Here is a 57,671-nt window from a genome sequence, read left to right on the forward strand (position 1 = left end):
GGCGTGGAAGGCGAAGTCGAGCAGGTCCTCGGAGGACCCGGGCAGTTTGAGGGCCACGACCACGCGGCTCGCGGATGCCGGAACCGGTCCCTCCTCCGGGGTCTCGGTGCGGACCAGGACCACCGGCCGCTCGGCCCGTGCCACGACGGGCAGGCTGACGTCGCCCAGGAAGTAGCTCTCGACGGGCTCCAGCCCCCGTGAGCCGAGCACGATCATCTCCGACTCCGACGCCGCTTGGAGCAGGGCGTTCTGCGCGTCGTCGGCGACCAGGCTCTCGACGACGGACAGGCTGGGGTGGCGTGCCTGGAGCTCCGCCCGCGCGGTGTGGACGAGACGCTTCGCCCAGTAGTTCTGATCGACTTCGGAGGGGACGCTGGTCGGTTCCTGCGCCAGCAGCGGCCAGGCGTGCAGCAGGCGCAGGGTGAGCCCCCGCTTCTCGGCCTCGTCGGCGGCCCAACGGGCAGCGGCAAGACTCTCGGGTGAGCCGTCGAGGCCCACGGTGAGGACGGGTTGCATGGCGGCTGCCTCCGTCTCGTAGGAAGCTGGAAATGACGGTTGATGAGTCTGCTTGCCGGATTGGTCGGGTGTTGCCGACATGCCGAGCGTGGGGCGTTCCCTCATTCGAGGAGTACCCCATTCCCCTCTTCGGCGCATGTGGACCTATGGGTGCGCGGCGTCCGGCACGAGAGGAGACAGGGGCGGTGACGATTCCCCTGGTGGTCGGCGTCGACGGGTCCGAGGCGAGCCTGGAGGCGGTGGACTGGGCCGCCGACGAGGCAGTCCGGCACGCGGTGCCCCTGCACCTTCTGCATGCGGCGGTGCGGGATCACGAGGTGTCCGACGTGATCGGTCATGCCTTGGAACGTGCCACGGAGAGGGTTCCCGCGGTGCGGCTGTCGAGCGAGGTGCTGCACGAGGACGCGGCGTCCGCGCTGGTCGACAAGGGGCGCAACGCCTTCGCTCTGGTGCTCGGATCTAGAGGGCTCGGAGACCTTGCCGGGATGCTCCTGGGCTCGGTCAGTCTGGCCGTGGCGGCACGAGCGGACTGCCCGGTGGTCGTGGTGCGTGGCACGGCGGAGCACCGGGGTGCCCGGTTCGGGAGTGTCGCCGTCGGTGTCGAGGAGGGGGAGGGCAGCGGCACGGCCGTGCAGTTCGCGTTCCGCGAGGCCCATGTCCGGCAATGTCAGCTGGTCGCGGTGCACGCTTGGGGCGCACAGTACGGTGCTCTCACCTCACCTCAAGCGCCCTCGTGGTACGCCCTGGAGGCCCATCACCGCCCGCCGACGCAGGTACTCGACGACGCCCTGCGCGACTCGGCGGAGCGTTACCGCGACACCTCGGTGAGCCGGCGGGTGGTCGAGGGATCGGCACGCCGGGCACTGTTGGAGGCCGCGTCGGAGGCGGACCTGCTGGTCGTCGGCGCCCGTAGACGACAGGGGCACCTGGGCCTGCAACTGGGCCTGACCAATCACGCGGTACTGCATCACGCGCCGTGTCCCATCGCGATCGTTCCCCAGATGTGACCGCGGACAACGGGAGACGGACCACTTCGACGGCCGGCGCCCGCTGGGCCGGAAGTCGGCCCCGCAGGGACTTTCGGCCCTGTGACCGGAGGCCGCTGCCGTCGGATGGTGGGACGAAGCGGGGGGAACGGACCAGCAAGTTGCTGGAGGCCGACTCATGAGCGCAGAAGACACGCCGTACGCGTCCGGCCCGCACCCGTCGCGCCAGGAGCACACGTCAAAGGAGGCGAACCCTCTGCGACGTACATCCGACAGGTTCGAGTCCTGGTTCCGTGGCTTCCTGATGCTGCTCCTCGTCCTTGGCCTGCCGGTGGCCGCGCTCAGCGCGGGGCTGACGGCGTACGAGTCGTCGATGCGCACCGTGCGAGCGCAGTCGGCAGAGCGGCAGGAGGTCACCGCCCGGCTGACGTCGGAGGGCAAGGACGTCACCGCAAGCGGGAAGCAACAGGTGCGGGTCCGCTGGACCGACGACAACGGCACGGTACGGATGGCGACCACCCTCGTGAAGTCGGGAACGCCCAAGGGCGCCGCCGTGCCGGTGTGGGTGGACAGGGACGGAACCATCACTGGTCCGCCGAACAGCGAGCTCAACGCGAGGACCACTGGCTGGTTCGTGGGTGGTTTGGCGGGGCTCGGCGTGGCCTGCGGGTTCTTCGCGGTGAAGGCAGGCATGCACCACGTCCTGGACCGGAGAAGGTACGCGCAGTGGGACGCGGAGTGGGATCTGGTGGAGCCCCTGTGGTCCGCGCGCTTCCGCCGGTGACGGGACGTGAACCGAGGAGGCGACGTCGATGTCCGATGCGACGACCACCGATCTGTACGAAGTGACGATGGCCATGTCCTATCTGCGGGAGGGGACGACCGGCCCGGCGACGTTCAGCCTTTTCGTCCGCGACCTTCCTCCTGAGCGCGGCTTCCTGGTCGCCGCGGGACTTGAGTCGGCCCTGGACTACCTGTCCGGCTTCCGCGTCGGCCCTGAGGACGTCGACGCCTTCGCTTCCGCGCTGCACCGGCAGCGGGGTGATCTGGAGCCCCTGCTCGGGCTCGAGTTCACCGGCCTTGTGCGGGCGGTGCCGGAGGGGCGGATCGTGCTCGCGGGAGAGCCCCTGCTGGAGGTGACCGCGCCGCTTCCGCAGGCGCAGCTGGCCGAGACGTATGTGCTCAACCAGCTCAGCCATCAGACGGCCATCGCCTCGAAGGCCGCGCGGTGCGTGCTCGCGGCGGCGGGGCATCCGGTCGTGGACTTCTCCCTGCGGCGGACCCACGGGACGCAGTCCGGGTTCCAGGCCGCCCGTCTCGGTGCGATGGTCGGGTTCGCCGGCACCAGCAACGTGGCCGCGGCAACGGCTGTCGGTGTACCTGCCGTGGGCACGATGGCCCACTCCTTCGTGGAGGCGTTCCCCTCGGAGGAAGAGGCGTTCCGTGCTTTCGCACGGTCCCACCCCGGCTCGTTGACCTTCCTGGTGGACACCTACGACACCGTGGAGGGCGTCCGTGTCGCGGCGCGGGTCCTGAAGGACCTCGACCGCGGACCCGGCTCCGCCATACGTCTGGACAGTGGCGACCTCGGGGCTCTGGCGGCCCGGGCCCGCTCCGTCCTCGAGGACGAGGATCTGCCGGACGTACGGATCATCGCGAGCGGCGGTCTCGACGAGTACGCCGTGGACGACCTGGTCCGCTCCGGAGCCCCGATCGACATGTACGCCGTCGGCACCCGCGTCGGGGTCTCGGCCGACGCACCCTATCTGGACTCCGCGTACAAGCTGGTGGAGTATGACGGACGCCCGGTGATGAAGCTTTCGGCGGCGAAAGTGACCGCACCGGGCTCCAAGCAGGTGTTCCGCCGTGCCGGCTGCGCCGACGTGATCGGTCTCGCCGATGAGCAACCACCCGACGACGGCAGCCCATTGCTGGAGACGGTGATGCGGAACGGGCAGCGCACCGGCGCCAGGCCCACGCTCGACGTGTGCCGGGAGAGATTCGCCGCGGACCTGGGCGGGCTGCCCTCGGCGGCCCGCCGGATCCGAGCGCCGGTCGCGCCTCGGGCGACGGCCTCCGAGCACTTGAGCGCACTCGCCGTCCGAGTCCGGCGGCGTATCGAGGAGCAGATGCAGGCCGTCTCCGCACGGCGCTCGGTCTCAGAACGAACCGCATCCGGATCACATCGGTCCGTACCGAAGTGAAGAGCAAAGTGATGCCGCATACGGGCGAATGGAAGGTTCGCCTCCACCTCTTCGAAGACGACGAGGGAACGACGAATGCGCGCGTGGTACTGGACACCGGCACCACGGCGCTCACCGGCCACGGGGCCGCGCACTGTCATCCGGCGGACACGAACGTGCCGGAGATCGGTGACGAACTGGCGGCGGGCCGCGCTATGCACGACCTCGCCCAGCAGTTGCTGAACGCTGCCGAGCGCGACATCGAGGGGGTGGGCGCAAACCGACCGAGCTCTCGCCAGGTCGCTGGATGGCCCCTGTGACCGACGACGGCGCGGCCGACCCGCACGACCTCCGGTATCCGATGCCGGATCGGGAGTCCGGCAAGAAGCAAGGAGGAGCACCCATGTCACATCCCGCACGACACAGCAGAGGCGGGAGGACGAGGGAGCGCTCGACATCCACGGTGAGATCCGGAAGAAGGAGCACACTGGGGTGGTCCGCAGAAACACCCGCCGCCTCGGCCAGTTCGACTACCGCACGACTCTGCCGCCGAACTCCGACACCGAGCACATCAGCACGACCGGCCACCGGGATCCGTTCCGCAGGCCCTCGCGCGGCCACGGTCGTGCGAGGGCTCAACTGTCGGTGGAGGGCCGCCGGGCGTCGTCGGTCCGGTACGCGATGTGCTCGGCGACCGAGACCACGCCGTCGACACTCCGGCACAGCCGCTCGATGACGGGGATCAGGCTCCTGACCTCTACGGAGCCACCGAGGTCGACCCGCCCGTCGCGCACCTCGACGGTCACTTCTGAGGGAGCAAGCCCCATGGTGCGCCACAGCACGTCCTCGGTGATCTCGTCGCGGATGGCGTCGTCCCGACGCAGGAAGATCCGCAGCAGGTCACCGCGGCTGACGATGCCCAGGAGGCGGTCCGCCTCGTCCACCACGGGCAGCCGCTTGACGTGGTGGGCCTCCATCAGTCGGGCGGCTTCGACCACGCTCCACTCCGGGCGCGCGCACACCGCGGGAGCCGACATCAGTTCCTCGGCGCGGGAACCCTCGGCCTTGGCGCGTTCCCATGCCTCCAGGTGCGGAACCGGGACACGACCGGACGGGTCGGCCCGGTCGGCGCTCTTGCGCAGCAGGTCGGCTTCGGACACCACGCCAATGGGGTGGTCCAGATCGTCCACCACGGGTACGGCGGTGACGTCGTTCTCCGTCAGCAGCCTGACGATCTCCTTGAACGGCATGTCACGCCGCGCTCGGACGACGCCTCGGGTCATGAGCTCCGCGACCGTTCGGTGGTGCATGTCGGCTCTCCTTCCGGGACGTGACAGCCAGTCGCACGGCCCATCCTGCGTGCGGAAAGGGGGTCTGTCGGCCCATGCGGCGGTGTGTCGTACGTGGCAGGTTGGATACAGCACCAGTCTGAGGAGAGGGCGGCGATCATGCGAGCTCATCTCGGCGACCATCTCGTCATCGAAAGCCCGGCGACCGGCGTCACCAGGCGCGACGGCGAGATCGTCGGACTCCACCATGGGGATGGAACACCCCCCTACGATGTGCGCTGGTCGGACACGGACGAAGTGACGCTCGTGTTCCCCGGGCCCGACGCACACATCCGCCACGTCGAACACGGTGATGTGGGGGCCGCGCCAGCGGCCGCCTCGCCGACCGGGACGCCCAACCCCGGAGACATCGGCCGGCGCGTGGCCGTCGAACGCCAGAGGCAGAGGCTCAGCCGAGGGGAAACAGCCCGTCGCGCCCGCATGTCGCCGGACTATCTCGCGTACCTGGAGGAACAACCCGCCGACCCGACCGTGGCGACTCTCATCAGGCTGGCCGACGCCCTGGGCACTACCGTCGCCGCCCTGCGCGGGGGCGGCATCGATCTGCCCCCCGGTCAGGGCCACGCCCTGCTCCACCCTCAGCTGCGGGACCTCGACCCGGCGGAATGCCGCACCCTGCTCTCCACGCACGGTGTGGGTCGCATCGCGGTGTTGGCGTCAGACGGCCGCCCGGCGGTCGTCCCGGTCAACTACGAAGTCGTGGATGACGCGATCGTCTTCCGGACCGCGCCCGACTCCGTGCCCGCGGCGGCTGTCGGAACGGAGGTCGCCTTCGAGGTCGACCACGTGGATGAGGCGATGAGCCAGGGCTGGAGTGTGCTCGCAGTCGGCCCTGCGAACGTCGTTACGGAGCCCGACGCCGTGCGTGGGCTCGCCCAGCGCGCACACACCGAGCCATGGGCGGGCGGTCCACGCGAGATGTGGGTGTCGATCCGGCCCGCGAGCCTCACGGGCCGGCGCATCACTCCTGCCGACCAGTGAGCGGCCCCGGGACGCGGCCCGCCCTACGCGCACCCGTCACCAAGCGAAGAGTGACCGACTGATCCCGTCCCGGGGGGTGCCGCCGACTCGCGAGAGGAGGATCCGGTGAGCGAACAAGCACTGTCCGACGAACGCGTGACGGCCCTGGTCCAAGACGCTGCCGCCGCCCCGTCGATGCACAACGCACAGCCCTGGCGCTTCCGCTACGTCCGGCACAGCCGCACATTCGAGATGCGCGCCGACTTCGAGCGCGCCATGCCGCACTCCGACCCCCGAACCCGCGCCCTTCACATCGGCTGCGGCGCCGCGCTGCTGAACCTGAGGGTCGCGGCGGCCCACGAGGGCTGGTATCCGCAGACCCGGCTGCTGCACGAGCCGGCCGACCCGGCGCTCCTCGCGAGTGTGCGGCTGAGCGGACCCGGAAGCGGGGAGACCGGAAGCGGGGAGAGTGACCTCGGCGGGCTGTATCCGGCGATTCACGAGCGGCACAGCAGCCGCTTCCCGTTCGAGGAGACGGAGATCCCTGATGCCGTGCGGAGGGCGCTCAGCGAGGCCGCTCGCCTTGAGGGAGCCGTACTGACGTTCCCGACCTCATGGCATCTGCAGGAGGTGCTGGACATGGTCCAGGAAGCCGAGGCACGCAACCTCGCCGACCGTGGCACCGACCAGGATCTGACCGAATGGACCCGTGTTGACGCCCCGTCAGTGAACATGACCGACGACGGAGTCCCGGACTATGCCTTCGGGCCGCGCAAGCGCGGGGGCAAGGCTCCGATGCGCGACTTCGCGGGCCCGCGACAGGTGGCGGGACGGGACGCGGCGGACTTCGAGCGGAACCCTCAGCTGGCCCTGGTCAGCACGATCCACGACCACCCGGAGGACTGGTTGCGCGCCGGCCAGGCCATGGAACGCGTCCTGTTGCTTGCCACCCTGGAAGGTGTGTCCAGCTCCTTCGCCACCCAGCCCGTCGAATGGACGGACCTGCGTTGGCCGCTGCGCGACCCGGTGTCCGGGACGGGCTACACGCAGATGCTGCTGCGCCTGGGTTACGGCCCCAAAGGCCCCGGCACACCGCGCCGCCCGGTGTCGGAGGTACTCGACATCCGGCCCTGACGCGCCAGGGGACCGCAGCAAGTCGGCGTCCGCGACGGGCAACCGCTCACTGAGTTTGCTCGGGGGCCTCCCGGTCGGCTGACTGACCGGTGAGATGGGGCTCGACGTCCACGACGCCTTCCACGGCGCGCACGAGGCGTACGGCGACCGAGATGAGGGACGTGTCGTGGATGTGTCCGCGAAGGGTGACGACTCCCTCATGGACGTTCACGTGGATGCCGTGGCTGAGGGCCGGGAAGAGGTAGGACACCACGGTGCGGCGGATCTCCTCCTCGATGTCCTCGTCCGATCGCAGGAAGACCTTCAGTAGATCGGCGCGGCTGACGATGCCCTGGAGCATGCCGATGTCGTCGACCACGGGCAGCCGCTTGACGTGCCTGACGGCCATGATCCTTGCCGCCTGGGCCAGGGTGGCGTCGGCGTGGACCGTGATCGCGGGAGTGCTCATGAGTTCCTCCGCCGTCACTGCCCCGGCCTTGGCGAGATCGGAGAGGCGTCGGTGTTGCTCGAAGAGGTTCGGGTCGCTGTCGCGGAACTCCTCCTTGGGCAGCAGGTCGGCTTCGGAGACGACGCCGATGACACGCCCTTCTCCCTCCAGGACCGGCATGGCGCTGACCTTCCACTGCTCCATGGTCCGGACGATCTCCTTGAAGGGGGCGTCGCGCCCGACGGCCACGACCGTCTGCGTCATCACATCGCTCACGATGTGCGGGGTCTCAGGCACTTCGGGCCTCCTCGTGCTGCCTCGTCAGGGCACTTCGCCGGCGCCGTGGGGCGCGTACAGGTCGAGCAGCCGCACCCGGAGGACCTGAGCCGCCCTGCGATCACTCCCGCGACATAGGTCCACAGCGCTTGCTTCAGCTCGGCGTCGTTCTCGCACAGCTCAAGGACCGCGGCCGCGTCGAACTCGTAGGCACGTACCGGGCTGGCGGCCTGGGCCCCCAGGTGCCAGTGATGGGGCGGGACCAGCCAGGACCAGCCCAGCAGTGCCCCGGCACCGAGGGTCTCCATGACCGCCGCGGCGGCCGGGCACGTGGACGTCGAGAGCGACGGTGCCCGTATGGATGATCCAGAAGCGGTCGGCTTTGCCGCCCTCGTTGAAGACGCGCTCGTCCGTGGCGAACGACACCTCATGAGCGAGCGACATGAGCCGCTCCTGATGCTCCTTGGTCAGGGCGCTGAAAACACGGGACCCGGCAATCACAGTCGCCTCCCCTTCACCATGACCCCGAAGCGGAGGCGGGCTCGTATCAGGCCGATGAGACGGCCGTGGTGACGATGCGCAGAGCGGCACCCCGCCCCGCTCTCTCACCTGTCTCCACAATCGTCGCAAATCGACACACTGCAACCTGGGCCGAGGCGCCCTGACGAGAGTCGGTCCACGTGTCGCGATGGCCCCAGGGGGGTGCGACGGTATTGACAGGGGGTTTCCGGCAGTGGCCCGGCAGGAAGGTGGTGGTGACCATGGAACTCCCGCTCGTGGTGGGTGTCGACGGATCGGATTCCAGCCTGCAGGCCTTGGACTGGGCGGTGGACGAGGCGGCGCGGCTCGGGCTGTCTCTGCGGCTCGTCCATGCGTCTTTGTGGGAGCGGTACGAGGGAAGCCGCCCCTCCTTCCGTGCCGACCGTCCGGCCGAAGAGGTCATGGCCGAGCACATCGCCGCGTCTTGCGCGGAACGCGCCGGACTGCGCAACCCAGAGGTCAAGGTGTCGAGCGAAGTGCTGCCCAGCGACGCCGTGTCCGCACTGCTGCACGCGGCTCATGAATCCTCGGCCGTGGTCACGGGCTCTCGCGGCCGCGGCGAGATCGCCGGGTTGCTGCTGGGATCGGTCAGCCTCACGGTGGCCGCCCGTGCCGTGTGCCCGGTCATTGTGGTCCGCGGCGGGGAGCGGAGCCGACAGGGCTCCTTCGGCCGGGTGGTGGTCGGCGTGGGTGGCTCCGCAGACGGCTCGGCCGCGGTGCGGTTCGCCTTCCGCGAGGCCGAGGCGCGCGGGTGCGCCCTCACTGCCGTACGGGCCTGGCGCCGCCCCGCCCATAAGGACGTGGACCATCCTCTGATCGCGGACGATGCCGCCAGTGCCAACGAGGAGCCGGCTTCCGCTCTGCTCACCGGCGCACTGCGCGACGCCGTAAGGAATCACCCGCAGGTCGATGTGCATCGCCAAGTCGTCGAAGGCCCCGCGCACAAGGTTCTCCTGGACACCTCGGCCGAGGCAGACCTGGTGGTCGTCGGTGCACTGAGGCGGCAGGGCCGCTTCGGTCTGCAACTCGGCAGGACCGCCCACGCCCTGCTGCATCACTCGGAATGCCCGGTGGCCGTCGTTCCGCAGCGGGCCTGATCCGGCGTTGGGCGACAGATGTCGGAGTGGACGTGGCAGTACGAGGGCTACGACCCCGCTGCCGAGCGGCTGCGTGAATCACTCTGCACGCTCGGCAACGGCTACTTCGCCACGCGCGGCGCGGCGCCCGAGTGCCGGGCCAGCTTGGTGCACTACCCGGGAACCTACGCGGCCGGGTGCTACAACCGCCTGGAGTCGACCGTCGCGGGACGGCGGGTGGTGAACGAGGACCTGGTCAACCTCCCCAACTGGCTGCTGCTGCGGTTCCGTGTCCGCACCGCCGAGGGAGCCTGGCGCCCGTGGTTCTCCCCGGACACGCACGTCCTCCTGGACTACCGGGTCACTCTGGACCTGCGCCGTGCCACGCTCACCCGCGCGTTCCGCCACCGGGACGACGGGGTCGGCGTGCTCGGCGTTGCACAGACCCGCCTGGTGCACGCGGGGGATCCTCATCTCGCCGCGCTGCGGACGGTTTTCACGGCCGGGAACTGGTCCGGAGAGATCGAGATCGAGTCCTGTCTCGACGGCGAGGTGATCAATGGCAATGTGCACCGTTACCGTGCTCTCAACAGCAGGCATGTGACCCGTGTGCGGACGGGGACCCAGGAGCCCGACACGGTCTGGCTGAGCTGCCACACCAGTCGTTCGGACATCAGTGTGTCCATGGCCGCCCGGACGGTACTCGCGGACGGGTCCGCGGCCTCGTCGGGTTTTCGCGCGGCCCGCCGCCGTGCCGTCCACCGCATGGTGGTCCCGATCGCTCCCGGCCGTCCCGTCGCTGTCGAGAAGACCGTGACGCTGCACACCTCACGCGACACGGCGATCAGCGACCCGCTTGAAGCAGCACTCGACCGCGTTTCCACGGCTCCGGACTTCTCGTCCCTGCTGGACTCCCACCTCGCCGGGTGGGAGCGGTTGTGGCGGCGAGCGGAGATCCAGGTGCCCGGCCCGGCCGGCCGCGTCCTGCGCCTCCACCTCTTCCACGTCCTGCAGACGCTGTCCCCGCACACCGCGGATCTGGACGTGGGCGTGCCGGCCCGAGGACTGCACGGTGAGGCGTACCGGGGGCATGTCTTCTGGGACGAGCTGTTCGTCCTGCCCTATCTCAACCTGCACTTTCCGGAGGTCTCCCAGGCACTGCTGAACTACCGGTACCGGCGGCTCCCGCGAGCATGCCGGGCGGCCGCCGCGATCGGCCGGGCCGGGGCGATGTACCCCTGGCAGAGCGGCAGCGACGGCCGCGAAGAGACCCAGGAGTGGCATCTCAACCCCCGCTCGGGGCGCTGGCTTCCGGACCACTCCCGGCTCCAGCACCACGTGGGCTCGGCGATCGCCTACAACGTGTGGCAGTACTGCGAGGCAACCGGCGACACCGAGTTCCTGCACACCAAGGGCGCGGAGATGCTGCTGCAGATCGCCCGCTTCTGGGCGGACCTCGCGGACTTCGACCCCGGCACGGGCCGTTACCGCATCCGCGGCGTCGTCGGCCCCGACGAGTACCACGACGCCTACCCGGGCGCCGCACGGCCGGGACTGGACGACAACACGTACACCAACGTCACCGCCGCCTGGGTTCTCACCCGCGCCTTGGACCTGCTGCGCCGCCTCCCCGCCTGGCGCCGCGAAGAACTGTTCGAGCGCGTCCGCCTGGACGGCGACGAACTCCCGAGGTGGGAGGAGGTCTCCCGGCGGCTGCGAGTGCCGTTCCACCAGGGCGTCATCAGCCAGTTCGAGGGCTACGACGACCTCGCCGAGCTCGACTGGGACGCCTACCGGGCGCGCCACACCAGCATCCGACGGCTGGACCGGATCCTGGAGGCCGAGGGCGACACGGTCAACCGCTACAAGGCGTCCAAGCAGGCCGACGTCCTCATGCTCGGCCACCTGTTCTCGCCCGCCGAGCTGCGGACCCTGTTCCGGCACCTCGGGTACGACTTGGACGACGAGGTCTGGCGCCGAACCGTCGACTACTACCTGCGGCGCACCAGCCACGGCTCCACACTCAGCGGGCTCGTCCACGGCCTGGTCCTCGCCAGGGCCAGGCGAGGAGAGGCGTGGAGTTACGTCCAGGAGGCCCTGGAGGCCGACATCGCCGACATCCAGGGCGGCACGACCGGCGAAGGCATCCACCTCGGGGCGATGGCCGGAACCCTCGACCTGGTCCAGCGCGGTCTGACGGGACTGGGGACGAGCGAGGACGCGCTGTGGTTGGACCCGGTGCCTCTTCCGGCGCTCTCCGAGTACGGATTCTCGCTGCGCTACCGCGGTCACTGGGGTGTCGGCATACGGCGCCGGAGCGAACAGCTGGAGATCAGTGTGCCCGACTCGGAGGAGTCACCGATCCGCGTGGTGCTGGCCGACCGCGCCGTCACCGTCGCGCCCGGGGAGACATGCACGCTCGTACTGCCGGCGAGTTGATCCACGCCTGTGGGCGTGCCGGGCCCCGCGTCCGCCGCATGATCCGTCAGTTTGGGGCCTGGGCTCCGAAAGCGGGGGTTTCGCGCCGGGTGACAGTGCTGTGGGAGGTGTGCATGAAGTGGTTTGTCTCGCTGGTCGGTGCCGGGCTCGTCATGGTCAGCTTGCGGGACCTGTTCCACACGCTCTGGCATCCCACCCGCCACGGCGGCCTGAGCCGCATCGTGATGACGGCACTGTGGCGGCTGGCCCGACGCTTTCGTGCGCCCAGGCGGGTGGTCGGGCTCGTCGGACCGCTCGCCATGGTGACGGTGGTGGGCATGTGGGCCGGGACCGTCATCATCGGATGGGCCATCGTCTACTGGCCGCATATGCCGGACGCGTTCGCCTTCTCACCCGGTTCCAAGGCGGCACAGGAGCTGGCGCTGCTCGACTCCCTGTACCTCTCGCTCGTCACGGTGGCCACCCTGGGCCTGGGAGACATCGCACCCGGCGAAGGCTGGCTCCGCCTGGTCTCACCGCTGGAAGCCCTCGTCGGTTTCGCCCTCCTGACGGCGACGGTCTCCTGGGTGCTGGAGATCTACCCGGCGCTGACCCGCAGGAGGGTCCTTGCCATCCGGCTGGCGCTGCTGCGCGACGCGGACCCTACTTCCGGACAACTCGACACCACTGCTGGGGCCCTGCTCCTGGACAGCCTGGCCACCGAAGTCGTACGCGTTCGCCTCGACTTCACCCAGTACGCCGAGGCGTACTACTTCCATGACGGTGAGGACCACTCGTCCCTGGCGGCCATGGTCGGCTACGCCGCCGCCCTTGCCGAGCGCGGACAGGCAGCGCGGCGGCCGGAGGTACGACTGGCCGGTGACCTGCTCGCCGGTGCACTGGCCGACCTCGCCGCCATCCTCGACCAGCGTTTCCTCCATACGGGAGGACCACCGGCGCAGGTGTTCGCCGCGTACGCCACCGACCATGGCCGCGGCCGTGGGCAGCCCTGAGCGAAGGTGCACTCCGAGATGGCGGGGATGCGTCACTGGGGGCGGTGACCAGGTGGCGTTCGCCACCGCACTGTCAGACCTCGGCCATTTCGTCATGCGGTTGCAGGTACGGCTGGGCCGGAACGGCACCCACGCGCGGGCCGTTCGGCGGCCCATGGACATGGAGCCGCCACCACTCGGGTGACGTGCCCGCCCCTTCCCCGGCATGCACACGGGATGCGAACGGCCCACACTGGACTCGAGGAGTACCGGCCGGGACGGGCCAGTCTCCCTGGGCTCTCCCCGCGCGGACACCGATGCTCGAAGGAGACGACCATGACCACTGCCCGGGAGATCATGCACACCGGTGCCACCTGCATCCGGGAGAACGAGACGCTTCAGGACGCGGCACGAATGATGAATGAACTGGACGTCGGCGCCCTCCCGATCTGCGGCGAGGACGACAGGCTCCATGGGATCATCACCGACCGCGACATCGTGGTGAAGTGCCTCGCCAAGGGCAAGGACCCCCGGACCGTGCCCGCGGGCCAGCTCGAACAGGGCAAGCCGGTCACGATCGATGCCGGAGCCGATGCCGACCAGGTCCTCCGGGCGATGGAAGAGCACAGGATCAGGCGGTTGCCCGTCATCGACGACCATCGCCTCGTCGGCATGATCAGCGAGGCGGACCTCGCCCGTCACCTGCCCGAGGACAAGGTGGGCCACTTCGTCGAGGTCGTCTGCGCGGCCCACTGACCGGCGGACGCGTTCACCCCACCGTCACGCGTACCGCCGTGACCTTGTACTCGGGGCAGGATGTGACGGTGTCCGCGTGGTCGGAGGTCAGGCGGTTCACTCCGCTCGCGGGGAAGTGGAACGAGCAGAACGCCTGCCCGGGAGCTGTCTGTTCACTGACCCTCGCGATGAGCCGGGCCCGGCCGTGCCGACTCTCCACTCCGATCTGTGCCCCGTCCCGGATGCCGTACCGGACGGCGTCGTCGGGGTGCAGGTCGAGGAAGTCGACCGGGTCGAGCGAGAGATTGCCGCTGCGGCGGGTCATGCTGCCGGAGTTGTAGTGCGCCCAGCGCCGCCCGGTGACCAGGACCAGCGGATAGTCGTCGTCGGGGTTTTCCCCGGGTGGGAGATAGGGCGCCGAGGCGAGGCGGGCCCGCCCGTCCGGCGTGGCGAACCGTTCCGCGTAGAGCTTGGCCTGACCCGGTCGGCCGGCGTCCGGGCAGGGCCACGGCACGGCGCCCTCCCGGTTCAGCCGCTCGTGGGAAAGACCCGCGAAGACGGGGGCGACCCGACCGCACTCGGCCAGCGCGTCGGCCGGAGCGGAGCAGTCCAGGTCAGCTCCCATGAGCGCGGCGAGGGCGCGTACGACGTCGAAGTCGCTGCGCGCCTCACCCGGCGGGGGCACGGCCGGGCGGACCCGCTGGAACCGGCGGTCGAAGTTGACGAAGGTGCCGTCCTTCTCAAGCCAGGACGCGACCGGCAGCACGACGTCGGCGTGGCGGGCGGTCTCGGACAGGAACAGTTCGTTGCACACCACGAGCGGACACGCCTCCAGGGCCTCGGCCACCCGATTCGCGTCGGGGTCGGTGGCGCAGACGTCCTCACCGATGACCCACAGGGCCCGCAGCTCCCCGGCCCGTGCCGCAGCGAACATGTCCGGGATCCGCATGCCGGGCCGTTCGGGGACCCTTACACCCCACACCGCCTCGGCCCGCGACCGCACTGCGGGGTCGGTCACCTTTCCGTAGCCGGGCAGGAGGTCGGGCAGCGCCCCCATGTCGGAGGCGCCCTGGACGTTGTTCTGGCCGCGCAGGGGGTTGACGCCGTACCCGCGGTCGCTGCCCACGGCACCCCGCAGGATCGCCAGGTTGGCCAGTGACCGTACCCCGTCCGTGCCGTGCAGGTGCTCGGTGACGCCCAGACCATAGAGGATCGCGGGCCGCCGGGCACGGCCGTACAGCCGCGCCGCGGCGACCAAGTCCGCGGCGAGCACCCCGGTGATGTCCGCGACCCGGTCGGGCGGGTAGTCGTCCAGCAGCTCGACGAACTCCGGCAGCCCGGTGGCCCGCTCGCGCAGGAACCCTTCGTCGATCAGTCCCTCGGCGAGCAGAACGTGGGCGAGACCGTGGAAAAGCGCCACGTTGGTGCCGGGGCGGGGCCGTAGGTGCACGTCGGCTTGCAGAGCGAGGCCCACGGCGCGGGGGTCGGCAACGACCAGCTTGGCCCCGCGCAGCACCCGCTGGAGCAGGCGTGCTCCGACCACCGGGTGGGCTTCGACCGGATTGGCCCCGACCACCAGCAGGCAGTCGGACCGCTCGACGTCGTCAAAGCTGTCGGTGCCGCCGGACAGCCCGAAGGAGGCGGTCAGGCCGGCAGCGGACGGGGAGTGGCAAAGGCGGGAGCAGTTGTCGACGTTGTTCGTGCCGATGACGACTCGCATGAACTTCTGGACGAGGTAGTTCTCCTCGTTGGTGGCGCGGGCCGAGGAGATCGCCGCCACGGCGTCGGGCCCGCCGGTGTCAGCGGCCTCTCTCAGGCCCCGCGCCACATGGCCGAGCGCTTCGTCCCAGCCGACGGGTTCCAGGCGCCCGTCGCGGCGCAACACGGGCCGGGTGAGACGCTCGGGGGAGGTGAGATAGGCGTGGGCGAAGCGGCCCTTGACACAGGCGTGGCCCTGGTTGACCGGGCCATCCCGGGCCGGCAGGACCGCCGCGACCTCGGCGTCGGACGTGATGACGTCCAGGGCGCAGCCGACACCGCAGTATCCGCACGTCGTGCGGGTCGCGGCGGGCCGATGGGCGGAGGTGAGTCCGCGCCCCGGGCCGGGCTCGGTGATCGCGCCGGTGGGGCAGGTGTCGACGCAGCCGCCGCAGGCCACGCAGTCCGACTCGGCCCAGGGCCCGCCGGTGCCGGGGGCTACGACAGTGTCGCCGCCCCGGCCGGTGAGGGTCAGGGCGAAGGTGCCCTGCACCTCGGAGCACATGCGGACGCACCTGCCGCAGGCGATGCACAGGTCCCGGTCCAGGTGGACGTAGGGATGAGTGTGGTCCCCACCCCGCCCTCCCGCACCCTGGGCCGTCTCGGCGCTGATGCCCAACGACCGGCAAACCCGGGCGAGTTCGCTGGGGTTGTCCGCGTTGAGTGCGTGGGGCGGCAAGGCTGATGCGATGAGCTCCACCGCGTCCCGGCGCAACTGCCGGACTTCGTCGGTGCCGGTTTCGACACGCGCACCTGAAACGGCCGGGGTCACGCAGGCCGCCACGATCTGGCCCTCGGCCCGTACGAGACAGGTACGGCAGGAGCCGGCGGGGCTGAGCCGGTCGTCGGAGCACAGGGCGGGTAGCTCGGCGTCGGCCGCCCTCACTGCCGAGAGCAGGGAGGCCCCCTCGGGAACGGAGACGTCCGCCCCGTCGACCTCGACCTCGATCACGGCTCCCATCCCCGCAGGCGGTCACCGTAGGCGCGGGCGAGACTGTGCACCGCAGGCGGAATGTGCCGTCCGAAGGCGCACAGGCTCGCCTCGGCCAGAACACGCCCGAGCCGTTCCCATTCCCGTCCGGGCGGGCGCCCGGCGGACGCCAGCTCCAGGCCGCGGCGCGAGCCCACGCGGCAGGGCGAGCAGGCACCACAGCTCTCGGCAGCGGCGAACTGCCAGATGTGCCGCAGCAGTTCCTCCGGGGACACATGCTGGTCGAAGGCGACCAGTCCGGCGTGGCCGAGTGCGGCGCCCCGGGCCGCGAGGGCGGTGGTGGTCAGCGGGACATCCAGACCGTCCGCGGAGAGGAAGCCCCCCAGCGGTCCGCCGACCTGCACCGCGCTCAACTCGGCACCCGCCTTCAGGCCGCCGCCCAGCTCGTTGACGATCCGTACCAGTGGGGTGCCCAGCTCAACCTCGTATGCCCCTGGCCGGGCGAACCGCTCGGACAGGCAGGCCAGCTTCGTCCCGGTCTCACCTGGAACCCCGCGCCGGGCGTACGCCTCCCCGCCACGGGAGACGATCCACGGGACGGAGGCGAGGGTCTCGACGTTGTTCACCACCGTCGGCGCGCCCCACAGCCCGCGCTGGGTCGGGTAGGGCGGACGCGGCCGGGCACAACCCCTGTCCCCCTCCAGGCTCGCGATCAATGCGGTCTCCTCACCCGCGACATACGACCCGGCGCCCTCCGCCACCTCCACGTCCAGGGTGATGTCCGTGCCATGAACGGACGGCCCGAAGTGCCCGTCGGCGTATGCCCGCTCGGCTGCCTCCCGCATCCGCGCCAGCGCGCGCGGATACTCCGAGCGCACCAGGATCACGCCGCGTTCTGCCCCGCACGCGAAGCAGGCCAGGGCCAGGCCCTCCAGCACCCGCTCCGGCTCCGCCTCCATGAGTAGCCGATCGGCGTAGGAACCAGGGTCGCCCTCGTCTCCGTTGGCCACCACCACGGTGCCGGGTGCCCCGCCGGCCGCCTCCCACTTCGCGGCCACCCGGAACCCCGCTCCGCCACGGCCCCGCAGCCCCGATGCGGCGACCTCCAGCTGGACCGCGTCCGCGGAACCGGCCGTCACCATCCGCGGCCACACCTGCCACGTGGGCTCCCCGGCCACCACTCCGCCCAGGAGCACGGGGTCGCCCGTGTCGTCGGCCGCCGGGATCTCCGGCGCCCGCGCGGGCTCACGTCCCGCGACCTGGCCGGCCAGCGTCGGGCCCGTGCAGGGTGTGGGTCCGTCGAGCGCGGCGGGACCCGCGTAGCAGTACCCCAGACAGCGGACGGCCTGCAGTGATGTCTCCCCGTCCGGTGAGACCGCGTCCGCGTCGACACCCAGCTCGCGTTCCACATCGCCGAGATGCCGTCCGGACTGCGCGGCGAAGCACGCCGTCGCCACACAGATCCGGACATGACGGCGGCCGTGCGGAGCGGCAAGGTCCGCGTAGTAACTGGCTGGTCCCAGGGCGGCTGCAGCGGGCAGACCGACGCCGACGGCCGCCGACGGAGCCCAGACCTCGGGGCTGTCCGCCGTACCGGCCCTGACCTCGGCCAGCGACTTGATCAGCCGGCCTCCCGGCCGCCCACGCCGAGCGTCCAAGGCCCGGAACGCGTCGAAACGGTCCACGGGACCAACGGGAGCCATGCCCTCATCGTGGCGGCGGCCGCACGAGGCCGCAATTCCGGCACTCCCCTTGCTTGCGACGCCAGCGGCAGCGGCGTCACATGGCCCCGTGGTGGCACTGGATCCCATGGCAGCGGGGTGTCCCCGGAGTGAACCTGGAGTGAGAGACAACGCGTGCGGACACGCGAGGCGTCGTGGGTGGTCTGGTGGGCGCGGGCGCGGGCGTGGGCGTGGGCGTGGACGGCTCAGCGTCGGGTCTTGCCGCGGTGGAGTCGGCTGCGCGGGAGGCATGGTTGCGCGGGGCGGGGTTGCGGGTGATCCATGCGATCACGTGGCCCGCGATGCATCCGCCCTTGGGCCCGTCGCCGCTTGGCCCGCCGGGGGGGGCGGAGTCCAGATCATGGTCGAACGTGTGGTGTCGGAGGCGGTGGAGCGGGCAGACCTCTCCCCTTGTGCGAGACCCGTCGTACGAGACCAAGACGGCCTTCCTGCGTCTGCGCAGCCACCGGCCCATCCGACTCACCGCCGCGCCGGGGGCACGCACGCCGACCACACTGGAGGTGCCGGCCGGAGGAGGTTCTGATGGACAGGCACACCGGTACCCGACCACTGCTGCTAGACAGCGCACTGTCGGACTTCCGCTTCACACGTCTGGAGTGCACGACCGTCGCTGTCGGGCCGTCGCCGACGTACCGGGCAGCGCGCGACCTCGATCTCCTCACGATCCACTCTCCACTGTTCGACCTGATCGCCCGGGCACGCGTCCTGCCCGACCGGCTGCGTGGCAACCCCGCTCCGCGGCCGGCGTCGATGCGGTTGGCCGATCTCCTCGACACGGTCGAGAAGGACCGGCACGACCAGGAGCAGCGGGAGGACAAGCAACAGCAACCGTGGGTCGGACTTGGCGAGGATCCTGGGCGGGAGTTGGTCTTCGGCGCTATCGGCAAGGTGTGGCAGCCGTCCATCCAATGGCGTCGGGTCGAGCCCGGCGACTTCCCAGAGTTCGCGGAGCCCGGCTGGGCGAAAATCGCCGCGGCAATTGTGGTCCACTCCTACGGCACCGGGCGGTCCCTGCTGACCTACGAGGCGCGCACGGCCTGCACCGACCAGGCCGCCACCAGACGCTTCGCCCGTTACTGGACACTCGTCTCGCCCGGTGTTGGCATCGTCATGCGCGCGGCGCTGCGGGCGATCAAGACAGCGGCGGAGGAAGAGGCCAGGCCCGAGACTGGTGCACGCAGCACCTCGCCGGACGGGACCTGACAGGTGTCGGGGCAGTCTGCCGGCGTGCTCGGTGACGCTTCCGCGTTCCTGTGGTACGAGCAGGACGGAGCTGAGACGCTGAAAACATGAGCGAGCACCGGCCCACGGCTGGGCGACGTACCTTGGGCTTGGCGGCCGCAGCGCTGATTCCGTACGGCATCTTCCTGAGACCGCGGATGCTGACCTGGGGCGCGACGGATGAAGAAGCCCGCCACAGCTACCCAGGCGACGAGCTCATCACCAACCCCGACGGATCGTCGACCATGGCCACGACCCTGCCGGCGCCGCCCGAAGAGGTCTGGCCCTGGCTGCAGCAGATGGGCTGCAACCGCGGCGGCTGGTACAGCTGGGACCGCCTGGACAACGGCGGACACCCGAGCGCGGAAAGCATCGTCCCGGACTGGCAGCGCCTCGATCAGGGACAGCACCTGGACTCCTTGCCGAGCGGGGAGGTCTGGTTCACCGTCGCGGTCCTGGACCCGGAGCGGACACTCGTCCTGCGCTCGCAGACGACACTGCCATCCGGACGCCCCTTCGACAGGCTGGACGAGTCACCGCCGCGTGCGTACGCCGACTCGATCTGGGGCTTCCACCTTCGGCCGGCGCCCGGCGGGAGGACCCGGCTGGTGGTCCGCGCGCGGGGCCGCAGCCGCCCGCGGCCCCTCACCCGACCCTTGGACGTGCTGTTCTGGGAACCCGCCCACCTGATCATGCAGGCCCGCCAGTTCCACAACCTGCGCAGGCGCGTCAGTGCGACGGCGTGAACCCACGGAGGACGCCAACCCGTTCTGCCCTCGCCGTAATCCGAGGCAGGAAACGGCCATGGTCACAGGGCATCGCTGCGACGGCCTGGCGTGCGTGATTGTGGGATGGACGACATGAGGCAACGGACGCCGCACCGCCCCGCCATCACGCGTCGCCGCGGCATGGCCAACATGCGCGCACACGCCGAGGAGCTCGGCGGAAACTCACCCCCGCCCGCCACGATCCCTGGGGCAGCTATCTTCGAGTAGTGCGTGCGGGTGCCCGGCGGCACCGACTCCGCTGACGGCTGCAGTGACCTGACAGCTCTGCCGCGTTGCGCCGCGTCGGATGCCACTGTCTGCTGAGCGGCGACCCCGAGCGCGCAGTTCCGGTTGCGGCGCTGTCAGAGGACACGGGCCACGCCGGGAACGCGTGCGATGAAGACCCAGGCGAGCGCGAACGAGCCCGCGATGCCGCCGCCGACGAGGACAAGGGCCTTCACCTCGGCCGGCACGGGGACGGGACGCAGGGCGACGGCGAGCCCGATCAAGACCAGCTCCTGGACGATGAAAGCTCCATAGGCACTGCGGCTGACGACCGGACCGATCCATCGCAGCGGCCGGTCAAGGCGCCGCTGCACCACCCCAAGCAACCATACCGAGCCGAAGACGACGAGAATGCTCGCGAAGGCGGCGAACCCCAGCGACGGCCCGTTCCAGCCTCCCGCCACGTCCTCGACCCCGCCCAGGGCCCCCAGGCCGAGCATCAAGACCGCCAGCCTCGCCACGGCCAGCAGCGCGACAACTCCGCCCCGCAGCCGCTGCGCCGATCTTGCTTCTACCTGCTGGCCAGGGCTTCGGCCTCCGCACGGGCCAGCAACGCCTCCAGCGATGCGGATTCCGCCTCCTGGATCGCCGCGGCAGCGTAGTCGATCGCGAACAACGCATAGTGTTTCGCATCGTCCGCGTTGTGCTCGGCGCGCTTTACGTCAAGCTCGGCCTTGTGCTCCTGGAAGCGGCTCTTGACGGTCGCCACATGCTCCTGCCACTTGTTCCGTGCCTCTTCCAGCGACTCAGCGGCAGCGGCCTTCTGTTCGGCTGCCTCGCGGCGGAGCTGCTCCGCCCGCCGCTCCGCCTCCTGCCGAGCCTGTTCGACCGCGGCCGACAACTGTTCCCGGTTCTTAGCGATGGCACTCTCTACCTGCTCTTGTGCGTGCTTCGCCCAATCCGTCAGTTGTGTGATGTGGTCCGTCGTCTCGGTCATGAGTCCTGCCTTTCCGCTTGCTCAAAAGGGGCTCTCATCCAGCCGAACGCGGCCGGGGCCACGTTCACCGGCCATCATCTGCGTCCTTCCTTCCTTGGCGCGCGATCACGAGCGAAGAACGGTAGAAGTGGTGTAAGGGGCCGACAGAAGTGGTTCGGGGGGCCACACGGAGAGGTGTCCCCAGAGGCAGAACGGGCGATGACCGACATGCGCGATGCCACCCCGCTCGACGACGACTCCGGCACTGTGCCGAATCCGGCTGAATCCGCCACGGCCGTCATCGACGCCCAGGGGATCGTGACGGGCTGGAGTGCGGAGGCCGAGCGCCTGCTCGGCTACCCGCGTCAGGCGGCCATCGGGCGCTCCGTGATCCGTCTGCTCGGTGTGGACGCCGACATGGTGAGGGGACTTCGCGTGGCTCTCAGTGGGCGGAGCACGACGACCCCGGTCCGGCATCGGGACGGTCGGCACGTGGAGGTGCAGCTGCGGGCGTATCCGTGGTTCGACGGCGAGGGTCGTACTCAACAGCTCGTCGTGGCGACGCCGCCGGAGCGGCCACGACCCGACCCGGCGACTGCGGAGGAGGCGTTCGCGCAGTGCCATCTGCCTGTGATGGTGTACGACTCCGAGCTGCGAGCCGTACGGGCGAGCACCGGCGCCGAACGGGAGCTCGGCCTGAGCGAGGGGCAGATGCGCGGTCGTCGCGTCACCGACATCCTGCCGCCCCACATCTGCCATGCGGTCGAGGACGGCATGCGCCGGGTGTTGATGACAGGCGAGGCCGAGCAGTTCCATGTGCGTGGCAGAGCCCGGCCGGAAGCCCGCGAGGGTGTCTGGTCCATCACCGTGTCCCCGCTCAGGAGTCCGGCAGGGCAGGTGCGGCACCTGGAGCTGTCCGCCCTCGACGTCACCGAGCAGCACCTGGCCCGGGAGCGGCTCGCGCTGCTGAACGACGTCAGCGCACAGGTGGGCAGCACCCTGGATGTGATGCGTACGGCTCAGGAGATGGCCGACGTGGCGGTGGGCCGGCTTGCCGACTTCGTCACCATCGACCTATTGGACTCCCTGTTCCGCGGAGTCGAGCCGACGCCTTCCGCGACAGGCACGGTGGCCCTGCGCCGGGCGGCGCAACAGTCCGTCCTGTCCGGCGTACCGGAGGCATTGGCCCGGCCGGGAGACGTGGACGAGTACCCCGACTACACACCCCCCGTCCGCTGCCTGGCGACCGGCAGGCCCTCGGTACACCGCACCGTGGACGAAAACTACGAGGACTGGCAGCAGGCCGATCCCCAACGGGCGGAAGTGGTCCGGGCGTTCGGAATCCACTCGGTCATGGTCATTCCGCTGCGCGCCCGCGGCATCACCCTCGGCGTCGCGGTCCTCGCCCGGCACCGGCGCGAGGAGACCTTCACCCACGACGACGTGCTCCTGGCGGAGGAGATCGGTGCGCGGGCCGCCGTGGCCGTGGACAACGCCCGCCGTTACACCCTCGAACGCGAGACCGCGCTGGCCCTGCAGCGCAGCCTCCTCCCCCGCCGGCTCGCCGCCCAGGAAGCGGTCGAGGTGGCTCATCGCTATCTTCCGGCCCGTACACGGGCGGGACTGGGCGGCGACTGGTTCGATGTGATCCCTCTGTCGGGCGCCAGGGTCGCGCTGGTCGTGGGCGACGTGGTGGGCCACGGGCTGCGGGCATCGGCCACCATGGGACGCCTGCGGACCGCGGTGCGCACCCTGGCTGATGTCGACGTTCCGGCCGACGAACTCCTCACCCAGCTCGACGACCTGGTCACCCAGGTGGCGGCCGAGGAGGAGGACGCTGCGGGCCACGATCCCGACGTCGACCTCCCCACCGGTCTCGTCGCCACGTGCCTGTACGTGATCTACGATCCGGTCTCGCGCCGTTGTACGGCCGCCACCGCGGGCCACCCGCCGCCCGCCGTCGTCACGTCGGCCGGCAAGGTGGACTTCGCCGACGTTCCTCCCGGCCCTCCGTTGGGCGTGGGTGGTCTGCCCTTCGAGACCGCCGAGTGGGAACTGCCTCCGGGCAGCCTCCTCGCGCTGTACACGGACGGCCTCGTCCAGGGCGAGGAGCATGATCTGGACAGCGGCCTCGCGCTGCTGCGCCGGTGCTTCGAGCAGTCCGCCCGGTCGCTGGAGGCCACCTGCGACGACCTGATCCGGACTCTGCTGCCCGCACAGCCCCAGGACGACGTCGCCCTGCTCGTCGCTCGCACCCGGGCCCTCGACACGAGCCGCGTCGCAACTTGGGACCTGCCGTCCGACCCCGCCGCGGTGGCCGGCGCCCGTGCGGAGGTACTGGCCCGGCTGGCCGCGTGGCACCTGGACGATGTGGCGTTCACCGCCGAACTGGTGGTGAGCGAACTCATCACGAACGCGATCCGCTACGGGCAGCCGCCCATCCAGCTGCGTCTGATCCGCGAGGCCGCGCTCATCTGCGAAGTGTCCGACAGCAGCAGCACCGCCCCGCACCTGCGACGGGCCCGCACCTTCGACGAGGGCGGCCGCGGCCTGCTGCTCGTCGCCCAGTTCGCCCAGCGCTGGGGTACGCGCCATCGTGCCGAGGGGAAGACCATCTGGGCGGAGATCGAACTTCCCGACCGACGGGCATGACGGCTCCTCGACCGCCCTGGCACGGCACTTGGCTGCGGGTCTGGCGAGGTCCCACGGGTCGACGCGAATGGCAGGAGGCTCGTCGGCTGACCAACCCGAGCCTGTCCGAGGCGGCTGACCTCGACGAGGACCGGCACGAAGTCAAGAACGGGCCGGGCGTGGAAGGTCGCGTAGGCGTCGGCCACTGCGGACTGAGGGGTCGATTGCCCTGGCACTCCCTTTGATGCAAGAAGGCGCAGGACCCCGAGATCACCACCATGTCCACCTGGCTGAAATCCTGGGACGAGGAGGTGTCCCCACCGGCATGGACGGCATGGACCACGACGGCTCCGGCATGCCAGGCATGATGGACGACCAGCGGATGGGCGAGTTGCAGAACGCCTCCGGCACAGGCTTCGACACCATGTTCCTGACCATGTTGATCGAGCACCGCGAGGGCGCGGTCGATATGGCGAAGACCGAGAAGACCGAAGGCGCCTACGGCCCCGTGAAGTGCGCGGCCTGACCAAGGCCGCGGCACTGGGAATTGGCCCCGGACCGGATCCGTGTCTGCTCGGTCCACCCCGGCGCGGTGCGCACCGCGATGAGCCATCGACGGGCGGTGGAGTTCGTCCTGGACGGCGGCGTCACCGCCGGTCCGCCGACCGTCCTGACCCCCGGCCACTTACCCTGCCGCGGCGGCCTGGAACTGTGGAAGGATCGCCTCACGGCCGAGGCAGCCGTGGAGACGACGCGCGCAAACGTAAGGTCCTGGTGCACGCCCTCCACAACGGGGTGACGGGGCGCAGCTGAGGACGTGCAGCGTGGTGGTGCCGCGGGCCATGTACGGGAGCAGACGACGGCGGTGGGGCGCGACGAGCGGCGGCTGCAGGATGCGGATGTCGGCCGAACGGTCCGCGGCGTACGCCGGCCTTACTCCTTCGATCGTGGTGGCCTGTGGCAGGCCCGATCACGACACCGCACGCCGGACCCGCTGCTGGGTGCCGACTCTGCGTTAGCGGTTTGGTGGATCCAGCTGTGATCGCCGGGATCTTCGGGGACCGAGCATCCCATTCGGGCGCCGCACCGGTCCTTCCGTGGAACAGTGGAAGAGAGGAGACACGGGCCGTGTGGCGGCCGCGGAGGTGCAGGCCGGGCGAAGGAGGACACGATGAGTGACCCCGTGCTGGCGGGTATCGACGGGTCCGATCGCAGTGCGGCGGCCGCTGACTGGGCGGCGTGGGAGGCCGCGCTGCGTGGGGTTCCACTGCGCCTCGTACATGCCTCTCCACCGCTTCCGGGCACTGCCGTGCCAGGCCCGGCGGTGGACAGGCTGCACCACTTGGGTGCGCGGACGCTCCAGCGGGTGGTCACCGACCTCGGCGAACGCTACCCGGACGTCGAAGTGCGGGGCGAGCAGACCGATGAAGCCCCGGCCGCTGCTCTCCTCGCCGCCGCCCGCGATGCCGGGCTTCTCGTCGTCGGCACACGGGGGACAGGCGGGTTCGACGGTCTCGCGGTCGGGTCGGTGGCCCTGCGGGTGGCGGCGGCAGCGCCTTGTCCTGTCGTGTTGGTGCCCCAACGACCAGGCACCTTCGAGGAAGGGACGCACGCGGCACACGGCGCCGCCCAGATCGTTGTGGGGTTCGACGGGCATCACCCGGTCGGTGAGGTGGCGGACTTCGCGTTCTCGGTGGCTGAGGGACGCGGAGCACCTCTTCGGGTGGTCCAGGCGTGGGCGTTTCCTGCCGAGGCCGTTTCGCCGACGACGCTGGTGGTGACCGAGGAGGACCGTGCCACCTGGGAGGATCAGGAGGTCCTGCAGCTCTCCGATGCGCTGCGCACGTGGCGGGAGAAGTACCCCAGTGTGACAGTCCGCACCGATGTCGTGCTGCTCCATCCCGCGGAAACGCTCTTGAACACGTCCCGGGATGCGGTCCTGCTCGTCGTGGGCCGCCGCACCGATCCGCAGGCGGCCGAAGGCCGACTGGGCCCGGTCACGCACGCCGTACTGCACCACGCCCGCTGTCCGGTGGCGGTCGTACCGCACGCCGGATGACGGCCGGCCAGAAGACTGGTGGCGTGGTGGGACTTGGCTCGGAGCGGCTGGTCCCACGGCGATTCGGCGAGCGCCGGGGCAGGTCAGCCGAAGAACACCTCGAACTCGTCGTACAGCGACGGGTCGACCAGCTTGGTCTTCGCTGTGGCATCGGCGAGGGGCAGGCGGACGATCCGGGTGCTTTGCAGGGCGACCATGACGCCGAAGTCGCCGTCCTTGACCGCGTCGATGGCGTGCAGCCCGAAGCGCGTGGCCAGCCACCGGTCGAAAGGGCTCGGGGTGCCGCCGCGCTGGACGTGACCCAGGACCGTGGTGCGGGCATCTTTACCGGTGCGTTCCGAGATCTCCCGGGCCAGCCATTCGCCGATACCGGACAGCCGGACATGGCCGAACTCGTCCAGCGACTGGTCCTTGAGGACCATCTGGCCCTCTTTGGGGACGGCCCCTTCGGCCACCACGACGATCGGCGCATAGTTGATCTTGAACCGGCTCTTCACCTGCTCACAGACCTGATCGACGTCGAACGGCCGCTCCGGGATGAGGATCACGTTGGCGCCACCGGCGATGCCGGCGTGCAGGGCGATCCACCCGGAGTGGCGCCCCATCACCTCCACCACCAGGGTGCGCATGTGCGATTCGGCAGTGGTGTGGAGGCGGTCGATGGCCTCGGTCGCGATACCGACGGCGGTGTTGAAGCCGAAGGTGTAGTCGGTGCCGGAGACGTCGTTGTCGATGGTCTTCGGCACGCCGACCAGGGGGATTCCCTGCCGACTCAGCTCGCTGGCCACGCCGAGCGTGTCCTCGCCGCCGATCACGACGAGCGCGTCCATGTCGTGCGCGGCAAGGGTGTCCTGTACGCGTCGCAGCCCGTCCTCGTGTTTGAACGGGTTGGTGCGGGAGGAGCCGAGGATGGTCCCGCCGCGGGGGAGGATCCCCCGCACGCCGGAGATGTCCAGCGGCCTGACATCACCCTTGAGCAGACCGAGCCAGCCGTCCCGGACGCCGGCGAAGTCGAAGGAGTATTCCTGGACACCTTTGCGGACGACGCTGCGGATCACGGCGTTGAGGCCGGGGCAGTCACCGCCGCCGGTCAGCACTCCGACCTTCATGGGCTCTCTCCCATCCGCTGATCGCCCCGCCCGGTCCCGGGCCTTCTCGGCGATCGCGACCGCTGTCGGGGCGCATGGATCGCCTGCTTCTCCTTCATCCAGCCTCCCTCCGTTCGATCCACAGTGGCCACTCGACCAGCGCAGGAACGAGGCGGCTTGCTCGTGGGGACTTCCGTCCCGCCTTCGGGTCGGTCTGGAGCCCGCCGGACAAGTGCGGGCCGTGTGGGAGGGGCGACCAGTGCGACCGGCCCTGGGACCACCCCGTTTCGATGCCGCGCAGCGAACATTCGGCAGGGTCCGAGAGCTGCGGGCGCCGGTCGACCACGCGACGGCGAAGAGGTCCGGATGGAAGGACCGGTGACGAGCCGCGCGGCCACCATGCGGTGCGAGAGCCCGCCTTCCGGGTAGCGCGGGACGGATCGGCCCTCGGCCAGTGCGTCCTGCACTGCATGCGTGGCCCGCGGGTGGTGACGGTGCACCGGGAACCAAGGCCGCGGAGCTGGAACTGGCTGCGGACCGGATCCGTAACTGCTGGGGGTCTGGTCTGCGGACGGCCACCCGGCTCACCTTCGGCCGGCTCTGCTGTTGGCGTCCCGGTGCAAGGGCCGCTCCAGCCCTACCTTCGGGCCGTATGGCTCATGTGCCGCCGGTCATATCGGAGTTGGCTGGAAGCACGGGGGAATGGCACTGACCCGAGGGGGAGAGGACCGTGGGCACGAGTCTCACACCGGAGTTCTGGGAGCGGTTCGCGCTCCTGCTGTTCGCGGCGACGGGAGTGGCCTTCGCCCTCGCCGCGCTCTTCGACTCACGCGCGCTGCGCAGGCAGAACCGCCGCGCGCACCGGCCGACGATCAAGCCGGACAAGCCGACACGGGCCCCGCACCGGCCCGGGACCGGGGACCACCGCCCGTCCGTCCATGTGTGAGGCGTCCGTCCACACCTCAGAGCACTACACCGCCACAGCTCAGAGCAGCGCACCGATCAGCTGGGAAACGTGCGGACGGCCTCGTCAGGGCCCCGCCCCCATGGCGGGAGTCGGATCGCCGCGAAGCAGCTCCGCGGCGATCCCGGCCGCCCAGCCGTCAATGGCCGCCCAGTCGCGGAAGTCGCCGTACCGGCCGCCGAGCAGCCGGAACCTGATCCGTCCGCCGAGCGGCAGATGGGAGGCGCGGATGACGCCGGAGAAGAGCTCATGGCTCCGGTAGGACAGACCAGCCGACAGGCTCTGGACGATCACCGGAGCCTCCATCGGCCCCAGCCTCTTCCACGGCCCCCGCAGCGCCCCTGGCATTCCCACGCTGTAGATCCACAGGGGGCGTGACGCCAGCAGGTCGAGGTTCTCGCGTACGAACTTCCGGGCCGGGTCGAGCCAGGTCTGATTGTGCACGGCGCTGCCGAGGATGAACGCGTCGTACGCGTCGGCGTCGTCGACGGCCTCCAGGGGGCGCACGTCGGCTTTCAGCCCCGCTCGGCCCAGGCCGGCGGCCAGCCGCTCGGCCACCCCACGGGTGGAGCCGTGTGCAGTCGCGTATCCCACCAGGACATCCATGACGTTCACCTCTGCCTGGGTTGATCTGCTCGGGGGCCTCGATGTCGGCCCGCCTTGGCCGCGCGCCGCCCGGCTATGCGGCTCCGCTGCGGACGACGGCCGATGTTCTGGCACGCAACGGGGTCGGCTGCCGGGCAGGGCGGGCACCATCACTACGGGGACGGTGGCGTGCCGCGGGCATTCGCGGGCCACCGTGCGCGCGCATGCCCCAGGAGTACCCGCGGGGGTGCCCCCTCCTCGACAACAGCCCGCAGGTCGATGTCGATGCGTGGACCGAAGGCCGGTCGAACGGTCGAGGCAAGCAACTCGGCGGCCCGCTCGCGCTGATCCGCGGCCGTAGGGCGGGCCGCCGCCGCACGCGCGTAGGACGCGAACCCGGCCGCGTGACCGGTTCCCAGGCTGCACGGCGAGGACCGACGTGCCGAGCCTCGAGCCTGCTCCGCAGCCCACGCAGCGCGGCCACGGAGGCCTCGGAGCCGTCGACGCTCACCACGATTCCACCGGTGTGTTCGGTCATGCCTCCCTGGACGGCCTCTGCTTCCACGGTGCCCTGTACCAGGCGGGCGTGGGCCGAGGGACTCCGCTCATCCCCAGGGCTGCGATGACTCCCGTGTGAGGCCGCGAGGACCGCAGCGGTGGCGCAGCCGCTGCTTTGTGTCGCGGTGGCCGCACTGGCGACGACCCCGCCGAGGTGAGTGCTCAGGAGTGCCGAGGGGCGAAGGGGCTGCTCGGTGCTGTCGTGCGGCAGCCAGACGGCCGATGGACGCGGCCGTGCACAAACAGGAAGATCGACACCTGCGCGGTGATTACGGCAGGGACTCCGGTTCGTCGCCGCCCTGGTCGAGCCGGAAGGGCGGGTACACGTCGGTGAGGAGGGCCGCGTAGGCGGCCACTCGCAGCGCCCACCGGTTGAGGCCGAGGACGAGGTCGAAGATCCCGCGCGGGTAGTGCGCGGTGGCGGCCAGCGCGATGCCGGCGAACAGGGTGAGCAGCCCGATGAGACCGCCCGAGAACCAGACCACCCGCGCCCCGCCCACGAGGAACCCCAGGACCAGGTAGTGCGGGATGGCCAGCAGCCACCACTTCACCAGGACGAGGCCCCGGGACAGCTGGTCGGGGTACGCCACATCCCAGTGGGTCGGGTAGTCGGGGATGTCGGCGAGCGTGAACGGCGGGTAGCGGTCGGTGCCGAGAGCGCCGTACGCGTAGTACGCCACGCGCCAACTCCAGCGCAGCACACCCACGTTGAATTCGAAGAGTGCACGCGGGTAGCGGCCGTTGAAGAGAACGGCGAAGAACGCCACCACGCTCACCCCGACGAACGCCACCCACAGGAAGACGAGGACGACGTAGTGGGGCAGGGCGAGCAGCCACTTCACCAGCCACAGCCAGCGCGACAGCGGCTGGTCGAGTGCCGCGGTCAGCCGGGCGGGGTGGACCGGGTGCAGTAGTTCTGTGGCCATGATCGATCCCTTCGATGCGGGGTGGAGATCGCGAGCGGTAGCGCCGGTGGTCGTCGTGGCTGCCGATGAAGTGCTTCTCGATGACGACCTCCCACTCACCGGGACGCCGGACCATGCCCGACGCGGCCATGAAGGTGGTGGGACCGACCGCGCCGACCAGGATGAGTGGCACCATCACTGCGTCCTCGCATGCCCGGTCCCGTCCCGAGCGCCGGGTCCGACGCTCGCGGACTCCGGTCATGACGAGCCTCGAGGCTCACCTCCAGTTTCCCAGGCCTCGCACGGACCGTCTCAGGGGCCGCTCGGGCAGGCGGTCGGCCGATCGGCCCTCACCGTCGGTGTGCGGGCAGCACGGAGCCGCACCTGACACGGCGCTCCTCTCAGGTGCACCCCCGCTTGGGCCCAACGGACCGGAGTGGGGCCGACCGACCCCTGCGGCTTTCCAAGTCGGCGTGCGACGGTGGAGTGGGACCGGCGCCGCGCCGCGCTGTTGGCCCGACGAAAGGCGGTGAGCGTGATGGAACTGCCCCTGGTCGTGGGTGTTGACGGATCGGAGCCGAGCCTCCGGGCAGTCGACTGGGCCGTGGACGAGGCGGCGCGGCACGGTCTGCCGCTGCGCTTGGTGTACGCCTCCTTGTGGGAGCGATACGAAGGCGGCGCGCGGTCCGCCGGCCCGAGCGCCCGTCCGAGCAGGCGATGGCGGACACCGTCGTCGCCACCGCGGCGGAGCGCGCCCGCCGACGCGATCCCGACGTGAAGGTCACCGTCGACGTGGCCCCCGGCGAGGCGGCGGACGTGCTGCTGAGCGAAGCCCATCACGCGTTCGCCGTGGTGACGGGATCACGGGGCCGTGGCGAGTTCACCGGTCTCCTCCTCGGTTCGGTCGCCCTGACCGTGGCGGCCCGCGCCCACGGGACGGTCATCGTGGTCCGCGGCGACAAGGCCGGTCTGGCCGGCACCCACGAGCGGATCCTGCTCGGCGTGGCCGACCCCGCGATCGCTGGTGAGGCGGTGCGGTTCGCCTTCCGCGAGGCCGAGGCACGCGGGTGCACACTCGATGCCGTACGGGCCTGGCGTGCTCCCGCGCACCAGAGGGCCGACCGCCCTCTGAACGCCGGAGAGCCCGCACAGTACGCGGAGGAACAGGCGTCGGCCCTGCTCGACGCCGTGCTCCGCGACCCGATGGCGGACCACCCTGGGGTCTGGATCCGCCGCGACACGGTGGAGGGCCCGGCCCGCCGGGTGCTCCTGAGGCGATCGGCGGCGGCGGACCTCGTCGTCATCGGAGCGCGGCGCCGATCAGGCCACTTCGGGCTCCAACTGGGCCGAGTAGGGCATACGTTGCTGCACCACGCCGCCGGTCCCGTAGCCGTCGTACCGCAACCGGAGTGACCGTGGAGCGCCACCTGACCTCGACGACGCCTCTCGACGCACTCGCACCGGTGGTACGGGACATCCGGGCCGTCGTCTTCGACACCGACGGAGTGATCACCGAGTCGGCGCGGGTGCACGCGGCCGCATGGAAGACGGCGTTCGACGCCTTCCTGCGCGCGCATCCGCCCGCGGACCACGAGCAGCGGCGCCCGTTCGACGTGCGGGACGACTACCTGCGGTACGTGGACGGCAAGTCGCGCCTTGACGGGGCCGCCGCCTTCCTCGCCTCGCGCGGCATCGAGGCATCGGAGGAGACGGTGCGGGACGTCGCCGCCGACAAGGAGCGGCTGTTCACCGAGCGGCTGCGCGAGCACGGCGTGGACGCGTACCCAGGAACGGTGCGGCTGGTGCGAGCCCTGCGCCGGGCGGGGGTACCCGTCGCAGCGGCCTCGGCGTCCCGGCACGCCGGGGAACTGCTCGACCGCGCCCGGGTGCTGGACCTCTTCGACGTTCTCGTGGACGGAGGCGAGGCCGCCCGGCTGGGTTTGCCGGGCAAACCACGGCCCGACCTGTTCCTCACGGCGGTCGACCGGCTCGGCGTCCCCGCCGGACAGGCCGCCGTCGTGGAGGACGCCCTGGCCGGTGTGGAGGCCGGGCGGCTCGGCGGGTTCGCCCTCGTCGTCGGCGTGGACCGGACAGCTGCCGGGGACTCCGGGGAAAGGCTGCGACGGCACGGCGCCGACATCGTCCTGCGGGATCTGGCGGAACTGCTCGTGTGAGGAGCGTGGGAGTGACGAGCTGGACCTGGGAGTACGAGGGCTACGAGGCCGCGAAACAACGCCTGAGGGAATCCCTGTGCACCCTGGGCAACGGCTACTTCGCCACCCGGGGCGCGTTACCGGAGTGCGCGGCCGACGAGATCCACTACCCGGGCACCTACATCGCGGGCATCTACAACCGGCTCACCTCCGACGTCGCGGGCCGCCGGGTCGAGAACGAGGACATGGTCAACGTCCCGAACTGGTTGCCGCTGCGCTTCCGCCTGCGTGACGGGCACTGGCTCACCCCCGACACCGCCACGGTGCTCACGCACCGCCTGGACCTGCGCCTGGCCTCGGGCATGCTCGAACGGCGCACCCGCTACGACCTTGACGACGGACGGGTGCTGTCGGTGCGTCAGCAGCGGATCGTCCACATGGCAGATCCGCATCTGGCCGCGCTGCGCACCGAGTTCACGGCCGAGGGCTTCTCCGGCGAACTCGAGGTGGAGGCATCCCTGGACGGCGGCGTCACCAACGCCGGTGTGCCGCGCTACCGCGACCTGGACGGCCATCACCTCACCAATGTGCACGCGGGCATCGCCGCCCCGGACACCGTGTGGCTGCGGTGCCGCACCCGAACGTCGGACATCCGGATCGGCATGGCCGCCCGGCTGACCGCCGACGCGCCTGTGATGATCCGCAACAAGGGCCCTCGCGCCACCCAGCACACGCGCCTGCACCTCCCGGAAGGCCGCATCGTCACCGTCGACAAGACCGTCGCCCTGCACACCTCCCGCGACCCGGCGATCAGCGACGCGCTGCACGCCGCCGTCGACCGGGTGGGCCGGGCCCTCGGCTTCGATGACCTGCTCGAGACCCATCTCACGGCCTGGGACCAGCTCTGGCGCCGGGCCGAACTCGACGTCGCAGGCGAGTCGGGCCGTATCCTGCGGCTGCACCTCTTCCACGTCCTGCAGACCCTCTCCCCGCACACCGCGGACTTGGACGTCGGCGTGCCCGCGAGGGGGCTGCACGGCGAGGCGTATCGCGGCCATGTCTTCTGGGACGAGCTGTTCGTCCTGCCCTACCTCAACCTGCATTTCCCCGAAGTCTCCCGTGCCCTCCTGCGCTACCGCCACCGGCGCCTCGAACAGGCCCGCACCGCCGCCCTGGCAGTGGGCCGCCGCGGCGCGATGTACCCCTGGCAGAGCGGCAGCGACGGGCGCGAGGAGACGCAGCAACTGCACCTCAATCCCCGCTCGGGACGCTGGCTGCCGGACTACTCGCATCTTCAGCACCACGTCGGCTCGGCGATCGCGTACAACGTGTGGCGGTACTGCGAGGCCAGCGGAGACAGGGAGTTCCTGCACACCAAGGGCGCCGAGACGCTGTTGCAGATCGCCCGCTTCTGGGCGGACTCGGCCACCTACGACGAGAGCCTCGGACGGCACCGAATCCTGGGTGTGGTCGGCCCTGACGAGTATCACGACGCCTATCCCGGCGCGACCACGGCCGGCCTCGACGACAACGCGTACACCAACGTCACGGCCGCCTGGGTGCTCACCCGCACGCTGGAACTGCTGGGTGCACTGCCGGAGCCCCGTCTGCGTGAACTCGTCGAGCGCACGGGCCTCGACGGGGGCGAGCTCGAACAGTGGGAGGACGTCTCCCGCACCCTCCACGTCCCCTTCCACAACGGCGTCATCAGCCAGTTCGCGGGCTACGGCGAACTCGCCGAACTCCCCTGGGAGGAGTACCGGCAGCGTTACGGCGACATCCGTCGGCTGGACCGGATCCTGGAGGCGGAGGGCGACACCGTCAACCGCTACAAAGCCTCCAAACAGGCCGACGTCCTGATGCTCGGATACCTTTTCTCCCCGGCCGAACTCGCGGGCATATTCGACCGGTTGGGCCTTGAACTGGACGACGGGACATGGCGCCGCACCGTCGACTACTACCTGTGCCGCACCAGCCACGGCTCCACCCTCAGCGGCCTGGTCCACGGCTGGGTCCTGGCCCGCGCCAGGCGCGCCGAGGCGTGGAAGTTCTGCCAGGAGGCCCTTCAGGGCGACATCGCCGACGTGCAGGGCGGCACCACCGGCGAGGGCATCCACCTGGGCGCCATGGCCGGTACCCTCGACCTCGTCCAGCGCGGGCTGACCGGCCTGGAGACCCGGGAGGGCGCGCTGTGGCTCGACCCCGTGCCGTTGCCCGAGCTGTCCTCGTACGGCTTCGCCCTTCGCTACCAGGAGCACTGGGGCGTACGGCTGCGGCTGGAGCGAGGGAGGCTGGAGATCGCGGTGCCGTCGTCGGACGCGTCCCCGATCGACGTACGGCTGCCCGGGCGCTCGGCCGGCGTCGAACCCGGGGAGACGACCCGGCTGGAGCTCCCGGACTGACAGCCCTCTGCTCCGAACCCTCGGGCGCGTTGCTCAGCCGAGCCTCAGCAGGCCTGAGAGGAGCGGTCCGCGGTGTACTGGAACCCGCGACCTTGGGCGACCGCCGCCAGGGCCGCTCTGCCACTGCACAACGCGCAGCCGTGGCGGGTCCGTTGCATCTCTGCAGCCGCACCTTCGAACTGCGCTCCGATCCGGGCCGGGCGATACCGCACACGGACCCCACAGTCCGGCACTGGACATCGGCTGCGGCGCGGCTTTGCTCAACCTGCGTGTCGCCGCCACCCGATGTGCCTGGCGCATTGGGACCGCGCTCGTCCCCGAACCGGCCGACCCTTACCAGGCCACTGTGACCTTCACCGGCACCGCAGGCGGTGACGACGCGCCGGCGGACGCCGCGCGCAACGACATGAGGAAGTACGGCAGTGGACCCGTGTAGGCCTCGGCTACGGGCGACGGTCCCGGGAGGATTGCCGCCCGGGAGTGGAAAGAGCGGCTCTGTCCTAGGCGGTCTTGATTCCGGAGATCAGCTGTGTCGCCAGGTCGGACTGGACCATCAGCTGTGTCCGGTGGACGCGATTCCCGGCGTCCTGCCAGGTGAGTGTGGTGCGAGTCCAGCAGTGTCCCATCCCGCTGTCGTTGTAGACCACCTCCCAGGAGATCGGCACGCCCTTGGCGCGCAGCACGCCGTCCTTGTGGTGGGCGGCCTCCCAGCGGGCCAGGCTGCTGCGCAGCTTCGGCGTCAGGTAGTGGTCACGCAGGGAGTTGGCCAGGTGGCCGCGCCCGGAGTCGAACAGGACGTCGATGTAGGCGCCGTAGAAGTCGGCGACCCGGTCGACGGTGTTCGCCGGGCTCCCGCTGCGGGCCGGAGCGGTGACCGTGGTGACGGTGGCCGGGTTGTCCGCCCGGACGTCGCTCGCGACCGCCGGTACCGACGCGCCCAGCGCCGCCACCGCACCGACGACTGTGGTACGGCGGAATGTGCGTGATGTTGTCATGCCCTGCCCCTCTCATGACGGAGGAACCGAACGGTCCCTCAACTCCAGTACATTCCACCGAAGTTGCCCGGCGCAGGTGCCAACCGTCCCGATGTCAGGGCCGATCGGCGTCGCGACCGTGCCTCACGCCCCGGGGGCGGTCGTCAGCCGGTGGTGCAGGGCCAGGGACGCCAGCGCGACAAGGGCGGTGGCGAAGGCGGCCAGGATCGTGACGTCGCGCAGGATCGCGGGCAGGTCCCCGCCCCGGGACAGCAGCGTCGTCCACGCATCGACGGCCCAGGCATGCGGCACCGCGTGTCCCGCCGTGCGCAGCCAGTCGGGGACCAGTGCCAGGGGCCACATGCAGCCGCCCAGCATGCCGAGGCCGATACCGAGCGCCGGGCCTACCGCGTGCACCTGCTCCGGTGTCCGGAACAGCGCCCCGGCCAGCACACCGGCGCCCGTGCCGACCAACGCCCACACCATGACCAGGACCCCGGCGGCGACCGGATCGCCCCAGGAGACGTCGAAGGCCAGCGCCCCGATGCCGACGATCCGTCCATCGAGGACGTGCTGCGCGGCCAGGTCAAGGCCCGCATCGTCTTCGACCTCGGCGCGGGGCGGTGACGGCGATGGACCTGCCCTTGGTCGTCGGAGTCGACGGCTCCGAGCCAAGCCTGCGCGCCACGGACTGGGCATCCGACGAGGCCGTGCTGCGTGGGGTCCCGCTCAATGTCGTATATGCCTGCCTGTGGGAGCGCTACGAGGGCGCCTCGCTCGCCAGGGACCTCGGCAAGCCCAGCGCACAGGTCATGCCCCAGGAGGTCGTCGCGGGCGCCGCCCAGCGGGCGCACGATCGGCACCCGGAGCTGAAGGTGACCTCCGACGTGGTGTTCGAGGAGCCCGAGTACGCCCTGATACGCGAGAGCCGGAACGCCTCCGCGCTGGTCGTCGGCACCCGCGGCCGCAGCGGACTCGCCCAGGCGCTGCTCGGTTCCGTCAGCCTCGCTGTGGCCGCGCACGCCCACTGCCCGGTGGTCGTGCTGCGTGGCAGCCACGACAACCAGGCCACGCCCTCGGTTCACGGACGTGTCGTGGTGGGCGTGGGCGAGGACGCCGAGGCATCGGCGGCCGTGCGTTTCGCCTATGAGGAGGCCCGGCGCCGCGGGGTCCCCCTGGAGGCCGTACGAGCCTGGCGGTGTCCCGCCCGCGAGACCACCGACCACCCCTTGCTCGCCGACGCGCCCTTCCGCCTGCACGAGCAGCACGCCGAGGAGACCCTTGCCGAGGCCCTGCGGGACGCCCCGCAGGGCTTGGAGCTGCACCGCCGGGCCGTCGAGGGCCACGCCCGCCACGTGCTGGTGGACGCCTTGCACGGTGCCGACCTCCTGATCGTCGGCGCCAAGCGCCGCACCGGCCACCTCGGGCTCCAGCTGGGCCGTGTCGCCCACGCGGCCCTGCACCACTCCGCCAGCCCGGTCGCCGTCGTACCGCAGCCGGTGTGAGCGCCGTGCCCGGCTCGAAGGTTCGCCGCGTGGTCCGGGGCGTACGCCCGCGGATCGCGCGGCGGCCGCCGGTAGCCGGTCGACCCGGGCCGTTCCGTCAGGTCCGGCACCGTTCGCGCCCGGCCGGCTTGGGCAGGGCCGCGATCCCTGCCCCCCGCGCGTTGAGGCGTGCGGTGACCCGCTTGATGGCGCCGCCCTTGCCCGCCACGTCCCGCCCCTCAAGGATGACGACGAGACGGGCGCCCGCCTCGCGCCCCCACTCCTGCGCTTTCGCCAACACTGTCTGCAGGCTCAGCAGTTCCTTCTCGCACGCCCAGCGCGGCAGTTTCTCCGCATTCTTGCCGGCCATGCCGCCCCCGGCCCGTCGCCCCCCGTGGACCGCGTCTCCGATGACCTACGGGTCACCCATGCCCGGGCTCGAACACCAGGACAGCGACCGACGACGAGCTGCGAACGCTGGACGCCATTTGAGGGCCGACCGGCCCACCCGCACCGTCCGGACAGCCCATGGAACCGCCGCCCGTTTCGCTGGACCCTCGTAGTGACGAGAAGACTCGAAGGAGATCGGCGATGACGGACGACACGCTCAGCCGGCCCACGGTCCACGCCCTGCTCGCGGACGGCACCACGGTGTGCATCCGTCCCGTGCGGCGGGAGGACCACGACCAGGTGCAGGGGCTGTACGAGGAGATGTCCCCGGAGACCCTGCGGCTGCGGTTCTTCGGCATGAGCCTCCGCTCCGCGGGGATGGCCGCCGACCGGGCCTGCGCCGAGCCGCACCCCGGATACCGGTCGCTGCTGGCCGAGACGGGCGGCCGGGTGATCGGCCTCGCCGAGTACGACAGCGGCGGGACCGGGAACACCGCGGAGATCTCCATCGCGGTCGCCGACGGGCTGCACCACCGGGGCGTCGGCACCCTCCTGATCGAGCACCTCGTCTCCGCCGCACGCGCCGAGGGCATCACCGGCTTCACGGCGGACGCGCTCAGCGAGAACCACGAGGTGCTGAAGCTCTTCGCCGACCTCGGCCTGCGCACGGCCCGCCGCTTCGAGGGCCCCGAGGTGCGCTGCACCATCGCCCTCGACCCGAGCGACACCTACCTGACGGCCGTGGAGGAACGCGGCCGCGCCGCCGACGTCGCCAGCCTCGAACCGTTGCTGCGGCCGAAGTCCGTCGCCGTCGTCGGCGCCGGACGCAGGCCGGGCTCGGTGGGCCGGGCGATCCTGCACCAACTGCACGCGGGCGGCTACGCCGGCCGGCTGTTCGCGGTGAACCCCGCCGCGAGCTCGATTCTCGGGGTGCCGTGCCATCCGTCGGTCGGCGCCCTGCCCAGGTCCCCCGACCTCGCGGTGCTCGCCGTACCCGCCGCCGCGATCCCGGCCGCCGCCGAGGAGTGCGGCAAGGCGGGCGTACGGGCACTCCTCGTCGTCACCGCCGGGCTCGACGCCGACCAGGCCCGGACACTGCTGTCGGCCTCCCGCGCGCACGGCATGCGCCTCGTCGGCCCCAACTGCCTGGGAATCTCCAACACCGACCCGAAGCTGCGCCTGGACGCCACCTTCGCCGCCGGCCCCCCGAGCCCCGGCACGGCAGGCGTCGCCGTGCAGTCCGGCGGGGTCGGCATCGCCCTGCTCGACGGGATGTCCCGGCTGGGCGTCGGCGTCTCCTCCTTCGTCTCCCTCGGCGACAAGTACGACGTCAGCGGCAACGACATGCTCCAGTGGTGGGAGAGCGACGGCCGCACCGACCTCGCCTTGTTGCACCTGGAGTCCTTCGGCAGCCCGCGCGCCTTCTCCCGCACCGCCCGGCGCGTGACCCGCCGGATGCCGGTCCTGACCGTCGACGCCGGCCGCACCGACGCGGGTCGCCGGGCCGCCGCCTCCCACACCGCGGCCGCCGCCACTCGGACCATGACCCGTGGGGCCCTGTTCACCCAGGCCGGCATCACCGCCACCCGCTCGGTCGGTGAGCTCCTCGAAGCGGCCGCCCTGATGCACTCCCAGCCCCTGCCCGCCGGACCCCGAGTGGCCATCGTCACCAACGCGGGCGGAGCCGGCGTCCTCGCCGCCGACGCCTGCGCCGAGGCCGGGCTGGAGCTTCCGTCGCCCGGCCCCGAGTTGATCGACGACCTGCTCGACGTGCTGCCCGAGGGCGCCGCCATCGGCAACCCCGTCGATGCCACCGCCGCCGTCACGGAGGAGCAGCTCAGCGACTGCGTGGACCGGATCATGAGGAACGGCGCCGCTGACGCCGTCCTCGTGGCTCTCGTCCCCACGGCGGTCGCCGCGGCGACCGGCGACGACCTGGTCCGGGCCCTCACCCACGCGGCCCCCGGCCAGCGCCCCAAGCCGATCGTCTCGGTACGCCTCGAACAGGGCCTGCCCGTCGAGCTGTTGCCCGCTGCCGAGGGCTCCACCATCCCCTCCTACGCCGAACCCCAGGCAGCGGCCCGGGCGCTGGCCCACGCGGCCCGCCGCGCCGCCTGGCTGGCCCGGCCCGCCGGGACGGTCCCCGACCTCGACGGCGTCGAGACGCAGCGCGCCCATGCCGTCGTCGAGGCGTACCTCGACCGGCACCCCGACGGCGGCTGGCTCGACCCGCGCGAATGCGCCGAACTCCTCGGCTGCTACGGCATTCCCCAGCTTGTCTGGGGCTGGGCCGACACCGAGGACGACGCCGTCCTCGCCGCCGAGCGGCTGCGCGGCGCCGACGGCCGGGTCGTGATGAAGGGCTACTGGCCGGGACTGGTGCACAAGACCGCCGAGCACGCAGTCCACCTCGACCTCCGCGGGGACCACCAAGTCCGAGCCGCTTTCCGTGACTTGGAGACCCGGTTCGCCGGCTTGCTGGAGGGCGTAGTCATTCAGCCGCTCGCCGACCGCGGCACCGAGCTGTTCGCCGGTGTCGTCCAGGACCAGGTCTTCGGTCCTCTCGTCCTGTTCGGGCTCGGCGGCACCGCGACGGAGGTCCTCGCCGACCACGCCGCACGGCTCGCCCCGCTCACGGACCACGACGTCCACGACCTGATCACGGCCCCGCGCTGCGCCCCGCTCCTGCTCGGCACGAACGGCGCACGCCCGGTCGACCTCCAGGGCCTCGAACAACTGCTGCTGCGGCTGTCCCGCATGGCGAGTGACCTGCCGCAGCTGGCCGAGGCCGACTTCAACCCCGTTCTCGCGACACCGGGCCGAGTCACCGTGCTCGATGCGCGCGTACGCCTGCTGCCCCGCAGGCCCCAGGACCCGTATCTGCGCCGACTCCGCTGAGGAGGGACAACCATGAAGCACAACAAGGTCGGCTCCGTGATGACCACGGAGGTCGTCCGCGCCGAGTACGGCACGCCCTTCAAGGAAGTGGCCAGGCTGCTCGGCGACCACCGCATCAGCGGACTGCCCGTGGTCGACGACGACGAGAAGGTCATCGGCGTCATCTCGGAGACGGACATGATGGTCCGGCAGGCCGAGACGCCCGACCCGTTCGAGCCGAAGAAGCGCTTCCGCTTCGACCGGTTGACGCGCGCCGGCCGGGAGCGGGCCGCCAAGGCTCGGGCCCGCACGGCCGGCCAGCTGATGACCGAGCCGCCCATCGTGGTCCACGCCGACGACACCATCGTCGAGGCCGCCCGGACCATGGCGCAGCACCACATCGAACGGCTGCCCGTCCTCGACGAGGAGCAGCGGCTCGTCGGCATCGTCACCCGCCGCGACCTGCTCCAGGTCTTCCTGCGTCCCGACGCGGACATCCGCGCCGAGGTCGTCGACGAGGTACTGGTCCGGGCGCTGTGGCTGCCGCTGCGCAGCATCGCCGTCTCCGTGACGGAGGGCGTGGTCACGCTCCTGGGCCAGATGGAGCGCAAGAGCGAGACGGAGATCGCCGTCTCCATGACCCGGCAGATCGACGGCGTGGTCGCGGTCGTCGACAAGCTCAGTTACCGGCTGGACGACTCGCACGTCCGGCCCGACGAGCAGGCGCTGCACGGCGTCGCCGACGACTGGCTGCGCAAGCTGTGAACAAGTGAAAGGAGGCGGAGCACCATGACCACCAAGGTGCTGGTCGCCTACGGGACGACGAACGGATCGACCGCGCAGATCGCCGAGGCCGTGGCCGAGGTGTTGCGCAAGGAGGGACTCACCGCCGAGGCGCTGCCGGCCGGCTCTGTCGCCGACGTGTCGCCCTACGACGCCGTCGTGGTCGGCGGCGGACTGTACGCCGGACGCTGGCAGAAGGACGCCCGGCGGTTCCTGCGCCGGCACCGCCGCGAGTTGGCGGTTCGCCCGCTGTGGCTGTTCAGCAGCGGCCCGCTGGACGCCTCGGCCGCCGAGCGGGACATCCCGCCCGTGCCCGGCCTGAAGCGGGCCATGACGCGGCTCGATGCCAACGGGCACGTCACCTTCGGCGGCTGTCTGGAGGAGGGTGCCAAGGGATGGGTCGCCGGGATGATCCTCAAGAAGGGAAAGGGGGGCGACTTCCGGGACTTCGCCCAGATCGAGGGCTGGGCGCGGACAGTCGCCGACGAACTGGTCACCAAGGGCTGAGCAGGCATTCGCGGGTCACGAACGTTCCCGAAGGGTGGCAGCACCATGTCACTGTCGTACGAGAGCCCCAGCCGCGTTTCCCGTGTGAGCCCCGGTCGTGCTGCTCTCCACCTGGCCCGCGCCGCCTCCCTGGCGCCTTCACCGCACAACAGCCAGCCGTGTCACTTCGCCGAGGAGGGCCACGACCACGGCTTCGAGGTGCATCTGGACGGCAGGCGGCAGATGATCCTGACCGATCCCGGTGGCCGGGAGGCGGTCATCGCCTGCGGAGCGGACCTGATCAACGTGCGGATCGCCGTACGGCAACTGGGTTTCCGGCCCGCCGTCGACCTCCTGCCGGCGCTCGGGGACCCCGGCTACCTGGCGCACGTGGGCTGCGCGGCCCACGCCCCGGCCACGCCGGATGAGACTCTGATGGTGCGCGCGATGCCCCACCGGCACACCCACCGCGGGCACTTCGGACCCGACCCCGTGCCGGACACGCTTCTCGACGAGCTGCGCCCCCATGCCGAAGCCGAGGGCGCCGACCTCCGGATCGTCGACGAACCGGAAGGGCTCCGGCTGCTCGCGGACCTGGTGCGCACTGTCGAGGACTTCCACCGCGCGTCTCCTCGCCACGCCGCCGAGATCATCCGGTCCGCCGGCCCGGACGGGGTGCCCGTCGAGGCCTGCCCCCGCCACCCGGACGCCACCCTGCTCGCAGCCCGCGACTACCTCGGGTTCGCCCCGTACTGGAGCCACCCGCACCGCCGATGGACCGGACTCACCGGGACCGTCGTCGTGCTGTCCACCTCCTACGACAGCCGCACCGACTGGCTCCGGTCGGGGCAGGCTCTCCAACGAGTCCTCCTCCACGCGGCTGCCCACGACGTAGTGGCGGCCTTCCACACCAAGCCCCTCGAACTGCCCCCGCTTCGGGCGGAGATCCGCACACACCTCGTCGGCGGCCGGTTCCCGCAGGTGGTCCTGCGCCTCGGCCGTGCGGCCCGCACGTGGCGCACGTCGCGCCGCGCGCCCGTCGAGGTGCTGCTCCACGACGGCGTTCCGGTCCGGTGATGACGATGACCCGGACCGGGCGACTGTGCCGGCGCCTGAGGCGCTGCCCGCTCAGGCGCCGCAGCCAGAGCGGATCATGAACTCCGTGCGGGCCGAGCGGCATTCCGTCACGGCCGTGCTCACCGACGACGCGGAGCTGTCCGTGCCCGCGACCAAAGGCCGGACGCGCGCCACGGGTTTGCGGAGGTCGCTGGGGCCTGTCAGCTGGTCCACGGCGGCTCGCAGGTACGGGTGGAGCCTGGGACGGAGGGCGAGGGCCCCGTCGCGACGGGGGATTCCGCGACGGGGCCTGGTCTCAGTCTTGCAGGGGAGCGTCAGTGTCCACAGTAGGGTTTTGTCCACCATCCGCAGATCTTGCAGTACTCGTAGATGGCTCGTGCACGCTCGAGGAGGACAGTCATCACCTGTGTTCGTCCCACCCGTGCTGACTACCGCTCTGTAGAACTCGGGTAAGAAGGGTGGATCGGTCCAGAGTTGCGCTGCAACAGCGACTGGATCGAAAAGGCCAAGGCCGACCGTCCGGCTCGTGGCTCGGCGGGGGTGGGCGGGCCGTCGGGAGTGAGCGCGGTGCGCGGTCGGCCCAGCAGGTTCTTCGTCTCTTTGCGGTACACATCCTCCCCCGCTTCTGACCTGCGGTAACGGGGGTGGAATCGCCTCATGCGAGGCCGAGTTGGTCCGTGCCTGGTCCGAATCTTGGTCATGTCGGTGCCATCAGGCTGGAAGCAGCACCACGGTCTTCCCCCGGTGAGCTGCCATGGGGGATCGCCGGGCGTCTCCTGGATGCCGGACGCAGCGTTGGCTGCAGGCAGGTGATTGAGCGTCAAAGGCCGTTGTCAGTGCCTCCCCATAGAGTGGAGACATCACTTGGGGAGCCTCAGAGGGGGACACAAGCATGTCCGCAAACAAGATCCAGCACAAGGTGAATCACGTCGCGCTGGTGGTGGACTGTTCGGGTTCAATGCGCCCGCACCAGAGTCAACTCATTCGAGTTGTGGACGAGTTCGTGGCAGGGTTGAAGGCCGAGTCGGACAGCCTCGGCCATGAGACCCGGATCAGCCTCTATTCCTTCGACCACAAGGTGGAGAATCTGGTCTGGGACATGGACGTTAAGCATCTGCCGTCCATGCGGGGGCTGTACCAGGTCAACAACGGCGCTACGGCCCTTATCGAGGCTTCTCTGAAGTCCCTCGACGACCTGGGCCATATCTGGGAGGAATACGGCGAGCACAGCTTCCTCCAGATCGTTGTGACGGACGGCGAGGAGAACGCCTCCGGAGGCGACAGGCGGCACGACGGCGACATGGCCATCCTTGGCCCCTGGCTCGACAGGATCACGGCGAAGATGGGCGGGCTTCCGGGCCATTGGACTTCCGCGATCCTTGTTCCGAACTCCCTGGCCAAGCGGACCGCGCAGAACTACGGTTTCCCAGCCGGGAACATCGCCATCTGGGATGCGGATTCCCAGAAGGGCGTCGAGGAGGCGATCGGCACCGTGCGTGCTGCCGCCACCAGCTTCCTCCGCGGGCGCGAGCACGGGGTGCGCGGCACGAAGAACCTGTTCGCCGTGGGTCAGGACATATCGGTTGACGAGGTGCGTGCGAACCTCGAACCGATTCCGGCCGACAAGTACCGGCTCCTGAAAGTCGACAAGGAGGTCGAGATACGCCCCTTCGTCAACTCGCATCCAGGCGTGACGTACGAACGTGGTTCGTGTTACTACCAGCTGGGCGCCCGGGCACAGGTTCAGCAGAACAAGGAAGTCATCGTGGTTGAAAAGGACACCGACCGAGCCTATACGGGCGACGCGGCACGCAGCCTTCTTTTCGGCACGGACGTGCAGGGAACCGTCTCCGTGAAAGCGGGGAACAACCCCAAGTTGGAGGTATACGTACAGAGCCGTTCGGTGAACAGGAAGCTCAAGCCGAATACACGTCTGCTCATCATGCTCTGAAATCAATGAGTGAAGAGCGGGGCAATCCAGGAGCAACTCACTCCCGTTGCTGGAGACCGCCTGAGTAACAGATGTTCGCCCCGTGCGGTCACCGGCGGCACGGGGCGGCACGACAGCCGGGGGAAGGTTCAACGTCATTGAGCCTGCGCCAACTTGCATGCGCAGGTCAAATGGGTTGCTGTGCGTGGGAAGCGGGATGCTCGGCCTGGTCACGGGGCATGACTCTCGTGAAGAGCGACGATCGGCGGGTGACCGCACGGCTTGCCTGTCCAGGACGCCGACGCCGGTGCGGGGCGCTCTGCGAGGTCAGGTGTCGGTCGGCGCTGCCAGTGCCTCGTCCATTTCCCTGAGGGAGGCCGCCAGTGCGCGGACCTCGTGTACGGTCATCTGGCCTCGACCACCTGGAACTCATCGCCGGTGAGGTGCTCCCACAGCTGTAGACGGGTCAGGAGCCGGCCGAACAGTGCCTCTAGCGCATCCGGCTGCACCCCGCTGTCTCCAGCATGCCGCGGGTTCCAGCGCTCCGCGGCGGCCCATGAGTCGGTCTTGGCCCCGACTCCGCGCCGGGGGGCGCGAGGACTGCGTCGGTGCCTCCGCGATCACGTATGGGGCGTGCCGGGTTCCGGGTACGCGTCGGCCCACCGCGACCACCATGCCGCCTCTGCTCCTTGTCCGCGACACCGCACGCGCTGTGCACGGTGACGCTCAACGCCACCGCACGTGAGCAGACGGTGAAGAAATCGGCACAGATAATCCTGGACTGTTCCTTGGTGATTCAACCAGCGTTCAGCGCTGCACATTTGGGCTCGGGTTGCTTCGAATGTGCGTGAATCCCGTGGAGATCGACCATCCGTCGGACGTCGGGCCCCATCAAGCGATTGATCTGCTCGCGACAAGTCGGCACTCTCCTGAGCACGCGCAGCGCTGCCGTTCGAACGCAAATCCCCCCACTTCACGAGGAGACCCCTCTTGACGGCGCATCACAAACGCTCAGGCAAGGCCAAGATCGTCACCGCGATCGCGGCCGTCGCAACCGTCGTCGGCACCGGCCTTTACGTGTCCCCCATTGCTCAGGCGGGACAGCCCGCGGAGGGCACCGTCTACGGTCTGAATGCCGAAGGAGCCGTGGCCGGAAGCTACATCGTCCTCCTGGACCAGAAGGCGTCCACGGCCGAGAAGCGGGATCTTGCCGCCGAGTACGGTGGCAAGATCAGCCGTACCTATGGCTCGGCGGTCAACGGCTTCTCCGCCGGCAGACTGACCGAGACGGAGGCCAGGCGCCTCGCGGCCGACCCCGCGGTGTCGAAAGTGGTTCAGAACAAGAGGTTCCACATAGATGCCACCCAGGACAACCCGCCGTCCTGGGGCCTGGACCGCATCGACCAGAACGACACGGCCGGCGACAGCAAGTACACCTACCCGGACAAGGCCGGGGAAGGAGTGACCGCGTACGTCATCGACACCGGCGTACGCATCAGCCACAAGGACTTCGAGGGCCGCGCCGCCTCCGGGTTCGACGCCGTCGACAACGACGACACGGCCGACGACGGCAACGGCCATGGCACCCACGTGGCCGGAACCATCGCGGGCGCCTCCCATGGGGTGGCCAAGAAAGCCAAGATCGTCGCGGTTCGCGTGCTCGACGACAACGGCTCGGGCACCACCGAGCAGGTCGTCGCCGGCATCGACTGGGTGACCGAGAACCACCAGGGTCCCTCGGTGGCCAACATGAGCCTCGGCGGCGGCGCTGACCCCGCTCTCGACGAGGCGGTCAGGAAGGCCATCGCCTCGGGTGTCACCTTCGCGGTCGCCGCCGGCAACGAGTCGGCGGACGCGGGGCAGAGTTCACCGGCCCGGGTCCCCGAGGCCATCACGGTCGCGTCCAGCACCAAGGACGACGCCCAGTCGGACTTCTCCAACTTCGGCTCGATCGTGGACTTGTACGCGCCGGGCTCGGACATCACCTCCGACTGGAACGACAGCGACCAGGGGACCAAGACGATCTCCGGCACCTCCATGGCCGCCCCCCACGTCACTGGAGCCGCCGCCGTCTACCTGGCCGGTCACCCGGACGCCACTCCCGATCAGGTCGCCACCGCGCTCACCGGCGCGGCAACCGGCGACAAGATCACCAACCCGAGCAGCGGAACGCCCAACAAGCTGCTGAAGGTGACCGAGTAGACCCACACAGGACACTGGGCCCGGCGGTGCCGCCAGCGCGCGCACCGGCACCGTCGGGCCGCGTCGGGGCAAGGGGTGGTGCCCTGTGCGACACCTGGCGGCGCCGCGTTCGACCTGGCGTGACGGAGTTCCTGTCAGGCATGTGGAAAACGAGAACGAGATGGCAACGCCTGCTGTACATCACCGGCACGCGATCCGTGACGAATCGACTTCGTCGCAGAGTTGTCGGTGCAGTGTGAGGAGAAGCGTATGGACTCGGGCAGGCGTCAGTTCATGGGCAAGTGCGCAGCAGTGGCGACGGGAGTTGCCGCGCCGTTCGCCTTCCCCCGGCACGCCGCCCAAGAGCGGCACGCTCGCCCGGACCCCTCGGTGCTGGTGCGAGCACTGCGACGGACCTGCGGACCGGCAGTGGGTTCACGCGATACATCGTCCGTTCACCCAGGCCTGAGCGGCCGTCGGAATCGGCCCCGTACGCCGGTCCGCGGCGGCACGCACGTCGTGGAACCAGCGCTGCGCATCACAGCGTCCGCCCCGAACACGTCACCCAGGACCTGGTCATGATGCTCCGGTCTGCCGCCGAGACGGTTGCCGAGCAACTGCTGGCGCAGTGGCGTGGACGGCGGCGAGCGCCGAGTCGGGGACCCCACCGCCATGACGCGGCCGCCGAGCGGATCGCGGACGCGCCCGCCGCTCGGGCCGGTGTTCTGGTGATCATGTGCCGGAAGCGTTGTCGGCGGCGCAGCGGCGGATCAGGTCGGCTCGCGAAGTGATGCCCAGGCGCTCGAAGATGCGACGCAGGTGATAGTCGACTGTGCGTGGGCTCAGGTACAGCCGGGCTGCCACCTCCTTGTTGGTCGCGCCCTGGGCGACCAGCCGGATGATCTGGTGCTGACGAGGGGTCAGGGTTGAAGAGCCGGGTTCGAGAGCATGGTCCTCGTTCTCCGCAGGGTCCCAGTCGTCCCCGGTGGCGCGCAGCTCGGCCCGGGCCCGGTCGAGCCACAGCCGCGCTCCGTGCCTGCGAAAGACGTCGGCCGCCTCCCGGAGCTGGGCGCGGGCGTCCGCGCGTCGGCGCTCGCGGTTGAGGTACTCGCCGTAGAGCAGGCCCGTGCGGGCCAGTTCCAGTTCCCGATCACCGATCGGGTGCAGACGAAGAGCACGCCGGAAATGGTGCTCGGTGTCGCCGGTTTCCAGCAGGGCGCGGCACCGGGCCGCCAACGCGGTGGGCCACCCTCGGCCGATCGCCTCCGCCCAGGGGGCGAAGGCCGCCGCGGCGCGCTCGGCCCGACGCCGGTCCCCGGCTCGCACGGCGGCCTCCACGTAGCTGGGCACGGCCTCGATCGCGACACCCGGATGTCCGAGCCTCGTACGGACGAGCCGGCGCAGCTTGGCAGCCGCCTCGGTCCAGTTCCCGGCGGCGAGATCGAGGTGGGCCAGGCCCCACAGCCCAAGGGCGGAGGCGAGGGCCAGGCCGTGTGCCTGCGCTTCGCCGACGACTCGGTCCGCGTACTGCCCGCACTTCCCGGCGTCTCCGGTGACACCGGCGGCGAGCATCAGTATCCCCATCAGATTGTGGACGCAGTTGAGCTGGCCCGTTTCGCGGGCGAGCCGCAGTGCCTCGGTGGCGGTGAGCGTCGCGGTGTCCGGCCCGTTCAACCAGCATTCCGGGTACGAGAGGTACTGCATCGCGTGCACCATCGTCGGTGTGTCACCTGCTGTGCGCGCCAGCGCCACCGCGCGGGTGGCCAGCGCACGCGCGCGGGCATCGTCGGCGATGAACAGCGCACCATGCGACGCCCATGCGAGCAGCAGGGGATCGTCCGTCTGTGCCGCCGTGTCGAGACGTTCGCGCAACCGGGGCACCGCGGCCGCCGGCTGTCCTCGCAGTGAATCGGCGACCGCCAGCAGAACGTCGACCGCCAATCGGCTCGCCGGCTGCTCCTCCCGAGTCGCCGAGTCGTTGAGCACCGCCAGCGCGCGCCGTCCGGCCTGCAGGGGTAAGGCTGCATTTCCCGCATGCAGGCCCGCTTCCCCCGCTGCCACCAGCGCCTTTACGGCCAGCGACGGGTTGTCACCGGCCAGCAGGTCGGCGGCGGTCAGGAGGCCGTCGTAGGCATCCGGCGCTGCGGCGTGCTGGAGCGAGATCACGCCTTTCAGGTAGGCAATGCGCCCCCGCAAGGCCGGCTGATCCCTACCGACCAGGGTCTCCGCCTGTTCCAGCAGCCGGTTTGCCCGCCGCGGCCGTCCGGCGTGCTTGCTGCACTCGGCGGCGGCGACCAGGCGCCTGCCCCGGCGGTCGTCCTCGGAGGTCAGCTGGGCCGAGCGTTCCATGAGCCCCGCTGCACGCGCAGGGTTGCCGTGCAGACCTGCACAGCCGGCCTGACGCTCCAGCTCGTCGGCCAGTTCGGGGTCGGGCTCCGACAGCAGGGCCGCCTCGTGCCAGCGACGACGATCGTCGTGCGTGTCGGCGAAGGCTCGCGCCAGCATGTCGTATGCCCAGTGCCGTTCGGCGAGATCCGCTCCCTGGCAGATGGCCCGGCCGATGTCGTCGTGCCGGAAGGAGATCACGGTCTTGGAGGTGGTGAGCAGGCCCGCGGTCTCGGCCGGTTTCAGGGCCGACGGGTCGATGCTTGTCCGTTGCGCGACACGGTAGAGGGTCAGGGGTTCCAGTCCCGGCTCCGCGGCCAGCAGCAACAGCAGTCTCTGGCAGTCCTCGGGAAGCCGGCGGAACTCGGCGGCCCAAAGGCGCGCCAGGCGAGGTGCGAGGGGCAGGGGATCGGGTAGCCGGGACAGCTGGCTCAGCTCCGCGGGGGTGAGCGTCCGCAACAACTCCAGCAGGATCAGGGGGTTTCCGTCGGCTTCGTGGAGAAGCACCTCGCGAACCGGGAGGGCCATCGGCGAGGACCGGATCCGTGCGATGAGCCGCAGGCAGTCCTGGTCGTTCAGACCCGCCAGACGGAGTACCGGCACTCCCGACCCGGCGGTGCACGCGTGGCTCTCCGTCCCGGCCAGCATCAGGACCCTCTCGGCGTTGATCCTGCGGGCCACGAAGCCGAGCGCGTACCGTGACGCGGCGTCGACCCGGTGCAGGTCGTCCACGACGACCAGCACCGGGCTGTGGCCGCTCGCCTTCGCCAGGAGTGCCAGCACGGCGACGCCGACGAGGGATCGGTCCCCGGGCGGCGGGACGTGGCCGAGCAGCAGCAGCTGGAGCACCTCACGGGATTGTGGCGGCAGTTGAGGGATGTCGGTGGCCAGCGGCCTGACCAGCCGCTGCACCGCCCCGTACACCAGGTTCTGCTCCGCCGGTACCCCGTCGGCCCTGACCATGCGGAAGTCGTGGGCGAGTTGGGATGCGTAGCGCAGCAGTGTCGTTTTGCCGATGCCATGGTCACCGGTCAGGAGCAGGGCGCCACCGCAGGCTCCACGGCAGGCGTCCACCGCCGCCGCGAGCTGCCGGCGCTCGGCCTGTCTGCCGATGATGGGGGGTTGCTCGGTGCCGTACGTCATGACGCACGCTCCCGGCTCGACGCCTCAGGTCGAGAATAATGGCTATTCTCAACGGGGAACGCAAGAGCCGTGTCGCCCCAAGTTCCGTACTCCGAGCGCCCCTTGGATCCTGCCTGCACGGCTAGTCTTGGGCCGTGGCAGAGCCTGATTCCCTGGCAAGGCAGTCCGGAGCGCTGATCCGTGACCGGCTGATCGAGGCGGCCGTTCTCGAATTCGGTGAGCAGGGTTACGACCGAGCGCGGGTGCAGGACATAGCCCGTCGTGCCGGGTTGTCCACCGGTGCGATCTACGGCAACTTCAGGAACAAGGCCGACCTTCTTGCCGAGGCGGTCGATCGAGGTCTGGCAGCCGCCGCACGCAAGCTGGTGGAGGCGCTCGACCGCGGGGCGGCCTCCACCGACCTGCTCGAGATGGTCGCCACCGACCCCTCCGACCCCCGTCGGCGCAAGTGGGCGCCTCTGGTCAGCGAGGCGCTCGCCGCCGCGCGACGGGACGACGAGGTCGCCCGAAGGGTCCACGCCGCCTTGCGCAGGGCGGAGGCCAAGTTGACGGAACTGGTCGAACTCGCCCAACGGGACGGCTCGCTGGCCCCCGAGGTCGACGCCGCGGCCTGCGCCCGCCTGGTGCTGTGTGTGTCCCTCGGGGTGGACGTACTCACCGCCGTGGGTTTGGAGGGTCCGGACCGCAAGGCGTGGACCGCGTTGGTGCACAGGCTATTCACCGGTCTGGCTTCGGCCACTGCCCGCTCCGTGACCGCCGGCCGGCGCTCCGCCGGGGGGCTTTCGCGGCGGAACAGCGGCTGAATCACGACGCACCACCACCACGAATCGGTGAAGTCGCCGGTGTTGCGCCGGCCCGCGGGGCGACTGCTTCGACCAGACGCTGGTCAGCAACTCGGCGGTGAATCTTCCCGTCTTCACCGCGGGCGGGATCGGTTGACAGCAGAAAAGCCGCACGCCACTCTACGGTCGGTCGAGCGAGGCAATTATCGGTGAGGGAGACACCCTCGATATGCGCTGTCCGCTCTTGAGGCATCGAACCGTCACGCGTTCAACATCACCTTTCCATGGCCGGTCGACGCCAAATCTTCGTGCGTACCGGCCGAGGAGAACCCCTTTCCGGTAAAGGAGGAAAAGCATGCTGCACCGAAAACTCGCGGTGAGTGCCGCCGTCGTCGCCACGGCACTGGCTGCCGGCGTCGTGCCCCCGGTGGCTTCCACCGCCGCTTCCGCCCCCGACACACCGCTGCAGCACCGCGGACCGCAGGTCACGACCGTACGGTACGGACCGTTCACCATCCCGGCCGCGGCCGGGCACGACCACGGGGAGATCCCCAACCGAATCTCTTTCAACGTCCAAAAGCCGTGCGACGACTGCTTCATCACCGGATTCAAGGCCAATCTCGTCTACGAGAACGGGTCGAACGCCAATGTCAACACCGGCCCCATGCTGCATCACATGGTGATGGGAAACCACTGGAAGAACGATGTCGTGTGCAACGGTCCGCAGCGCATATTCGCCTCCGGAAATGAGCGGGTGGAGAGTGTCCTGCCCTCCGGATACGGCATCAAGGTCGGCAGAGGCGAGCGGTGGAACATGCTCTATGACCTGATGAACCACGCCCCGGAGAAAAAGACGGTGTACATCTCCGTCACCTACACGCATGAATCCGCCGCTGGTTCGCGGATCAAGCCGGTGACACCGATCTGGATGGACGCGGGCGGATGCCTCGGCAGCGTTTACGACGTCCCCGAGGGAGTCAGTGAGAAGACCCGGCGGTGGCGGTCCAAGATCTCCGGGACGCTGGTGCACATGCGCGGCCATCTCCACCACGGCGGTCGCTCGGTGCGAACCGAGAACCTCACGACCGGCAAGTCCCTGTGCACCATCGTGGCGGAGGAAGGCGGCAGCCCCGAGTTCATCGACCTGCACGGAAACACCGAGATCTCGGACATGCCCCCCTGCAGTGGTGACCCCCTCGGCACGATCCACCGGGGGGATGTCCTGCAAATCACCAGCAGGTACGAAAGCACGGGGCACTCGCACGGCGACGTCATGGGGATCATGGCCGGCTGGGTGGCCCAGGACTGATCCGTCTCAGGCGGTGGGGCGCGGGTGCTCGCTCCACCGCCCGCCACGGAGGTGATCACATGAAACCGGGTCCGTCCGGCAGACGCCGGCACGGCTGGACACTCGTCGTCGTCGACGTCCTCATCTGTCTGACATGGGCGGGCAGCGTGTGGGCGGCACTGCATGTCGAGGCCGATCCGGCGGTGCGCACGGTCGCGCTGTTCGTGCATCTGGGGGCGCTGGTCATCGGACTGGGCCCGGTTCTGACCATCGACTACTACGGCACGTTGTGGCTGCTGGGACGGCGCAGCCTGCCTCAGGTGCTGGAGTTCGCCGGCCCGCTGCACGTGCCCGTGTGGGCGGGGCTGGCCGGCCTGGTGCTGAGCGGGACCGTCCTCGACCCCGACCTACAGGCCCCCCTGACGCAGGTCAAGCTGGTGCTCGTCCTCCTGATCGCGCTCAACGGAGTGCATGCGCAGGCCCTGCACCGCACCCTGGTCGACCGGGCAGGCTCCCGGCCCCCGCAGCGGCTGCTCGTCCGTGGAGTGATCTCGGCCATCCTCTCCCAACTCGGGTGGTGGGGATCTGTGACGATCGGATTCCTCAACAGCCAGTGATGACGACGCGGGAGCACTGAGGGGGCGCGGCCTGTCCACGCAACCGGCCTCCGCGGTTGGTGACCTCGCGTTCGGGCCCCGCTACTCCAACGGGCTCGGCCACCAGCGTCGCGACCACCAGCTGGGCGCGGCGTGCGGGATGGGCATCAAGCTGTTCGGGGTCCTCGGCCCCTCACTGCTGGCCGACGAACCGGACACCGGTACCTTCGACCTCAACCTGATCAACAACGAGGTCTTCTTCGCGAACACCGCCTACGACTACATGGTCATCGAGGAGTTGTTCGCGGAGCTGCCCGAGGGCCTGGCGAACCCCGCCCGCCGCAAGACCTGGATGGCGGAGTTCCTGACCCGCCGGGGCACGCTCACCGATCCCGACGGCCTGTGGGACGATGCCGAGTCGCTGGCCTCCCTCACCCACCAGATCCTGGACGTGCACGCGGACAACGAAGCGTTCCGCCGCACCCTGGTTGCCGAGGCCGCGGAGCGCGACCACTCCTTCGAGCTCCAGGTGCAGCTCAACACCGATCTGGCCCGGATGCCGGTGGACAGCACCTCCGTGAAGTGGCCCGAGGAGCTGTCCCCCTGGGTGACGGTCGCCCGTGTGGACCTGCCGCGCCAGGACATCGGCGGGGACGACAACCTCGTGGCCGCCGACGCCGCGTCCATCGCGCCGTGGCGCTCGCGAGAGGAGCACCGGCCCATCGGCGAGATCCAGCGGGTGCGGCAGGAGGTGTACCGGCGCTCGTCCATCGAGCGGCACCGCATCAACGGACAAGAGCGGCGCGAACCGGCCGGCAGCGCGGAACTGCTCGGCTGAGCCGCCTCGGCCGGAGCTCGCAAGCCGCGGCAAACGGGCAGAGGCGGAACGGCACACGTTTCCGGAGTGGCGCGGGCCACCCTCTTGACGCTCCGGCCGCCAGGCTCAGTTGACGTCGGTAGGGTGGCCGTCGTGGACATGCTGCACCTGCGTTACTTCGTCGCCGTGGCCGAGGAACTCAACTTCTCGCAGGCGGCACGCAGATTGCACATGGCGGCCTCTCCGCTGAGCCAGCGGATCAAGGATCTGGAACGCGACCTCGGTCACGAGCTGTTCGAACGCACCACCCACCGGGTCGATCTGACGCCGGCGGGCGCCGCCCTGCTGCCGATGGCGCGCGACATCCTCGAGCGGGTCAACTCGATCCCGTGGCGGCTGAGCGAGGCGGTGCGGCCGCGGCTGGACCGGCTGTTCATCGGGATGCCCGCCGGGGTGCACCCGCTGCTGCGGGAACGGGTCCGGATGCTGGAGGAGGCATGCCAGGAGGTGTGCGAGCTCAAGCGCTGGCCCGGCACCTCGGCGGACCTGGCGGACGCGGTGCACGACGGAAAGCTGGCGATGGCGCTGGCCCGGCTGCCGGTCACCGACCCGGCGTTGGAGATCATCGAGGTGATGCGCGAGCGGCTGGGGGCCGCGGTGCCGGCCGACCGGTTCGCGGGGCGGGAGTCGGTCACCCTCGAAGAGCTGGCCGATCTTTCCTATGTGGCGGTGCCGTACGACGCCACCCCGGCCTATTTCGAGGAAATCGACGCCCGACTGAATTCGGGCGGCGTGAAGAAAAGAATCCGCATCAACATGGCGGATTACTCGGGTACCTCGGAATTGATTTCCTCGGGTATCGCCTTCTCGATGACCATGCTCTCGCCGGAGAGCCCGATGCACCTGTACCGGCTGGACAACGTGGCCGTGCTGCCGGTCGACGGCTTCCAACCCGCCCTGCCCACAGGGCTGTTGTTCCGCAAGGACCGGGCGGGCGAGGGCGGCGACCTGAGCCGTGTCGCCGCCCTGGCGCGGCAGATATTCGCTGAGGTCATGTCCGTCTGACCGCTGTGGTCACACCCGTGTTCGTCAATTGATCATTCCTTCTGAACTCGTTCACGCATAACGTCGTCGGTGAAAACATTCGCCATGAGAATTACTGCGTGAACACGTGAACAGGAGTGATGATGGACATCACGGCCGTCGGCACCACAGGTCCATTGGACGGCGTACGGGTGATCGATCTGTCAACGGTGGTGATGGGGCCCTACGCGACGCAGATCCTCGGCGACCTCGGCGCCGACGTCATCAAGATCGAGTCGCCGTCCGACACGGTACGGGTGGGCCCCTACCGCACCACACCCGGCATGACCCCGCTCAACCTCAACGTCAACCGCAACAAGCGCAGCGTGGCGTTGAACCTGAAGGACGACACCGACCGGGCACGGGCCCTGGAACTGATCGACAGCGCCGACGTACTGGTCACCAACATGCGCCCGGGCGCCCTCGCCCGCCTCGGCCTCGACCACGCCGCCATCGCCGCCCGCAACCCCGGCCTGGTCTACGCCCACGCCCACGGTTTCCGCAGCGACTCCGACCGGGCCGGCAACGCCGCCTACGACGAGACGGTCCAGGCGGCTTCCGGCCTGGTCGACGTGGCCAACCGAGCCCTGGGGACCCCGGCGTACCTCCCGACGATCATCGGCGACAAGGTCTGCGCGCTGACCATCGTCTACACGGTGCTCGCCGCGCTCGTCCACCGCGCCCGCACCGGCACCGGCCAGTACATCGAGATCCCGATGACCGACACGCTCATCGCCTTCAACCTCGTCGAGCACCTGGCCGGCCATGTCTTCGAACCCGCGCAGGGCCACACCGGGTTCCCGCTGTCGATGAAGCGGGGCCACCGAGCGGTACCCACCAAGGACGGTCTCGCCTGCGTCATCCCGTACAACCCGCAGAACTTCCGGGACTTCTTTATCGCAGCCGACCGCGCCGACCTTGCTGCTGACCCACGTGTCAACGGCGAGTCCATCGCCGATGACGACGTCGACGCGCTGATGGAGCTGGTGGGGGAGTGCTCGCCGAGCCTGACCACCGAGGAGTGGGCCTCGGTCTGCGCCAAGCACAGCATCCCGATGGCTCCCGTGCTCGAACTCGACCAGGCGGCCGAGGACCCCTATGTGCGGGGCGGCGGGCTGCTCGACGTGGTTGACCACCCCAGCGAAGGCACCATCCGCTCGATCGGTATCCCGGTGCGGTTCTCCGCCACCCCGGGATCGGTCCGCCGGCCCGCCCCGCTGCCCGGCCAGCACACCGACGAGGTCTTCCGGGAACTCGCCGCCGGCCGCTGACCCACCGTCAACCGAGGACACACACCATGCACAGCACCACCGAGGTGCGGACCGAGGCCAACGGTTCCGCCCTGCTCATCACCATCGACCGGCCCAAGGCGCGCAACGCGGTCGATGCGGCCGTCGCCGCCGGACTGTCCGCGGCCCTGGACCACCTGGAAACGGACCCCGCCCTGCGGGTCGGCGTACTCACCGGCGCCCAGGGCACGTTCAGCGCCGGGATGGACCTCAAGGCCGCGCTGGCCGGCGAATCGCCCGAGATCCCGGGGCGCGGCTTCGGCGGTCTCACCCAGGCCCGCACGACCAAGCCACTCATCGCCGCCGTCGAGGGCTGGGCCATGGGAGGCGGATTCGAACTGGCCCTCGGCTGCGACCTGATCGTGGCCGCCGCCGACGCCCGCTTCGGCCTCCCGGAAGTCAGCCGCGGACTGATCGCGGCAGGCGGCGGAGTGATCCGGCTGCCCAAGCGCATCCCCTACCACCTGGCGATGGAACTGCTGCTGACCGGCGAGCCGATCTCCGGCGAACGCGCCGGACAACTGGGCATCGCCAACCATGTGGTCCCGGCCGGAGAGACGGTCGCCGCCGCACTGCGCCTTGCCGAGCGCATCGCACAGAACGCCCCACTGGCCCTCGCCGCCGTCAAGGAACTCGTCCGCACCGCCGACGGCGCCCCGGAGGAGGCGGCGTTCGCCGCGCAGACGCAGGTGATGGCCTCGCTCGCGGGCTCCGCCGACGTACGCGAGGGCATGACCGCCTTCACCGAACGCCGTTCCCCGGTCTGGCAGGGCCGGTAGGACCCCAGGACCCGAGGGAGAACACACCATGAACCAGCAGGACGTGCCCCGGCACATCGCGACGCCGCTGGCCAACCCGGCCTATCCACCGGTCGTGCCGCGTTTCACCAACCGCGAGTACCTCAACATCGTCTATCGCACCGACCACGAGGCACTGCGCGCGGTGGTACCCGAACCACTGGGGATCGACGAGCCGCTGGTGCGCTTCGAGGTCATGCGCATGGGCGACGTCAGCGGGTACGGACCGTACACCGAGTCCGGCCAGGCGATCCCGGTCCGCCACGAGGGGGAGCGCGGCGAGTATCTGCACGCGATGTACCTGGACAACCTCCCGGCCATCACGTCCGGCCGCGAGGCCAGTGCCTATCCCAAGACGGCCGGCTCGCCCGCCCTGTACGTCGACCACGGCGCGCTGGTCGGGGTCCTCGACGTCGGCACCCTCCGGGTGGCGACCGCGACGATGGGCTACAAGCACTACGAGTTGTCGGTCGAGGAGGCCGTGGCCCAGGTCGGTGTGCCGACGTACATGCTCAAGCTGGTCCCGGGATTCGACGGGGCGCCGCAGGTCGCCCAACTGGTGCGCACCGAGATCACCGACATCACCGTGAAGGGCGCCTGGACCGGCCCCGCCCGGCTGGAGCTGTTCGCGCACGCGCTGGCACCGCTGGCCGACCTGCCGGTCCGCGAGATCGTCTCCGCCAGCCACATCCTGACTGATCTGACCCTGGCGCCGGTCAAGCCGGTCCACGACTACCTGGCCCACCCCGCCG

47 protein-coding genes and 6 pseudogenes (3 of these 53 cut by a window edge) are annotated in these 57,671 nt (G+C 70.3%); 37 read left to right on the top strand and 16 right to left on the bottom strand.

The genetic code is table 11. The features are described from left to right. Positions 1-516, bottom strand: partial view of a universal stress protein gene (locus tag ACZ7NC_RS22265; RefSeq protein WP_471490618.1) — the 5' portion only. Its footprint begins 354 nt before the window's first position; only the first 516 of its 870 coding nucleotides appear in the window; the start codon lies at positions 514-516; the stop codon falls past the left edge of the window. A 185-nt stretch (positions 517-701) separates the two neighbouring features. Here ACZ7NC_RS22265 and ACZ7NC_RS22270 point away from each other — a divergent pair, with 185 nt between their 5' ends. From ACZ7NC_RS22270 to ACZ7NC_RS22285, 4 genes are all read left to right on the top strand, one after another. Further along, a complete protein-coding gene (locus ACZ7NC_RS22270) occupies positions 702-1,523 on the top strand; it encodes a universal stress protein (protein WP_471490620.1) in 822 nt (273 codons plus the stop codon). 157 nt (positions 1,524-1,680) lie between these two features. Next, positions 1,681-2,286 (top strand): Rv1733c family protein, encoded by a 606-nt coding sequence (locus tag ACZ7NC_RS22275; RefSeq protein WP_471490621.1) that lies wholly within the window; start codon positions 1,681-1,683, stop codon positions 2,284-2,286. 28 nt (positions 2,287-2,314) lie between these two features. Continuing rightward, positions 2,315-3,706: a nicotinate phosphoribosyltransferase gene (locus ACZ7NC_RS22280; RefSeq protein ID WP_471490622.1), complete on the top strand. Its 1,392-nt coding sequence runs from the start codon at positions 2,315-2,317 to the stop codon at positions 3,704-3,706. 11 nt (positions 3,707-3,717) lie between these two features. Then, positions 3,718-4,005, top strand: coding sequence for a DUF1876 domain-containing protein (locus ACZ7NC_RS22285; RefSeq protein ID WP_471490699.1), 288 nt, complete (start codon positions 3,718-3,720; stop codon positions 4,003-4,005). A gap of 315 nt (positions 4,006-4,320) precedes the next feature. Here the strand turns inward: ACZ7NC_RS22285 and ACZ7NC_RS22290 are convergent, their stop codons facing one another. Beyond that, positions 4,321-4,995 carry a CBS domain-containing protein gene (locus ACZ7NC_RS22290; protein WP_471490623.1) on the bottom strand — a complete coding sequence of 225 codons (675 nt, stop codon included), beginning with the start codon at positions 4,993-4,995 and terminating at the stop codon, positions 4,321-4,323. Between the two features lie 138 nt (positions 4,996-5,133). Between ACZ7NC_RS22290 and ACZ7NC_RS22295 the strand changes: the two genes are divergently transcribed. Continuing rightward, positions 5,134-6,015 (top strand): pyridoxamine 5'-phosphate oxidase family protein, encoded by an 882-nt coding sequence (locus ACZ7NC_RS22295; RefSeq protein WP_471490625.1) that lies wholly within the window; start codon positions 5,134-5,136, stop codon positions 6,013-6,015. A gap of 105 nt (positions 6,016-6,120) precedes the next feature. Further along, positions 6,121-7,128, top strand: a complete 1,008-nt coding sequence (locus ACZ7NC_RS22300; protein ID WP_471490626.1) for an Acg family FMN-binding oxidoreductase — start codon at positions 6,121-6,123, stop codon at positions 7,126-7,128. A 46-nt stretch (positions 7,129-7,174) separates the two neighbouring features. Here the strand turns inward: ACZ7NC_RS22300 and ACZ7NC_RS22305 are convergent, their stop codons facing one another. After that, positions 7,175-7,852 carry a CBS domain-containing protein gene (locus ACZ7NC_RS22305; protein WP_471490628.1) on the bottom strand — a complete coding sequence of 226 codons (678 nt, stop codon included), beginning with the start codon at positions 7,850-7,852 and terminating at the stop codon, positions 7,175-7,177. A gap of 24 nt (positions 7,853-7,876) precedes the next feature. Next, positions 7,877-8,275 (bottom strand): annotated as a pseudogene (locus ACZ7NC_RS22310) (cyclic nucleotide-binding domain-containing protein). Between the two features lie 317 nt (positions 8,276-8,592). On the opposite strand from ACZ7NC_RS22310, the gene ACZ7NC_RS22315 reads away from it, so the two are divergent. The 4 genes from ACZ7NC_RS22315 to ACZ7NC_RS22330 all read left to right on the top strand — a co-directional run bounded on the left by ACZ7NC_RS22315 (position 8,593) and on the right by ACZ7NC_RS22330 (position 13,613). Next, a complete protein-coding gene (locus tag ACZ7NC_RS22315) occupies positions 8,593-9,468 on the top strand; it encodes a universal stress protein (RefSeq protein ID WP_471490629.1) in 876 nt (291 codons plus the stop codon). Positions 9,469-9,486: 18 nt separating this feature from the next. Next, on the top strand, positions 9,487-11,886 hold the full coding sequence (locus ACZ7NC_RS22320; protein ID WP_471490630.1) for a glycoside hydrolase family 65 protein: 2,400 nt from the start codon (positions 9,487-9,489) through the stop codon (positions 11,884-11,886). A 113-nt stretch (positions 11,887-11,999) separates the two neighbouring features. Then, a complete protein-coding gene (locus tag ACZ7NC_RS22325) occupies positions 12,000-12,878 on the top strand; it encodes a potassium channel family protein (RefSeq protein ID WP_471490632.1) in 879 nt (292 codons plus the stop codon). Between the two features lie 315 nt (positions 12,879-13,193). After that, entirely contained in the window at positions 13,194-13,613 is a 420-nt protein-coding gene (locus ACZ7NC_RS22330) for a CBS domain-containing protein (protein WP_471490633.1), read from the top strand. A gap of 13 nt (positions 13,614-13,626) precedes the next feature. Here ACZ7NC_RS22330 and fdhF read toward each other — a convergent pair whose 3' ends face one another. After that, positions 13,627-16,302, bottom strand: coding sequence for a formate dehydrogenase subunit alpha (fdhF, locus tag ACZ7NC_RS22335; protein ID WP_471490634.1), 2,676 nt, complete (start codon positions 16,300-16,302; stop codon positions 13,627-13,629). Beyond that, the gene (locus tag ACZ7NC_RS22340; protein ID WP_471490636.1) at positions 16,299-17,984 is read right to left on the bottom strand and encodes an NAD(P)H-dependent oxidoreductase subunit E; all 1,686 of its coding nucleotides are present in this window, start codon (positions 17,982-17,984) and stop codon (positions 16,299-16,301) included. The genes fdhF and ACZ7NC_RS22340 overlap by 4 nt, the downstream gene beginning before the upstream one ends. Before the next feature lie 203 nt (positions 17,985-18,187). Here ACZ7NC_RS22340 and ACZ7NC_RS22345 point away from each other — a divergent pair. The 3 genes and pseudogenes from ACZ7NC_RS22345 to ACZ7NC_RS22355 form a co-directional block, all read left to right on the top strand. Then, a pseudogene (locus ACZ7NC_RS22345) lies at positions 18,188-18,402 on the top strand (universal stress protein); the annotation flags it as partial. 143 nt (positions 18,403-18,545) lie between these two features. Further along, positions 18,546-19,226, top strand: a complete 681-nt coding sequence (locus ACZ7NC_RS22350) for a hypothetical protein (RefSeq protein ID WP_471490637.1) — start codon at positions 18,546-18,548, stop codon at positions 19,224-19,226. A gap of 86 nt (positions 19,227-19,312) precedes the next feature. Further along, a complete protein-coding gene (locus tag ACZ7NC_RS22355; RefSeq protein WP_471490639.1) occupies positions 19,313-19,990 on the top strand; it encodes a hypothetical protein in 678 nt (225 codons plus the stop codon). Between the two features lie 383 nt (positions 19,991-20,373). Here the strand turns inward: ACZ7NC_RS22355 and ACZ7NC_RS22360 are convergent, their stop codons facing one another. Both ACZ7NC_RS22360 and ACZ7NC_RS22365 read right to left on the bottom strand, forming a co-directional pair. Next, complete coding sequence (locus tag ACZ7NC_RS22360) at positions 20,374-20,757, bottom strand: hypothetical protein (RefSeq protein ID WP_471490640.1); 384 nt, start codon at positions 20,755-20,757, stop codon at positions 20,374-20,376. Between the two features lie 50 nt (positions 20,758-20,807). Then, entirely contained in the window at positions 20,808-21,233 is a 426-nt protein-coding gene (locus tag ACZ7NC_RS22365; protein ID WP_471490641.1) for a hypothetical protein, read from the bottom strand. 198 nt (positions 21,234-21,431) lie between these two features. Here ACZ7NC_RS22365 and ACZ7NC_RS22370 point away from each other — a divergent pair, with 198 nt between their 5' ends. Further along, positions 21,432-23,864, top strand: a complete 2,433-nt coding sequence (locus ACZ7NC_RS22370; RefSeq protein ID WP_471490643.1) for a SpoIIE family protein phosphatase — start codon at positions 21,432-21,434, stop codon at positions 23,862-23,864. A 128-nt stretch (positions 23,865-23,992) separates the two neighbouring features. Here ACZ7NC_RS22370 and ACZ7NC_RS22375 read toward each other — a convergent pair. Next, positions 23,993-24,079, bottom strand: a pseudogene (locus tag ACZ7NC_RS22375) (hypothetical protein); the annotation flags it as partial. 89 nt (positions 24,080-24,168) lie between these two features. Between ACZ7NC_RS22375 and ACZ7NC_RS22380 the strand changes: the two are divergent. Next, on the top strand, positions 24,169-24,369 hold the full coding sequence (locus ACZ7NC_RS22380) for a DUF305 domain-containing protein (RefSeq protein WP_471490644.1): 201 nt from the start codon (positions 24,169-24,171) through the stop codon (positions 24,367-24,369). A 645-nt stretch (positions 24,370-25,014) separates the two neighbouring features. Further along, positions 25,015-25,902 (top strand): universal stress protein, encoded by an 888-nt coding sequence (locus ACZ7NC_RS22385; RefSeq protein WP_471490645.1) that lies wholly within the window; start codon positions 25,015-25,017, stop codon positions 25,900-25,902. Positions 25,903-25,985: 83 nt separating this feature from the next. On the opposite strand, the gene ACZ7NC_RS22390 is transcribed toward ACZ7NC_RS22385, so the two are convergent. Then, entirely contained in the window at positions 25,986-27,011 is a 1,026-nt protein-coding gene (locus tag ACZ7NC_RS22390; RefSeq protein WP_471490646.1) for a 6-phosphofructokinase, read from the bottom strand. A 709-nt stretch (positions 27,012-27,720) separates the two neighbouring features. Here ACZ7NC_RS22390 and ACZ7NC_RS22395 point away from each other — a divergent pair. Further along, complete coding sequence (locus ACZ7NC_RS22395) at positions 27,721-27,936, top strand: hypothetical protein (RefSeq protein ID WP_471490647.1); 216 nt, start codon at positions 27,721-27,723, stop codon at positions 27,934-27,936. An 84-nt stretch (positions 27,937-28,020) separates the two neighbouring features. On the opposite strand, the gene ACZ7NC_RS22400 is transcribed toward ACZ7NC_RS22395, so the two are convergent. Together ACZ7NC_RS22400 and ACZ7NC_RS22405 are read right to left on the bottom strand one after the other, a co-directional pair. Then, positions 28,021-28,560: a flavodoxin domain-containing protein gene (locus ACZ7NC_RS22400; RefSeq protein WP_471490649.1), complete on the bottom strand. Its 540-nt coding sequence runs from the start codon at positions 28,558-28,560 to the stop codon at positions 28,021-28,023. 806 nt (positions 28,561-29,366) lie between these two features. After that, a complete protein-coding gene (locus ACZ7NC_RS22405; protein ID WP_471490650.1) occupies positions 29,367-30,023 on the bottom strand; it encodes a DUF4389 domain-containing protein in 657 nt (218 codons plus the stop codon). Between the two features lie 517 nt (positions 30,024-30,540). On the opposite strand from ACZ7NC_RS22405, the pseudogene ACZ7NC_RS22410 reads away from it, so the two are divergent. The 3 genes and pseudogenes from ACZ7NC_RS22410 (at position 30,541) to ACZ7NC_RS22420 (ending at position 34,557) form a co-directional block, all read left to right on the top strand. Then, positions 30,541-31,415: pseudogene (locus ACZ7NC_RS22410) on the top strand (universal stress protein). A gap of 2 nt (positions 31,416-31,417) precedes the next feature. Further along, positions 31,418-32,176: an HAD family hydrolase gene (locus ACZ7NC_RS22415; protein WP_471490651.1), complete on the top strand. Its 759-nt coding sequence runs from the start codon at positions 31,418-31,420 to the stop codon at positions 32,174-32,176. 11 nt (positions 32,177-32,187) lie between these two features. After that, a complete protein-coding gene (locus tag ACZ7NC_RS22420; protein WP_471490653.1) occupies positions 32,188-34,557 on the top strand; it encodes a glycoside hydrolase family 65 protein in 2,370 nt (789 codons plus the stop codon). A 500-nt stretch (positions 34,558-35,057) separates the two neighbouring features. Here ACZ7NC_RS22420 and ACZ7NC_RS22425 read toward each other — a convergent pair whose 3' ends face one another. Together ACZ7NC_RS22425 and ACZ7NC_RS22430 are read right to left on the bottom strand one after the other, a co-directional pair. After that, on the bottom strand, positions 35,058-35,552 hold the full coding sequence (locus ACZ7NC_RS22425) for a hypothetical protein (protein ID WP_471490654.1): 495 nt from the start codon (positions 35,550-35,552) through the stop codon (positions 35,058-35,060). A gap of 123 nt (positions 35,553-35,675) precedes the next feature. After that, positions 35,676-36,023: an ABC transporter permease gene (locus tag ACZ7NC_RS22430; RefSeq protein ID WP_471490700.1), complete on the bottom strand. Its 348-nt coding sequence runs from the start codon at positions 36,021-36,023 to the stop codon at positions 35,676-35,678. On the opposite strand from ACZ7NC_RS22430, the gene ACZ7NC_RS22435 reads away from it, so the two are divergent. Next, a complete protein-coding gene (locus tag ACZ7NC_RS22435) occupies positions 35,943-36,158 on the top strand; it encodes a hypothetical protein (protein ID WP_471490703.1) in 216 nt (71 codons plus the stop codon). The genes ACZ7NC_RS22430 and ACZ7NC_RS22435 overlap by 81 nt on opposite strands. 5 nt (positions 36,159-36,163) lie before the next feature. Then, positions 36,164-37,036 (top strand): universal stress protein, encoded by an 873-nt coding sequence (locus ACZ7NC_RS22440; RefSeq protein WP_471490655.1) that lies wholly within the window; start codon positions 36,164-36,166, stop codon positions 37,034-37,036. A gap of 109 nt (positions 37,037-37,145) precedes the next feature. On the opposite strand, the pseudogene ACZ7NC_RS22445 reads toward ACZ7NC_RS22440, so the two are convergent. Beyond that, positions 37,146-37,385, bottom strand: a pseudogene (locus tag ACZ7NC_RS22445) (polyphosphate kinase 2); the annotation flags it as partial. Between the two features lie 221 nt (positions 37,386-37,606). On the opposite strand from ACZ7NC_RS22445, the gene ACZ7NC_RS22450 reads away from it, so the two are divergent. The 6 genes from ACZ7NC_RS22450 to ACZ7NC_RS22475 all read left to right on the top strand — a co-directional run bounded on the left by ACZ7NC_RS22450 (position 37,607) and on the right by ACZ7NC_RS22475 (position 46,760). Then, positions 37,607-40,303 carry a bifunctional acetate--CoA ligase family protein/GNAT family N-acetyltransferase gene (locus tag ACZ7NC_RS22450; RefSeq protein ID WP_471490657.1) on the top strand — a complete coding sequence of 899 codons (2,697 nt, stop codon included), beginning with the start codon at positions 37,607-37,609 and terminating at the stop codon, positions 40,301-40,303. A gap of 12 nt (positions 40,304-40,315) precedes the next feature. Beyond that, positions 40,316-41,047, top strand: a complete 732-nt coding sequence (locus ACZ7NC_RS22455) for a CBS domain-containing protein (RefSeq protein ID WP_471490658.1) — start codon at positions 40,316-40,318, stop codon at positions 41,045-41,047. A gap of 24 nt (positions 41,048-41,071) precedes the next feature. Then, positions 41,072-41,572 (top strand): flavodoxin domain-containing protein, encoded by a 501-nt coding sequence (locus ACZ7NC_RS22460; RefSeq protein WP_471490659.1) that lies wholly within the window; start codon positions 41,072-41,074, stop codon positions 41,570-41,572. Positions 41,573-41,617: 45 nt separating this feature from the next. Beyond that, a complete protein-coding gene (locus tag ACZ7NC_RS22465) occupies positions 41,618-42,628 on the top strand; it encodes an Acg family FMN-binding oxidoreductase (protein ID WP_471490660.1) in 1,011 nt (336 codons plus the stop codon). Positions 42,629-43,520: 892 nt separating this feature from the next. Further along, entirely contained in the window at positions 43,521-44,579 is a 1,059-nt protein-coding gene (locus ACZ7NC_RS22470; protein WP_471490661.1) for a vWA domain-containing protein, read from the top strand. Positions 44,580-45,548: 969 nt separating this feature from the next. Further along, positions 45,549-46,760: a S8 family peptidase gene (locus tag ACZ7NC_RS22475; RefSeq protein WP_471490663.1), complete on the top strand. Its 1,212-nt coding sequence runs from the start codon at positions 45,549-45,551 to the stop codon at positions 46,758-46,760. 711 nt (positions 46,761-47,471) lie between these two features. Here the strand turns inward: ACZ7NC_RS22475 and ACZ7NC_RS22480 are convergent. Beyond that, positions 47,472-50,267: an AAA family ATPase gene (locus tag ACZ7NC_RS22480; protein ID WP_471490665.1), complete on the bottom strand. Its 2,796-nt coding sequence runs from the start codon at positions 50,265-50,267 to the stop codon at positions 47,472-47,474. A gap of 134 nt (positions 50,268-50,401) precedes the next feature. Between ACZ7NC_RS22480 and ACZ7NC_RS22485 the strand changes: the two genes are divergently transcribed. Next, positions 50,402-51,070, top strand: a complete 669-nt coding sequence (locus ACZ7NC_RS22485; RefSeq protein WP_471490667.1) for a TetR family transcriptional regulator — start codon at positions 50,402-50,404, stop codon at positions 51,068-51,070. A gap of 334 nt (positions 51,071-51,404) precedes the next feature. Next, the gene (locus tag ACZ7NC_RS22490) at positions 51,405-52,358 is read left to right on the top strand and encodes a hypothetical protein (protein ID WP_471490669.1); all 954 of its coding nucleotides are present in this window, start codon (positions 51,405-51,407) and stop codon (positions 52,356-52,358) included. 59 nt (positions 52,359-52,417) lie between these two features. After that, complete coding sequence (locus ACZ7NC_RS22495; RefSeq protein WP_471490671.1) at positions 52,418-52,954, top strand: hypothetical protein; 537 nt, start codon at positions 52,418-52,420, stop codon at positions 52,952-52,954. A 139-nt stretch (positions 52,955-53,093) separates the two neighbouring features. After that, a complete protein-coding gene (locus ACZ7NC_RS22500; RefSeq protein WP_471490673.1) occupies positions 53,094-53,771 on the top strand; it encodes a catalase family protein in 678 nt (225 codons plus the stop codon). A gap of 66 nt (positions 53,772-53,837) precedes the next feature. After that, a complete protein-coding gene (locus tag ACZ7NC_RS22505) occupies positions 53,838-54,815 on the top strand; it encodes a LysR family transcriptional regulator (protein WP_471490675.1) in 978 nt (325 codons plus the stop codon). A 119-nt stretch (positions 54,816-54,934) separates the two neighbouring features. After that, positions 54,935-56,104 carry a CaiB/BaiF CoA transferase family protein gene (locus ACZ7NC_RS22510; RefSeq protein ID WP_471490677.1) on the top strand — a complete coding sequence of 390 codons (1,170 nt, stop codon included), beginning with the start codon at positions 54,935-54,937 and terminating at the stop codon, positions 56,102-56,104. 26 nt (positions 56,105-56,130) lie between these two features. Then, entirely contained in the window at positions 56,131-56,901 is a 771-nt protein-coding gene (locus tag ACZ7NC_RS22515; protein WP_471490679.1) for a crotonase/enoyl-CoA hydratase family protein, read from the top strand. Positions 56,902-56,929: 28 nt separating this feature from the next. After that, on the top strand, positions 56,930-57,671 hold the 5' portion of the coding sequence (locus ACZ7NC_RS22520) for an acetoacetate decarboxylase (RefSeq protein WP_471490680.1). The gene runs 23 nt beyond the window's last position; the window shows 742 of its 765 coding nt (coding positions 1-742); it begins with the start codon at positions 56,930-56,932; its stop codon lies beyond the right edge, outside the window. Continuing rightward, positions 57,663-57,671, top strand: a pseudogene (locus tag ACZ7NC_RS22525) (3-hydroxyacyl-CoA dehydrogenase NAD-binding domain-containing protein); its annotated part runs 1,017 nt beyond the window's last position; the annotation flags it as partial. The gene ACZ7NC_RS22520 and the pseudogene ACZ7NC_RS22525, both read left to right, overlap by 32 nt.

Source organism: Streptomyces sp. NPDC111802 (assembly GCF_055634335.1).

What these genes read in the sequence shown, in the direction of transcription:
- ACZ7NC_RS22275 (WP_471490621.1), top strand. Translation starts at nt 1,681, where the DNA reads ATGAGCGCAGAAGACACGCCGTACGCGTCCGGCCCGCACCCGTCGCGC.
- ACZ7NC_RS22280 (WP_471490622.1), top strand. Translation starts at nt 2,315, where the DNA reads ATGTCCGATGCGACGACCACCGATCTGTACGAAGTGACGATGGCCATG.
- ACZ7NC_RS22285 (WP_471490699.1), top strand. Translation starts at nt 3,718, where the DNA reads ATGCCGCATACGGGCGAATGGAAGGTTCGCCTCCACCTCTTCGAAGAC.
- ACZ7NC_RS22290 (WP_471490623.1), bottom strand. Translation starts at nt 4,995, where the DNA reads ATGCACCACCGAACGGTCGCGGAGCTCATGACCCGAGGCGTCGTCCGA.
- ACZ7NC_RS22295 (WP_471490625.1), top strand. Translation starts at nt 5,134, where the DNA reads ATGCGAGCTCATCTCGGCGACCATCTCGTCATCGAAAGCCCGGCGACC.
- ACZ7NC_RS22315 (WP_471490629.1), top strand. Translation starts at nt 8,593, where the DNA reads ATGGAACTCCCGCTCGTGGTGGGTGTCGACGGATCGGATTCCAGCCTG.
- ACZ7NC_RS22320 (WP_471490630.1), top strand. Translation starts at nt 9,487, where the DNA reads ATGTCGGAGTGGACGTGGCAGTACGAGGGCTACGACCCCGCTGCCGAG.
- ACZ7NC_RS22325 (WP_471490632.1), top strand. Translation starts at nt 12,000, where the DNA reads ATGAAGTGGTTTGTCTCGCTGGTCGGTGCCGGGCTCGTCATGGTCAGC.
- ACZ7NC_RS22330 (WP_471490633.1), top strand. Translation starts at nt 13,194, where the DNA reads ATGACCACTGCCCGGGAGATCATGCACACCGGTGCCACCTGCATCCGG.
- ACZ7NC_RS22340 (WP_471490636.1), bottom strand. Translation starts at nt 17,984, where the DNA reads ATGGCTCCCGTTGGTCCCGTGGACCGTTTCGACGCGTTCCGGGCCTTG.
- ACZ7NC_RS22350 (WP_471490637.1), top strand. Translation starts at nt 18,546, where the DNA reads ATGGACAGGCACACCGGTACCCGACCACTGCTGCTAGACAGCGCACTG.
- ACZ7NC_RS22355 (WP_471490639.1), top strand. Translation starts at nt 19,313, where the DNA reads ATGAGCGAGCACCGGCCCACGGCTGGGCGACGTACCTTGGGCTTGGCG.
- ACZ7NC_RS22365 (WP_471490641.1), bottom strand. Translation starts at nt 21,233, where the DNA reads ATGACCGAGACGACGGACCACATCACACAACTGACGGATTGGGCGAAG.
- ACZ7NC_RS22370 (WP_471490643.1), top strand. Translation starts at nt 21,432, where the DNA reads ATGACCGACATGCGCGATGCCACCCCGCTCGACGACGACTCCGGCACT.
- ACZ7NC_RS22380 (WP_471490644.1), top strand. Translation starts at nt 24,169, where the DNA reads ATGGACGGCATGGACCACGACGGCTCCGGCATGCCAGGCATGATGGAC.
- ACZ7NC_RS22385 (WP_471490645.1), top strand. Translation starts at nt 25,015, where the DNA reads ATGAGTGACCCCGTGCTGGCGGGTATCGACGGGTCCGATCGCAGTGCG.
- ACZ7NC_RS22390 (WP_471490646.1), bottom strand. Translation starts at nt 27,011, where the DNA reads ATGAAGGTCGGAGTGCTGACCGGCGGCGGTGACTGCCCCGGCCTCAAC.
- ACZ7NC_RS22400 (WP_471490649.1), bottom strand. Translation starts at nt 28,560, where the DNA reads ATGGATGTCCTGGTGGGATACGCGACTGCACACGGCTCCACCCGTGGG.
- ACZ7NC_RS22405 (WP_471490650.1), bottom strand. Translation starts at nt 30,023, where the DNA reads ATGGCCACAGAACTACTGCACCCGGTCCACCCCGCCCGGCTGACCGCG.
- ACZ7NC_RS22425 (WP_471490654.1), bottom strand. Translation starts at nt 35,552, where the DNA reads ATGACAACATCACGCACATTCCGCCGTACCACAGTCGTCGGTGCGGTG.
- ACZ7NC_RS22440 (WP_471490655.1), top strand. Translation starts at nt 36,164, where the DNA reads ATGGACCTGCCCTTGGTCGTCGGAGTCGACGGCTCCGAGCCAAGCCTG.
- ACZ7NC_RS22450 (WP_471490657.1), top strand. Translation starts at nt 37,607, where the DNA reads ATGACGGACGACACGCTCAGCCGGCCCACGGTCCACGCCCTGCTCGCG.
- ACZ7NC_RS22455 (WP_471490658.1), top strand. Translation starts at nt 40,316, where the DNA reads ATGAAGCACAACAAGGTCGGCTCCGTGATGACCACGGAGGTCGTCCGC.
- ACZ7NC_RS22460 (WP_471490659.1), top strand. Translation starts at nt 41,072, where the DNA reads ATGACCACCAAGGTGCTGGTCGCCTACGGGACGACGAACGGATCGACC.
- ACZ7NC_RS22465 (WP_471490660.1), top strand. Translation starts at nt 41,618, where the DNA reads ATGTCACTGTCGTACGAGAGCCCCAGCCGCGTTTCCCGTGTGAGCCCC.
- ACZ7NC_RS22470 (WP_471490661.1), top strand. Translation starts at nt 43,521, where the DNA reads ATGTCCGCAAACAAGATCCAGCACAAGGTGAATCACGTCGCGCTGGTG.
- ACZ7NC_RS22480 (WP_471490665.1), bottom strand. Translation starts at nt 50,267, where the DNA reads ATGACGTACGGCACCGAGCAACCCCCCATCATCGGCAGACAGGCCGAG.
- ACZ7NC_RS22490 (WP_471490669.1), top strand. Translation starts at nt 51,405, where the DNA reads ATGCTGCACCGAAAACTCGCGGTGAGTGCCGCCGTCGTCGCCACGGCA.
- ACZ7NC_RS22495 (WP_471490671.1), top strand. Translation starts at nt 52,418, where the DNA reads ATGAAACCGGGTCCGTCCGGCAGACGCCGGCACGGCTGGACACTCGTC.
- ACZ7NC_RS22500 (WP_471490673.1), top strand. Translation starts at nt 53,094, where the DNA reads ATGGGCATCAAGCTGTTCGGGGTCCTCGGCCCCTCACTGCTGGCCGAC.
- ACZ7NC_RS22510 (WP_471490677.1), top strand. Translation starts at nt 54,935, where the DNA reads ATGATGGACATCACGGCCGTCGGCACCACAGGTCCATTGGACGGCGTA.
- ACZ7NC_RS22515 (WP_471490679.1), top strand. Translation starts at nt 56,131, where the DNA reads ATGCACAGCACCACCGAGGTGCGGACCGAGGCCAACGGTTCCGCCCTG.